Here is a 57204-nt window from a genome sequence, read left to right as displayed (position 1 = left end):
TGGCTATCTCGTGAGTTTACTCTTCCTTTAACTCACATGTTTTACGATCTCGTGAGTTTAATACTTCTTTAACTCACATCTTTGGCTATCTTGTGGGTTTACTGCCTCTTTAACTCACATCTTTGGCTATCTTGTGAGTTTATTTCTCCTTTAACTCACATCCTTGGCTATCTCGTGAGTTTACTCTTCCTTTAACTCACATGTTTTACGATCTCGTGAGTTTAATACTTCTTTAACTCACATCTTTGGCTATCTTGTGGGTTTACTGCCTCTTTAACTCACATGTTTCTCAATCTCGTGGGTTTACTCTTCACTTAAGCCATGACTTCAGCCATCTATTGGCTTTATTCAATACTTAAGCCAATAGATTCCACCCCTTCCTCCTAGAAAAAACTAGCTCACCCCTCCAAGACGAAAAAAGGCAGGGACACCACGATGGTCCCTGCCTTTCCTTATATATAATTCTTAGATAAAGCGTCCTAAGCGTGCTTCTGTTACGCCTGTTTCTTGATCATAAATTTCTTGTCCTCTTAATATTGTTTTTGTAACTTGCGCGCCGATTTCTCGACCAATATATGGACTCATTTTATTTCTATATGCTAAGTCTTCTGCTTGTAATGTATATGGTGCTTCTGGTTTGATAAATACTAAGTCTGCATCTTTTCCTAGTGCGATGCTTCCTTTTGTATCTAGTCCAAAGCGTTTTGCTGGTGCTGTCGCAATAATATCAGCAAATTTTTGTAATGACATGTTACGTTTTTGAACGCCTTCGTCAAATAGTACGTCTACGTTATTTTGTAATCCTGCAATACCGCCCCATGCTTCGAATGCATTGTCAGTATCTTTTAAATCTGGCGTACATGGTGAATGGTCAGATGTTACGAAGTTAATATCTCCGTTTAATACGCGATCCCACATACCTTCTAATCGAGATTGTTCACGAATTGGTGGTGAACATTTAACAACTGGTCCGATTGAATCTAACTCTTCTTTGTAGAAGTATAAGTAGTGAGTACATGTTTCACATGTAATATCTACACCTTCTTGTTGAGCTTTGATCACTTCTTCAACGCCTTCTTCACAAGCAACGTGTACGATATGTACGCGACAACCTGTTTCTTTAGCGAATAATACGATTTTGCGGATTGGTTCAACTTCAGTAAATACTGGTCTAGAATCCACATATGCACTTAATGTTGTTTCGCCATTTTCTTTAGCGATTTCACCTAAACGATCTGTAATTGTAGCATTTTCTGAATGGATAGATAAGATTTTTCCCGTTTTAGCAATTTGTTTCATACCTTCATATAATGAATAGTCATCAACATTTTCAAAATCGCCTTCGATTGTACGGTCACCACAAGTTGCTAAGAATGCTTTATAAGCAACAACGCCCGCTTCATCTAATTCTTGAATACCACCGTTTAAGTTATAAGGTACTAATCCTCCATAACTTGCAACATCTACAGCTAACTCATCTTTACCTGCATCAAATTTAGCTTGGATAGAAGCTTTATCTGTAGTAGCTGGTACTTGGTTTAATGGCATTTCAACAAATGATGTTACGCCACCTTTAGCAGCTGCATTTGTACCTGTTACGTAACCTTCCCATCCGTCACGGTATCCGCCACCTGGTTCTGTAATATGCACGTGAGCATCTACCATACCTGGTGAAACGATTTGATTTTTTGCATCAACAATTTGTTCAGCTTCTCCTAATTCTTGTCCGATCGCAGCAATTTTCCCGTCTTTGACACCAACTTCAACTTTTTGCGCGCCATCTTCTAAAATAACTAAACCATTTTTGATAATTAAATCATACTTCATTATATGCCACTCCTTCTTTTTTACTTTTATCTGCATGAAATACATAATGTAAAATGATATAAACACCACCGGCTACAATAAATCCGATAAACCATGAAAAGTCTGAAATTACTGTGAATCCTGGTAAGAATCCAAGTAATGAAATCACAACACCAGCAATTGTTCCGATATATGCTGAAATATTAATGCGTGGTATTTTTTGATCTTTTACACGTAAATCAAAATACAATTTATCTATATCAATGTGACGTCTAGACACAATATAGAAATGTACAATCATGACACCGGCTACAGGTCCAAGTATTGCCCCAATAGCATTTAAGAATACGAAGATACTATCCTCGTTCTCCATCATTTTCCATGGCATAATCACAACACTCAATACTGAGGCAATGACTACACCACGGCGATAATTAATCCATTTCGGTAATAGCGCACTTAATTGATACGCTGCTGGAATAATATTACTTGTCGCATTTGTAGAAATCGTTGTCATTAATAATACACCAGTTGATATGAGAATTGCCCAGAAACTATCCCATTCATTAATGATTGTTAAGATGTTCCACTCTTGGTGACCTAAATAAATAGAACCACCAATAATAATGAATACACTCGCAATCGCGAATAAGATATGTGCAACAACGATACCTGAAATTTGACCGACAATTTGCGTCTTCGTTGATTTCGCATTTTGAGTAAAGTCAGATACACTTGCACCTGGTCCTGCCCATACACCTAATAATGAATTAAAGATTAAAATAAATGATAAAATTGCTGGGTAAATAATACCACTAGACTTCGTGGAAATTTCATAATCTAAAATGTTGCCAACGCCTCCTGCAGCCATGACGCCCCAGATTGCCATACCACCAAATACAATGTAAATCAGTGGGTTTAATACGGCAGTGAATTTATTAAGTATTTCTCCACCACCAAATCCAATTGCGAAACTGATTGCCCAGAATATTAAGAATGCGATTAAACCAGGAATTGAAATACCTAGAATCGTCACACCGCTTCCGATATCAGCGAATCCAGGGAAAATCTTATTCAATAAGATTAATAGTGCTTGTGAACCAGCAAAGGTTTGAAGTCCAAACCAAGCAATACCAGCTACAACACCACGTAGTATACCTGGTAACTTTGCACCTACATCTCCGTATGTATGACGCAATTGCATCGCAAAAGGTATACCGTATTTAGAACCAGCATAACCATTTGCTACTAATAATAATGCAATAATAAATGAACTTAATATTAATGCGAATATTACCTGTAAAGGTGATAGTCCGATTAATAAGAATCCACCTACTGCAGTATAGTTCGGTATATTATGAACGGCACCCATCCATAATGTAAAAAAGTTAAATGCCGAATTGTTTCTTTGTGCTGACGTTTTGGGCATTATATCTTTGTTATAGCCACGTTTTTCAAATTCGGCTGGAGTTAATGCCACGTCGTTTGCTTCTCTTGCCATTCTATATGTCTCCTTTGACTTAATCAGCTAATAACTAGCTATGAACTCTTCATATACAAGTGTAAGACTTATGTAAGCGTTTTTCTTTGTAGTTCTTAACATATATAGAATTTAAAATTATAGGTTTCGTACAAAATTTGTGTATAATAAATTTTAGAAATAAAAATTATTGGTCATTTTGAACAAAACACATAACATTTTGACAAAAAATAACGGTTTCATTTATAAAAAATCGTTTTCACTTTTATATAATCTTCATTGAAAGATAAACAAAAACGGGAGGCCTTATGATGACAACTCTAAACGAAATACTATCTATACCTCAATTTAAAGGTTTAGAGCTTATTAATAGAAAAGGGGATTTATCTTCTGAAGTAACGAGTCTAGACATTACTGAAAACAATGACATTAAACATTTCACATCTAGCAATGCCTTCATCTTAACAACGGGCGTACTTTTCCAAGATAATCAGGAGAATTTAAAGAAATTAATTAAAGACTTAAGTGACATTCAAACAGCTGGTCTTGGTATTAAAGTCTCAAGGTTTTTACATAAAATTGACCAAGATGTGATAGATTTTGCAGACGAATTGCAATTTCCGTTAATAGAAATTCCTGAAAGTTGGAACTTAGGTGAGATTACGCATGAAATTTCATCCTTTATATCCGACTCTGAAACGGGCAAATTAAATTATGCATTGCAAGTTCAACAAGAACTTAACCAACTGCTTATTAAAGGGTTCAGTATTGATAATATGATCGAACGTATGAGTAAATTACTTGGTGTACCTATCATATTATTTAATCCGTTTAAGAAACCTGAAGCGATCAGCCATCATTATAGACAAAGTCAGTCATTATTATCTGAGCACGTCGCTTATTTCAATGCACATCAACAAGAGGAGGTCTCGCAAGATAAGAATAACTTAGTCTTCGAAAATAAAGACCATGTAATCTTTAAAGTATTGGGTTACACATATTTTCCTTACTACATAATGGTATCTCAAGTGAATAAACTTTCTTATCCATTTAGTCTTTTAACAATCGAACAAGTTGTGAGTGTGCTTAGCTTCGCCTTGTATAAAAATACTAAAATTCAAGAAGTAGAGAAAAACGACATTAACCGCTTCTTTGAATCACTCGTCTACAACAAAAGTGAACAAGCATTATCTATCAAAAAACATGCAGATTTATTAAGACAATATTACATCTATCCATCAGACTACTACCAAACTATCATTTGTGGCATAGATGCTAAGACTAACTTAGAAAATAGTTATTATTTAAACGAATTGCACCAATTAACTTTTCAATGGTTAACAGACAAATTATCCGAAATCGACTCATACATCAGTGTTTATCGATTACCGAGTAATGATCGATTCGCCATTTTAATACAGAACAAACAAGACAATCATCTTGAAATGATTAAACAATTACAAATCAGCTACAATGATTATTTCGAAGACCAAATTTCTTTCGGTGTCGGCAATGAAGTAACTGAATTCGCACAATTACCTTCATCATTTTTCGAAGCAAACGAAGCATTCGAGAACGGCTTATTCAATAATGAGAAAGCATTCATTTCTCAGTACCATTCGAAAGACATACAAGAATTATTGCAACTCATACCACAAGAGAAACTTTTACCATTTGTGAAACATACACTCGGTCCACTTAGCTATCCAAAGACTAAAAAAGACTTAGAATTAAAACAAACATTAAAAGTCTATATGGATAACCAATGCGATATTACCAAGACTGCAGAGAAAATATATATCCATCGAAATACCGTTAAATATCGTATAAACAAATGTAGTAATCTCATCGGTACAAATATCGAAGACCCATCACAATCATTAAACATACGCATCGCATTATACGTGTCAGAAATGATTACATTTGATTAATGAAAAAGCAGTAGTGGCCGTTACCACTACTGCTTTTTGTCGTTTGTTGAGGGATGGGGTTAATAAAATATACGGGTGTATTTATCTTGTTTGGTCTGTCTTGATAAATACAAGCCGGCTATTTATGTTGTTTGGTCTGTCTTGATAAATAGAAAGGCTGTATTTATCTTGTTTGGCTAGTCTTGATAAATAGAGGGCGGTTATTTATCTTGTTTGGTCTGTCTTGATAAATAGAAAGGCTGTATTTATCTTGTTTGGCTAGTCTTGATAAATAGAAAGGCTGTATTTATCTTGTTTGGTCTGTCTTGATAAATACAGACCGCTCTATGTTGCTTGTTTACTCTGTCTTGCAACATTCGAGGCTTCAACATTGCTTGTCGCACCTCACTTGCAACATTCGAGACTCCAACATTGCTTGTCACTCCCCACTTGCAATATTCAAGCTCCCAACATTGCTTGTCGCACCTCACTTGCAACATTCAGCCGATTTCTATAACTAGCCACTCTCTATATACTTCTTTCAAATAAGATAAACGCTAGGACGTTTCTTCTGTCCCAGCGTTTCTTATTATCTTAAGTTTTCTTTTACTTTATTCAGCAGCAACTGTGCTGGTGTTGATAGTGATTTTTCTTTTTTCCATATTAAGCTTAAACTTGATGTGATTTGTTCTTCGAATGGGATGAATTTCAAGTTTGTTTCACTTGTATTAATAATACCTTCTAAACATATTGCATGCCCAACGCCTTCTTTGACCATCAATGATGCATTATATAGCAAATTATATTTTCCAATGATACTCAAATCTGTGTCATCCAAATCCAGCATATTAGCTATCATCCTCTGTACGCCTTGTTGTCTTGAAATGATAAGAGGCTTAGCAATTAAATCTTTCGCACTTATTTGCTCGAGGTGACCAAGTACTGAAGTCTTCGTTGTTAAGACACCCCAAGTATCGTCTTCATTCAATGATATGGAATCATAATTAACTTTATTAATAGGTTCTACAATAACACCGAAATCTATCACACCATTATCAATTTTCTCTAAAATTTGTTCAGCATTCCCACTAAAAGTATCGAAATAAACTTGGTCTTGTTCTTCTCTTACTGCTCTCATTGCTTTTGCAATTTGTTTAATACTCTTAGACTCAGCCATTCCAATAGATACTTCGCCATATACTTCTTTATGTTTGATGCTCGATGTGGTCTGATCGACTAAAGTTATAATATCTCGTGCTTTATTTGCTAAATAGTAACCTTCTCTCGTTAACTCCATATATTTTCCTTTTCTATTAAAAAGCGTCACTGAAAGTTCTTCTTCAAGTTCTTTAATTTGTCTTGAAAGTGTGGGTTGCGTAATATGCAATAATTTAGCTGCTGAGGTTAAATTCCCTTCTGATACGATTGCTAAAAAATACCTTAACACTCTATTCTCCATAACTCCATCCTCCTATGCCTAAAACACATACTTAACTATTTATTATAGGTATTGGTAATCATAATAAATATACCATAACATAATACATATACACATTATTGTTCCAAAGGAGGTTATAAATTGTTTAAAAATGTACTTAATCAAAGCATATGGAATCGAACTGTCGCAAAAGATGAACCTGTCTTTAAAGAAATACATGATATCGTCAACAAGAACGCACCTCTCGTCCACAAACTTAATAGTTCATACCATACCAATGATGAAGCGTTAGACATTTTATCCAAAATTACAGGCCAACATATCGATTCAAGCGTCAGTATTAATTTGCCGTTATACACAGATTTCGGTAAACATTTATCAATCGGTAAATCGGTCTTTATCAATAGTAATACGATGTTCACAGACATGGGCGGTATTACATTAGAAGACCATGTGTTGATTGGTCCTCGTGTTAACTTGCTCACTGTTAATCATCCAACAAATCCCAAAGAGAGACGTGGATTAATTGTTAAACCTATTACGATTAAACAAAACGCTTGGATTGGGGCAGCCGCTACAATTTTACCAGGCGTAACAATCGGTGAAAATTCAATCGTTGGCGCAAATTCATTAGTTACTAAAGACGTACCAGCAAATACAGTTGTAGTTGGAAGCCCAGCTCAAATTGTTAAAAATATAAAAGAAAATTAACGGAGGAATATATAATGAAACAAACTCAATTAGACTTAGTAGAAACATGGGATAAAGTTTTTCCACAAAGCGAAAAGGTTAATCATACAAAAACAACATTCACCAATCGATATGGTCTTACACTTGCTGCTGACTTGTATATACCTAAAGAATTCAAACAAGAAAAATTACCAGCTTTAGCTGTAAGTGGTCCTTTCGGTGCTGTGAAAGAACAATCTTCTGGACTCTATGCTCAGAAGATGGCTGAACAAGGTTACCTTACAATCGCATTTGACCCTTCTTATACAGGGGAAAGTTCAGGATTTCCTCGTTACGTTGCATCACCAGATATTAATACTGAAGATTTTCAAGCAGCAATAGATTTCTTAAGTAATCATCACCTCGTTGATAAAGAGAAAATAGGTATCATTGGCATTTGTGGCTGGGGTGGCATGGCACTTAACACAGCAGCAATAGATACTCGTGTTAAAGCAACAGTCACTTCAACTATGTATGATATGAGTAGAATCAATGCAAATGGTTATTTTGATGAAGAAGATAGTAAAGTGGATAGATATAAGAAGAAACAAGCGTTAAATGCACAGAGAACACAAGATTACGCTTCACAAGACCCAGTCCTAGCAGGCGGTGTTATTGATCCATTACCAGATGATACCCCACAATTTGTTAAAGATTATTATGATTACTACAAGACAAATCGAGGCTATCATCCAAGATCATTAAATTCAAACAGAGGTTGGACAATAACTAATCCACTTTCATTTATGAATATGCCATTACTACAATATATTGATGAAATCGATAGCGCAGTGTTATTAGTTCACGGTGAAGAAGCGCATTCAACATACTTTAGTAAAGATGCATATAAACAGTTAACCGGAGATAACAAAGAACTCCATCTTATCCCTGGAAAAGTGCATACAGACTTATACGACCAAGAAGATGTCATACCATTTGATAAAATAAACCAATTCTTAAAAAAACATCTGGGGTAAAAAGATGGGTGTATTTATCTTGTTTGATGAGTCTTGATAAATACGAGGCGCCTTTTTATCTTGTTTGGTGAGTCTTGATAAATACAGGGCGCCTTTTTATCTTGTTTGGTGAGTCTTGATAAATACAGGGCGCCTTTTTATCTTGTTTGATGAGTCTTGATAAATACAGGGCGCCTTTTTATCTTGTTTGATGAGTCTTGATAAATACGAGGCGCCTATTTATCTTGTTTGGTCAATCTTGATAAATACAGGGCGCCTATTTATCTTGTTTGATGAGTCTTGATAAATACGAGGCGCCTATTTATCTTGTTTGGTCAATATTGATAAATAGATGGGCTCTATGTTGCTTGTTTACTCTGTCTTGCAACATACAACGACTCTATGTTGCTTGTTTGCTCTGTCTTGCAATATACGGCGGCTCTATGTTGCTTGTTTGACCACTCTTGCAACATTCAAGGCTCCAACATTGCTTGTCACGCCTCACTTGCAACATTCAAGGCTTCAACATTGCTTGTCACGCCCCACTTGCAATATTCGCCCTCTCTCTACAACTACTCACCCTCTATATACTTCTTTCCAATATGATAAACGCTGGGACATTTCTCTTGTCCCAGTGTTTTCTATTTATATTCCATTCTGTTGTATGACTTGCTTATACCAATCAAATGACTTTTTCTTTCGACGTTCGAGTGTCCCACTTCCTGCATCGTCTTTATCCACATAAATCATGCCATATCGTTTACTCATTTCTCCTGTTGAAGCAGATACTAAATCGATAATACCCCAACTTATATACCCCAACAATGGAACGCCATCTTGAATACCATCGTACATAGCTTCTATATGCTGTTTCATATAATCAATTCTATAATCATCTTGAATTGTACCATCTGCTTCTATCTCATCTTTGGCACCTAATCCATTTTCAACAACAAATAGTGGCTTTTCAAATCTTTCATATATTTGATTCATCGTTATCCTTAAACCAAGCGGATCGATAACCCATCCCCAATCGCTCATTTTAAGATAAGGATTTTTGGCTGATACAATTACATTTCCTTCGTTTTTTTCAACTCTTGATATATCCGCAATAGATGTTCGAGACGCATAATAACTAAATGCTACAAAATCCACCGTTTCTTTCAGAATTTCTTTATCTGACTCATCTATTTCAATGTTAATCCCTTTATTCTTAAAAAATGAATCCATATAGTATGGATATTTACCTTTCGCTTGCACATCTACAAAGAAAGTATTTGTTCTTTCATCATTCATAGACTGCCATACATCTTCTGGATTACAACTGTATGGATAGAAACTACCACCGGCAATCATACATCCAATTTTTGCTTGTGGCGTAATACGATGACAACTCCGAACAACTTTCGCACTTGCTACTAACATATAATGTGCAGCTTGATATAATATTTCTTCCCTATTTTCACTATTATCAAAGTACAATCCGCCACCTGAAAATGGACTGTGTAACACTACATTAATTTCATTGAATGGAATCCAATAATTGACGTATTCTCCAAAATTATTAAAGCATGTTTCTGCAAATTTAATATATAAATCTATTGTTTCTCTATTTTTCCATCCTTTATATTTTTCAACTATACCCATTGGAATATCAAAATGCGCAAGTGTAACGAGTAATTCCATACCATGTTGTTTACATGTCTTGAATAAATCTTTGTAATAATTTATACCTGCCTGATTGGGTATTTCTTCATCACCATTTGGATAAATTCTACTCCAAGATATAGATGTTCTAAATACTTTCAAACCCATTTCAGCAAGTAAGCCAATATCCTCTTTATAATGATGATAAAAATCTATACCAGTATGACTTGGATAATATTCATTCTGATCAAGTTCGCCCTTTTTATAACCTAACTTTATATCTTGTCTCTTTGTACCATGAGGAATTAAATCAATATTACTGATTCCTCTACCATCTTTATCCCAAGCACCTTCTGTTTGATTTGCTGCTATTGCGCCACCCCAAAGAAAATTTTCCGGGAAATATTTTATTGTCATGATTTAACCACTCCTAATATAGATGTTTGTGCTTTAACCTCTGTATGATCAAAGGATGTTATAGATTCATATTCATCTGTATTTGTAATGACAATAATCGTTGTAGGATCATATCCTGATTCAATAATTTGTGTTAAATCAAATGTTCCAAGAATATCGCCAACAGTTACATGATCACCTTGTTCAATTGTTGATGTAAATGGTTCTCCATTTAATTTCACCGTGTCAATGCCTACATGTACTAATACTTCAACACCATTATCTCCTGTTATACCGATAGCATGTTTTGTTGGAAATACAGAAGTTACCGTACCTGTTACGGGTGCATAAATTTTATTACCTGTTGGTTCAATTGCCATACTTTTTCCGATTACTTCTCTACTAAATACGTCATCTTCAACACTTTCAATTGGTTTAATATGCCCTTCAACAGGTGCTGCAACTGTTAGATGATCTTGAGTACCTAAATCTAATAATTCATCTTCAGATTCTGGAATATCTTCAAATCCAAGCACTAACGTTAAGATAAATGAAAGAACAACCGATAGAACCATTACAACAATAATCCACACTATACTCATTGGATTACCTTTTTCAATAAATTGTACACTCGTAAACAAACCTGGTGCTGCCATAGAATGACTTGCTAAACCTGCAAGCCCTGCTACAGCACCTGCAATAAATCCTGTAATAACAGATGCAATCATTGGGCGTTTTAATCGAATAGCAACCCCATATAGTGCTGGCTCAGTTATACCTGCAATAATGGCTGATGATGCAGCTGCCAATGACGTTTGACGTAATTCTCTATTTTTCGTTTTAAATGCTACTGCTAATGAAACGCCCCCTAATGATAAGTTAGCGCCAATCTCAGATGGCATAACCATACCTTCCTTACCTGTTTCAGCAATTGTTTGAACAATCGTTGGTGTGAATACACGGTGCATACCTGTCATAACTAATAATGGCCATAAAGCACCTACGATAGCTACTGCTAAAAATCCTAATTTATCATGTACAAAGAAGACAATCTGAGATAGTCCTGTACCAATCAAAATGCCTGTTGGACCTACGATAATAATCGCTATTGGTGCAGCAATTAATAAGATTAACATTGGTTTCAAGAAGTTTTTCATTACAATTGGTGTAATACGATCTGCAAAATCTTCAATATATTTCAGTAACCAAGTCATGACGATTGCTGGAATAATCGTATAAGTATATTTCACTGACATAACTGGAATAAATGCGAAAGTTGCTTCTTTACCTTCTGCTGCTTTTTCCATAATTTCCATAAATACTGGATGTACCATAACACCAGCAATTGCCAATGCTAAAAATACGTTACTGTTAAATTTCCTCGCTGCAGATACTGCCACAAGCATTGGTAAGAAGAAGAAAGGTGCATCTCCTATAGTATTTAAAATATTATACGTTGAACTGCTTTCTGACAGTACGCCCGTCATACTTAATAACATGGCCAATAATTTAATCATCGAACCACCAATAATAGCAGGAATTAATGGTGACATCGTTCCAATAATCGCATCAAGAATATTGATACCTACCTGCTTAAATGTTAACTTTTTCTTTTCAACTGGTTCATTACTTTTAGCGCCACCACTGACACCACTTTTCATCAATGCTGTATAAGTGTGTGATACATTGTTTCCTACAATAACTTGATATTGTCCACCTTGCTTACGTAACCCCATAACGCCATCAATATTTTTTATGGCATCATCATCAGCCTTACTGTCATCTTTCAACACAAATCTTAAACGTGTCATACAATGTGTTAAGTTTTTAACATTGTTACTACCGCCAATGTGTTTAAGTATTTCATCAGCCATCCTTTGTTCATTTGTCATCTTTATATCTCTCCCGTCTTGTTTAGAACAATAAAAAAAGACCCAAATCATAAATAGATAGACTTATCCCTAGATAAATTCACCTATTAATGATTTAGGTCTCGCCTGCCGAACAGTAACAATCCTAAAAAATTAATTGTTTATTTTGTTTTCGTAACATCAATATATCATATAATTATTTATTGTCAACGCTTTCATTTCTAGAAATTAATCTCTGTATATGAATCGTTAAGTACAACGCTTCATCATGCGTCATTTCATACTGGTACTTTTTCAATAAAAATACTTCAATTTTCTTCACACATTTAAATGCATGTTTATATTTCTCTTTTACTATCTCGTAAAGTTCGATTTCATTTGTATCAAGTGGGTTACTTGAGAAAATACGTTGTGCAAGAAATTTTAAATGTGTCACAAATCTATAGTAAGTTAGACTTTCTTCATCAAAATCTAATCTAAAATGGTATTTCACTAAGCTTAAAATATTTTGCACCATTTCTGTTACTTGATTATAGTCTGCTAAATTATTATGTTCTGCATTTAACAAATGAATTGCAATAAATCCCGCTTCATCTTCAGGTAAACGAACACCAACAATTTCAGTAATCCAATCTAATGCTTGCACACCAATTTCATACTCAGTTGGATAAAAACGTTTCGTTTCCCATAGCAATCCATTCTTTATAGCCATTCCCTCTTTTTGTCGCTCAATAGCAAAGTTTATATGATCCGTCAGTGCAACATAAATAGTATCGCTGAGATCTTTTTGATATTTATCTTTCGATACTTCGATTATTTTCTCAACAGCTTGAACCACTTCAATCGGCACTTCGATTAATAACGTTTTAAAGCGATCAGAAATTTCCTGGCTACTTAAATCAAATATTTTTTCAATCTTTGATTCTTCCACAATATCGCCTTCTTGCTTTTGAAAACCTATCCCTTTCCCCATCACAACACGTTCCTGGTTGTTGTGGGTGACACTAATCACATTATGATTGATGACTCTATTTATCTTCATATGACACCCCTTTAATTAATAAATACATTGTGCCACACCGTTATAATAATTATCAATCTATAAATAAAAGAGACCCAAGTTTTCAAACTTGAATCTCCTACTACAACTTATTAATTCGCTCCCTACGACCAACCGATTAACTGCGCAAAGATTAATGAAATGATTGAAATGACACCCCATACGATAAAGAGTGGGAAGAAGAATCGAATCCATTTTGTATATGATACGCCTCCGATTGCTAATGCTGCCATAAAGTACCCACTAGTTGGATAGAAGACATGTGTAAAGCCGTCTCCTAATTGGAAGGCTAAGACTGCGGTCTGTCTTGTAATACCTAGCATATCTGCTAATGGTGCCATAATTGGCATTGTCACTAACGCTTGTCCGCTTCCTGAAGAAATAATAAAATTAATCAGCACTTGAACGATATACATACCAACTACTGCTACTGTTGGTGTTGCACCATCGATAACAGAACCTAATCCGTGAACGATACTGTCCATAATTTTACCGTCTTCAAGTACAACGGCTATTGAACGTGCAAGTCCTACAATAATGGCACCCATTAATACATCTTTGAAACCATCATTAAATGACTCACAAATTTCACGCGTATTCAATCCAGTGACTAAACCTACTACAATACCCATAACTATGAAAAGACCTGACATTTCTACCATAAACCAGCCTTGTGTAATAACGCCGTATACAAGAATGATAAAGAATAAGAGCACTACGGCAATACCGATTTTTTGTCGTTTAGTCGCAACGAGTGGTTCTTGATTCGTAATATCTTTGTACATATGTCGCTTCTCAGTATCATCATGATAAACTAAACTGATTGAAGGTTCTTTTTTAATTTTTTTAGCGTATTTCATAATAAATAATATCGTTACAAATAGTACAATCACAAAAATAGCTAAACGTAATCCGATTCCTGAAAATGTTGGAATACCTGATAATTTTTGTGCTAATCCTGTATTGATTGGATTTAATACACCGACCGTGAAGCCGACTACAGTACCACACAATGCAATAGATGTAGCGGTTATAGAGTCATAACCTAACGCAATAATAAGCGGAATAATAACCGGAATATAAACGAGTGACAACTCTGCTGTACCGATTAATGTTGCAATAATCGCAAATACTGTTGTTAATACTGGAATAATCAAAATACTTTTATTTATAAACTGGCGTGCAAGTTTATCCACACCAATTTCAATAATACCTGTACGTCTTAACACCATAAACATCCCACCGATGATAAGTGTAAAGAAGACAATTTCTCCTGCTTCAATTAAACCTCGTGGTATAATCGAAATAAAATCAACCAAACCAACTGGTGCTGAATCTATGTAATGAAATGAATCTGCGTCTACCATTTCTCTACCCTCAGGCCCTTTAACCCTATCAAACTCACCTGATGGAATTAAATATGTAGAAATAGTTGCAATCACACCGAAAACAAATAAAATCACATATATATGTGGCATACTAAACTTTTTGTTAGACCTATCTTCGTTCTTTGCCTTATCATTTTCCTTTACCAATGTGCACGACCCCTTTGCTTATTTTGATAAACAATTTCATGCTATCACGTTTAGAAAAATTTATAATTATACAAATCAGAAAATTTAAAAAATATTTTTGTCAGTTATTACAAAAAATCATATGCACGATTTATTTATTCACGTTATTATATAGGGAATTCCCTATTTTTCTTCTTTTTGAGAAAAAATTCACAAACTTTCGTTATATTGTTTTAGAATAAAGATGTAGGAGGGATTGTCATGCGAAAGACGATTTTAGTTGTTCATGGTATGAGAAAGGGAAAGTTAAATGAAACGTTATTAAATTTTATTCATCAAACTTTTAATAGTGATGAGATTGATTATGAGGTGGCCTTTTTAGAAAGTGAAGAGATCCTATTAGATGAAGTGATTCAACAAACGGTTGATGCTGGATATTCACGTATTCATCTTGTGCCGTTATTATTGTTTACCGCTTCTCATTATTACGAAGATATCGAAGCGTTATATGAATCATTTAAAGAAAATAACCCGAACGTGCAGTTTATATTAAGTAAACCTTTAGGCACACACCCGATTATGACAAACTGGGTTGCTTCACAACTTGAAGCTTACAAAGACGACATTGATGATGAAAGTGGAATTGTCGTACTTGCTCACGGTAATGCACGCTTTGATGAACCGGATGTTGCACTTACACGCATTTGTCACGAACTATCAACGGATCAAAATCCATGTTACCCGAGTATGGTCTATGGTGAACTGCGCTTTAAAGAAACGTTACCGAAAATCGCTAAAAAGCATCGTAAATTATTAATTATTCCATTTTTCTTCTATGATGGTTTCCTTGTAAACAAGTCGAAACGTCAAATAGAGTCTCTAGGTTTACCGAATCCTATCACATATACGACGGCTATTAATTTTCATCCGTTATTAAAAGACATCGTACATTTAAGAATTGCTGAATGTGAGGCGGTACCAGATGTATCCAGTACAACTTAACCTTAAAGGTAAACATGTCGTAATCATTGGTGGTGGCAAAATTGCATGGAGAAAGTTCTCTAAATTGAAATCAGAGCCTTGCTCAATTGATGTTATCGCACGCGAATTTCATGAGCACTTTGATATGATTCAACCAACGAAACATATTCGTCTTATACAAGCAGACTATCAACGAGAACATATTGCCCATGCAGATTTAATTATTATCGCAACTAACCAGCCCGAAACGAATGACCGAGTTGCTCAAGACGCCCTACCCTCTCAATGGGTCAATCATACCGGGGATCGCAAACAATCCGACTTTTATAACACCTTAGATATTGAACATAATGGCCTAATAATTAGTATTAGCTCACACGGCCAAGATATTCAACGAACACAACACTATGCAGCGAAAATTAAAGCATGGTTAGATTCAACGAAGGAGGATATGCATGAGTAAAACAAAACTTTTAATGATCGGTAATGGTATGGCTGGTGTCCGTACAATTGAAGAAATTCTAGAACGTGATCCAGACCGCTTTGAAATAACAATCATCGGTAAAGAACCTTACCCAAACTATAACCGCATCATGTTATCAAACATTCTTCAAAATAAAATGACAAAAGAAGAAACGATTATGAACCCTTATGAATGGTATGAAGAACATAACATTCGATTAATAACAGGTGATAAAGTTGTAAAAATTGATCGTGAACTAAAACAAGTCGAAACAGAACATGGCGTGAAAGTATCATATGACCAAATGATTATTGCGACTGGTTCTGATTCATTCATACTACCAATTGATGGTTCTCGTCTAGAAGGTGTTGTCGGTTTCAGAACCATCGATGACACTGAAAAGATGTTAGAAACAGCTAAGACTAAAAAACGTGCCATCGTTATAGGTGGCGGTTTACTAGGACTAGAATGCGCACGTGGTCTTGTAGATCAAGGTATGGACGTCACAGTTGTACATTTAGCAGAATGGCTGATGGAAGTTCAACTAGATCGTAAAGCAGGAGAACTTTTAAAAGCAGACCTTGAAAAGCAAGGTATTAAATTTGAATTACAAGCTAATACACAAGAAATCATTGGTGAAAACCATGTTAAAGGTATTCGTTTATCAGATGGACGTGTTATCGCAACAGACATGGTCGTGATGGCAGTAGGTATTCGCCCAGTGACGAAAGAAGCACGTGCAGCTGGATTAGAAATTGGACGCGGTATCGTAGTAGACGATTTTATGCGTACAAGTGACCCAGAAATTTATGCAGTTGGAGAATGTGCAGAACACCGTTCAAAAGTATACGGTCTTGTTGCCCCACTATATGACCAAGGTAAAGTCCTGGCAGATCATATTACGGGCATCCCAACTGAAGGTTACAAAGGTTCAACGACCTTCACTTCTTTAAAAGTATCAGGCTGCGATTTATTTAGTGCAGGTTGGATTACTGAAAGTGAAGGTGTCCGTGGTATTGAAACTTTTAACGGTGTCGATAACATTTATAAGAAAATTTTTGTCAAAGATAAGACGATTGTCGGTGCAGTACTTTATGGTGATATAGAAGAAGGCAATCGCTTTTATAATATGATGAAAAAAGGCGATACAATTGATGAATATACACTCGTTTCAATTCTTCATAAAGCAGGAGAAGTTGATGCGATTAGCGTTGCTGAAATGGATAACGATGAAACAATCTGTGGATGTAACGGTATTTCTAAAGGTGTCATTGTAGAAGCGATTAAAGACCAAGGTTTAACTTCCGTAGCTGATGTCACACGTGTGACGAAAGCTGGTAACTCATGTGGTAAGTGTAAAGGTCAAATTGCAGAGCTCTTAGAATATACACTTGGTGATGACTTTGTTGCTGCAGCGCCAACAGGTATTTGTGCATGTACAAGTCTTACAAGAGACCAAATCGTTACTCAAATTCGAGCTAAAGGTTTAAAAACATCTAAAGAAGTTCGACACGTATTGGACTTTAAAGATAAAGGTGGATGTCCAAAATGCCGCCCTGCGATTAACTACTATTTAAACATGGTATATCCTCATGACCACGAAGACGAAAAAGCTTCACGCTTTGCGAACGAACGTTACCATGCCAATATTCAAAAAGACGGCACATTCTCTGTTATCCCACAAATGCGTGGCGGTGTAACAGATGCCGATCAACTTATTCGACTTGGTGAAGTAGCGAAGAAATACAACATCCCATTAGTCAAAATCACGGGTGCACAACGTATCGGTTTATACGGTGTTAAAAAAGAAGAATTGCCGCAAATTTGGAAAGATTTAGATATGCGTTCGGCATCTGCTTATGGTAAGAAGACACGTTCAGTTAAAAGTTGTGTCGGTAAAGAATTCTGTCGATTTGGTACACAATTCACAACAAAATTAGGTATTCGCTTAGAGAAAACTTTTGAATATATCGACACACCACATAAATTCAAAATGGGTGTTTCAGGTTGTCCACGTAGCTGTGTAGAATCAGGTGTAAAAGACTTCGGTGTCATTGGTGTAGAAAATGGTTTCCAAATTTACATTGGTGGTAATGGTGGTACAGATGTCGTCGCAGGTGAATTACTGACAACTGTTGAAACTGAAGATGAAGTTGTCAAACTATGTGGTGCATACATGCAATACTATCGTGAAACAGGCATTTATGCAGAACGTACAGCACCATGGCTCAAGAGACTTGGCTTTGACCAAGTAAAATCAGTTGTACTTGATCCTGAAAAACAAGATGAACTTTACGCGCGCATAATGGATGCGAAACGTGCATACGATACAGAGCCATGGCATGAAGTCGTGCTCAATAAAGAAAAACGTCACATTTTTGAAGTAGAGAAGGTGTAACTATGACATTAACAAATGAAAAAGTAAGAGTTGCGCATATTTCAGACCTTGAACCATTAATCGGTAAGAAAGTCATCGTTGGAGATACGCAAATTGGTTTATTTTTAACTGAAGAAGGTAACATTCGTGCGATTAATAATGTTTGTCCTCATAAACAAGGTCCATTATCAGAAGGTACAGTGAGTGGAGATTATGTATACTGTCCCCTTCATGACCAAAAAATCGACTTATCGACTGGTCAAGTTCAAGAACCAGATGAAGGATGTGTCGCAACTTATCCTGTAGAAGTGGTCGATGGAGACATTTACGTATGTCTATAATCGAACAACCTCAAGTTTACTTAGTCGGTGCAGGTCCAGGAAACCCTTTATTACTATCTAAAAAAGCAGAGCGATGTATTAAGCGGGCAGATGTTATTTTATACGATCAACTAGTGAATCCATTTATATTACAATTTTCATCACCAGAAACGGAATGGATTCATGTTGGTAAACGACCTTATCATAAATCTATGAAACAAGAAGACATTAACCAATTACTTGTTGAAAAATCACGCATAAACAAGACGGTCGTCCGTCTAAAAGGCGGCGATCCAGCAATATTTGGACGTCTTGCAGAAGAAATATCTGCATTAAAATCACACAACATTACATTCGAAGTCGTACCTGGTATAACAGCCGCTTCAGCTGCCATGAGTGAACTTAATCGTGGGTTAACAGAACGTAATGTTTCAACTAATATTACATTTACAACTGGCCACTTCAAAGATAATGAAGAACAATCCATTGATATTACAACACTCAAACATGGTGGCACCCTCACCATATATATGGGTGTTAAGAGATTACCAACTTTAGTTAAAGAAATTAAAGCAGAAATCACAGACGACATACCAGTAGCCGTTATCTTTAGCGCCACACGACCAGAACAAACGGTCATATCAGGCAATGTATCTAATATCGTCGAAAAAGTGCAGTCACTCTCACATATACCAGGACCTGGTATCACAATTGTAGGTCATGTTGTTAGAGATTTAGTTGAAGATATATCAAGTAAAGAAGAAGTCGAGTACGTAAAATTTATAGGCAATCGACAGAATATAATAGACGATGCATTAGAAGTGTATGAAGTAGGCGGATGGGCAATCATAGATGATCGCGACCATCCCAACCTACACCCAACACAACATAACATCCTCACCGAACTCATTAATCAAACAACATTTACAAAAATTGTAGATACAGAAGTAGTGAATGTTTAGGATGATAGAGTTTGGTGAGTGAACACGGTGAGTTGAAGGCCGCGCACGAAGTCTGCGAGATATTGTGCACTTTCAAATAAACTATTCAAAAAAAAAAAAAACAGCTGTTGCTTTGAAGTTTCTAAGTGAGCTAAGCACATTTTATAAAAAACACTTTTGTTAAATTCACATAATGTGAATTTCTACAAAAGTGTTTTTTTGTGAGTACTCTCTTCCTCAATATAAACTAAAAAAGATATTTTCTTCATCTATCTTTTCTCCAATTAAAATTAGATAATCATCTATGTCTATATCATACTTTTCAATAAGCACATTACTATTAGAAATTTGAACTAAATATTTATTAGGACTATTCTCGAATGTTATAAACCCTTTTACACGATATACCTTTTGGGGTAAATTCTGTAACCATAATTTGAATTTTTCCATTTGAACTGGCTTATCAATTGAGTAGTATTTATGGTAAATATGACTATGAAAATTTTGATTTTGATTCTTAAATGGGATGTTTTTAACTTTTTTAGATAAGTGATGATAACTTACTTTTCCATAAGTTGTTGAAAATGTTTCTGCTCTTGGATATTGTTCTTGTATAGATTTAATAACATTGATTGCCTCACACGAATCGATTAAATCAAGCTTATTTACTATAATATCCTGACAATACTTTAGTTGAACATCGATAAGTTGTTGTGTTTGTTTTGAATAGGTTGCTATTTTTTGATATTCCGGTATATCTATGATGCCGATGATACTTCTTATTGTTATAAATGGCGAAAGCACAGGTGTCAAACATGCATCAAGTACTTCTAATGGGTGTGCAATACCACTACATTCAATTAAAACTATTTCTGGTTGTTGTTCAATATATAACATATGCAATTGATGTGCAACATCATCTTTCATTTCACAACATATACAGCCATTAATAATTTCATTTACTGTTACATCAGACTGAATTAACTCAGAATCAACTGTCCTCTTACCAAACTCATTCATAATGACAGCGATACGTTTACCTTCTTCATGGACATCTTTAATTAAATGATTCAGTAAAGAAGTCTTCCCGCTCCCTAAAAATCCAGTGATGATAAAAATTTCCATACCAAATCCACCTTTAATATTTGTCAAAATCCATAAACACTTTACTACCTGTTGTGTTGACTTGTCTTTGATACTTTCCATTGTACCCAGAAATAGCAGGTAAATGTGTACGTGCTATTACAAGTTGACATATCCGTTGGTTTTCTTCAATTTTTAATGAGAAATCATTCGCATTAAATAATTCTAAAGTAATATGACCTTCAAACCCCGGATCTACCCAACCAGCATTCTGTATAAATAAACCCGCTCTGCCAATTGAACTCCTCCCTTCTACAAAACCCGTCATCATATTTGAAAGTTTCACACATTCCTGTGTAGTCGCTAATACAAATGATTTACCTGGTATTGTAAAAGTTTTGGCAACAACTTCATCATATTGAATAGGATCTTTCAACGATTGCACATTATCTTTTGGTGAAATGGGTAGTAGAAAATGATTGCCTAATGTTAAATCAATAGAAGCGGGTTCTATAAGTTGTTCTCGATAAGGTGTGACACTTACTTGACCTTCACTAATAAACCGCTTAATATCTTGATCTGATAATATCAATTAAATCCCTCCAAATAAATTCATAATCAATACAGTTCCACATAAGCAAATGGTCGCTGTAATCATTTGTTTTACGACAATACCTAGACCTTGCTTCCACCCTAAATTTTTAATTATCATAGTGATTGTTACAGAACATGCAGAAAATGTTGAACTAAATAATACTAATAAGAACACACTTTTTAACGACATCGTTTGCAATAATGAGCCCTGATTCATATTGAACAACAACATACCATCTTTTCTAATCATTGAGAATAGAATACCCGTTGACATCTCTTGAGGTGCATTCATCAACTGTAAAATTGGATTAAAGACATTTGCAGCCCACAATAAAATAGGTGTCATAGAAAGGATACTCGCACATACACAAATCATCATAAATATTGGTAAAGCTTGAGCTAAGAATGACAGAATAGTCTGTTTGGATTCTTTCCATACAGCTATAATTGAAGGCTTTCTAACTTTATCTAACACAAAATAATGAGTTGGTATCATGCTTTTTGAGGACCATAGTTTAATATGTATTAAACCACCGATAAATACGATTATTAAATAAGGAATAAATAACCATGGGGCTTTGATTACACTGAATAGTGAAAGTGTCGCGCCAATTTGATAACTACATGATGAACCAAAGCTAACCATACTCATACAGTTATTTTTAGTGCAAGCACTACAATCATGATTGGCACGCAATACTGCTGCGGAATTACAACCAAATCCTTCAATAACTGGTACAATATCGTAACCAGTTAATCCTACTTTTGTCATAACTGGATCGATTGACCAAACGATATAAGATTTTAAATGACTTTCACTGATAATATTTGTAGAAATACTAATGAAAACGACAACAGGTAATGCCCAAATGATTGAATATATGCCGAGTGACAATAACCCATAATCTCCAAATAATAAGTCATTCAAAGTCTTTTCGTCGAATTGAACAGTATGTATTACATAGTCTAAAAACTGCTCTACCCAATGATTTTGAATATATTGAGATAAATAATAAGAAATATATATTGGCAACATAAACATTAATATGATTAAAGTAAAAGCTAAAAACATGTCTTTTACTTTAGGAATATGTTTCGCTTGTTCTTGTCTTAAGATGTTCAATTCAGAGATAATATATTTTGATTCGTCAGGGTCATCTATCTTTTGCTTACAGTTTTCATCTAGTGTGAGCTTTAATTGCTTTTGAATGATATACCTTTTAAACTGTAATTTCTGCTCTGTTGATAGTTTTTTTAGCTGCTTAATCACAATATAATGTTCACCGTTTGGTATCGGTGAACAAGTTCCATTTTTAATATTATATTCAACTTTTAACATGAACAGTTCACATCACAACAATCATAATCATCTAAAAACATTTGATTTGATTGATAGAACTCTATAGCATCTTCATTTGCTTCAAAGCTTTCTCGGTCACATATTAATTTTGCTAGAACAGCTAAACGCGTTCTAAATTTGTAAATATAACAAAGAATAACATCTTGATGTTTAACCGTATCTCCTATCATAAAGACATTAGGATTAATTGTTGATTCATCATCGTCAGTTAGCATAAAATTTGTACCATCATTTTCAAATAATATTCGAGTTAGTCGATTATGTTGAACAGGATTAAATCCAGTAGCAAGTATCGGTTCTTCGGAAATTTTCACATCGTCGTGTACGCCGTTAAATTGAATAACATATTGACCATTTCTATACTCAATTTCTTTCACCACATGTTCGGTATGAATACGTATGGGATAACCAAGTTCCTTTAATTCTTCATATCGTTGGTGTGTATAAGGAGAAAGTCGAATACTTGGATCAGCATCTTCTTGTTTATAACTTGTAGAATTCGTATAAATATCGACAATTTTACCGGATAATGCTAAATTGAGCGCTGCATCAAATCCACTTTCATTACCTCCGATCACGACAGCCTTTTCCCCATTTATATCTGTAAATTTTTCAACCTCACTATAATGTCTACCATGTTTAAACGGTTTATAAGGATATGAAAAATTCCCTGTCGCAACAAAGATATATTCAGCATCAATAGTCCCATAATCTGTATAAACTTTATATGTGCCTTTGTCTATATTATTGGATACATCTAATACATTTGTATGTTGGTCAATTTTCAAGTTATAAATCTGTACAAGCGCTTCTAAATATTGAACATACTCTTTACCTGAAATATGTTCTTTTTTAAAAGTAAAAGCAGGAGAACTATGAGGTATGATTGCGTTAATATCTGGTGTTCCAAATCCATTTGTTGTAAACGAAGGTGTGATAAAACGAGTTGATAATGGCCAATTTTTAAAAGATTCACCAACTTGTCCTTTATCTAATATAAGAATATCATCTAATCCCATTTCAATTAATGCAATAGCCATACCTATACCAGCAGGACCCGCACCAATAATCACTACTTTATTTGTTTTTTCCATTTTAACACTTCCTAAATCGTAATCATTACTATTTAATGATATAAATAAAGTAACATTTTTAAAATGAATACGCAAGTTTAGAAAATTCATATTATTAATCAAATATAATAATGATGGTAAATAGTATTTAAATTAAAATTGGGAGCGGGACAGAAATCTAATTTGAATAAAAAGATTTCGTAGTCCCGCCCCGGCAAGGATGACTAGAATTGAAAAAAGCTTGATACAAGTGCGTTTTCAAATCAGTCATCTACTGCCAAGATGCTTAAAGAAGCTGAGACATTACATTATGTCCCAGCCTCAGAAAATATTGTTTATTAAGTTTTCATTATTCGTGTTTAGATGCTACTGTTTTTCTTATTACATTTCAGTTTCATGTGTTATAGATGGCAAAATTTTAGTTCTTAATATTTCTTGATATACTTCTTTTGCTTCTTGATTGTAAGTATTGTTTTCTTCAAATTTTTCATTCCAAATAAATGATTGTTTATCAATTTTGGCATCTTCATTTACGATATCCATATATTCACTTTTGGGGTCAATTAATTGTTGTTTAATCAAATTCGACCTCAAATTAATATATAAAGTTTGCACCAAATTGTTTATCTCATCGATACTGCGAAAGAGATTGATAAAATCAAATGTTGGTACATGCATTTGAGCTAACCACATCATTCGTGTACTGTCTCTTAATGCAAAATCAATTTCTTTACCTGAGTATTTAGATTGTGTATAGGCATATAAAATAATTTTGAGCATTATTTTAGAGTGATGGTCACTTATACCAAACCGCTCTTCACAATCATCAAACTTTGTTTCTGGTACACTATCAACGATAAACTTCACTATACGTGCTACATCATTTTTCGGAATACGTTCTTCTAAATCTGATAAATTTATTATAGGTTGCATGTTATCATAATTCACCTCTTTTTATATAACATTTCATTACTACTATGAATATATTTATCTTTTTAATGTTATTATTAATTTTTTATAGAAACTTACAATAACATGATAACCTAGTTGATAATCATTATCAATTGAATTATGTGAAGAATTTACAATAGAATTTTCATTGAAACAAAATAAACAATGGACTTATGGTGTCCATTTAAATGTATATATTATACATCAGGAGTTGATTAAGTTGGACAAAGCTACTCGTGTATTATCATTATTATGTAGTATCTAAGAAAGAAAAAGAGCAATTGGAAAAGTTGTTATATAAAGACACGAATGCTTATGGGAAGATAACTGACATTGACCACATATGGCAATATGGTCAAGAAGACAGACATGATCAAACATTCACTATTGATGGACAGAGTATTATTTATGACGGGAAAAATAAAGATTTATTTAAAGACAAGGGTAGTGAAATGTATCAGATTAAAAAAATCGATGATCATTCTGTTGAAGGTGTTATAGCAAAAACACCAGAATCAAAACTTCATGAAGTAAGTAACCCCGTACTTAAAAATAGTAAAATGATTATAACGTATATTGACGATAATACAATCAAAATTAAAAAAGATGACTACCCAGAAGAAACGTTACATGCATCTATTAATAATGATGGAGAATAAATGATTCATTATTGCTTGGGAAATCACATACATGACTAAGATAAAATCTTTTATATGATGATAAACAACCTGAACTTATTTACTGAAGTTCAGGTTGTTTCATTTATACTCTACTATAATTTGGAAAATTTAGGGTTTAATGCGTCATACTTTTTGCTACAATAGTTATATATAATATAAATATTTTTATTCTTTTCTATATTAAGTAGTTTATTCAAAACAAAGGAGGAATTTTCAGCATGAAGAAATTAATGGCTGTAGCAAGTATTTTAGTACTATTATGTGCTGCGTGTAGTAGTGATAAAGAAAAATCAAATGCACATCAAAAGGATGAAAGTACTAAAACTGAAAGTAAGCAAAAAGATAACTCTAAAAATGAATCTAAAGCTAATGAGAATAAACCTAAACAAGCTAAAAATGTAAAAACAGATGTTAATGACGTATCAAATAAGACGAAATTAGCTTTAGCCTTTTTTGCTGATGAAGATGGAAAATATATCGTAACAAAAGATGAAGTATTACAAGGTATTTATGAACAGAATGTACAAGGTGAGAAAGAAAATAAGAAACTATATAAACTATTATTAATAGATGATAACCATATAAAAAATGCACCTGATGATATGAAATTTTATTCAGTTTACCCAGCAAAAGGTTCATTTTCAACTGTAGTTGGTTTGAGTAAAGACAAATTATATGTAGGCGGCACACAGGGCGCTATGACGTATAAAGAGTTGTTAGAAACAGGAAAAGAATACAACCTACAAGACTTATATGATAAAAATAAAAATTATACATCACTTGAAGAACTCGCAAATAAAATTGAATTTAAGAAAGAACATCCATTCATAGATGACGAAACAAGAAAAGAATTCGAATTACAAGAAAGTCCCGGTACGGAAGCACACCTTAGATCACAAGTTTATGGTATGATTTCTGATTTTGAAGGTGAACCAATAGGAGATAGTAAATATACAGTAGATATTGTTAGGCATGATAATAACGGCAAGTGGTATGTTAACTATCGTAATGAACACGGTGAAATCATCGGTACTTATACTACGAAAGGCGAAGACATCGTTAAAAAAGATGCTGAAGGCAATATTATTGAACAAAAGCATGTGGAAAATAGATATCAATAATAATAGACATATCTTGAACACCCACTTCTTTCATTTTTATCTAATGGAAAGTGCTTTTATTTTAATATTGTTTATGTAGTATACTTTTGATATGTTAAAAACGAATACTTTAATAGCACTATTAACAAATTCAAAACTTTTACTTAGGTGATACAAGATGGTCGAGTTATTTGTTGTATTGGGAATTATTTTAATCAATGTCATTTATGATGTAATTGTCTATATGACGCATAATGATATTTCATATATGATATGTTTATTTGCCTACAGTGTTGGTATATATTTAAGATATCAATTTCACGAGAGTCAAATACATGTAACACGAAGGCAAAAGATTAAAGAGTTATTTATAAATCTCTCGATATTCATGAGTGTGACTTTAGGTTTTATCCTGATAAAAGCAGCTGGATGGGCAAATATTTATACAATGCTAATCTATTATTTTGTCGTAGTTGGCGTTATCATTCTTTATATAAATAGAAGAAATACTCAAGTACGCGAAAGCCGTGATAAATAACGTCATGGCTTTTTTGTTGTCTTGATATTTAGATATTTCCACTAATAATTGGGCAAAATGATTGGCTTCATATATAATGAGTCCTAATATTATTTAAACTAAATTAATCTAACATGATAATGATTAAGCCCAAAGTGAAGGAGTTCTTTTATGATTATTCGAGAGATGAAACAAGATGATAACGCAAAAGTAAAAGAAATTATACAAGATTCATTAGAATCACTTGGCCTTGCGATTCCTGGGTCAGCATATTATGATCCTCAACTTAATGATCTTCACCAATATTATGCGAATTTAAAACATGCGAACTATTGGGTAGCTGAAATTGAAGGAGAAATTGTTGGTGGCGTTGGAATAGCGCCATTTAACGAACATGATAAAGTTTGCGAATTACAAAAGTTATACTTAATTCCAAAAGCACAAGGTCTAGGACTTTCTAAGAAACTTATGGAAACAGCACTATCCTTTGCCTTTGAACATTATGAACAATGTTATTTAGAAACAATGCATGAATTAAAAGCAGCATGTATCCTATATGAGAAATTTGGATTTACACTGTTAAACGAACCACTCCCAGGTTCTGACCACTCCGCAATGGATGCGTGGTATATAAAGTCTAAATAAGATTAGTAAAAGCCATGACAAATTACGTCGTGGCTTTTATTTCACTTCTCAGCAACATTACTTTCTATACACCCTTGTAAATATCTTCAAATATATGTAAATTAAATATAAGTATCATTTTACACTAGAAGTTATACATATTATCTTTAGAAAGTAGGTAAATGCTTTATGAGAAAATTATTCAATTTCACCATGACGATAATTGCATTCTTATTATTAGCGTGTTTGCCTGCTTTATTTGATGATCAACGTTTTAGTTTCTTGAACTATCTTAATGCCTTGAAGTCGACATTTTTATACATATTTCATCCTCAAGATATTATATTTACAAATAAAATATCACATGTTGAACGCAGTTTATTTCCGTTCTTTATTGAACCTTGGATAAATACTATTGTGATTTTGTTTGCTGCGCTATTGTTAGCTTTTATCGTATCTTTATTATTTACATACCTTTTATATGTTAATGACCATATTAAAAAATGGTATTTAAAAATTAATACGGTTCTATCTATTATCCCGGATATATTTTACATACCTTTTTCTATTTCATTGGTGATATTATTTTATCGATATACAGATATTCTATTGTTTAATGTAGCGAATAGTTCAGAGGATAAAGCTTTAATATTCCCTATTTTGGTGCTATCGATTATACCTTTAGTGAGTAGTGTGACATTTTTAAGTAGTATTCTAGATGATGTATCTCGTGCAGATTATATTGAATTTTCTAGAACGAAGGGTTTATCAAATGTAGAGCTATATTTTAAACACATATTAAGGAATTTGTTTGCATCATATTTAATCAATTTTAAACATATTATTTGGATCACGCTTTCAAGTTTATTACTTTTGGAAAGAATCTTTAACATGCACGGTTTGTTATCATTTATATTTGATTACGGCTCTCCAGAAGTATTATTTGTCACGTTTATATTGATTTATGCACCTGTATCTCTCGCCATATTTATGAGTCATAAAGTGTTATTTACCATCACTGGCGTAAGGGGAGGGTTATCATGAAGAAATTTTATATACTATTAACGTTACTTATCTTACCTGCGCTAGTTGGTGTAATTTATTTTGATTTACTAAACATCACGCCTAAACCTATGAATTTTCTATACAATTCTAATGGGGATATTATGAAAAGCTCGCCATTTGCACCTAGCTTTAAAGCATTGTTTGGTGTGGATGCCGCTTCTAAAAACATGTTATTTGAAGTGTTATCCGGATATCGTATCACTTTACTGATTATCATCGTCATATCAAGTTTATCGGTTCTTTGTTCAATTGTAATGGGAACTTATTTAGCATTTAATCGCAAAACAACAAGTATTTACAGTGTCTTTTCTAATGCTTTATTTTATATTCCTCAATCTATATTAGCGTATATTTTATTACAACCTTTGCTATATGAAACAATAGATGGCTTTACGACTACTATGCAATTTAGAATGACTTACAATATCATCATTCTTACAATCTTAATGATCCCGACGACTACTATGCTGATAAAAGAATCAACCCAGCACATATTAAATCAAGACTATATCGAAGCTGCTTATACCATTAGTCCTAATGATAAACATATTTTTATCAAACAAGTATTACCTAACATACAAACTCAATATTTGATCATATTTTTGAGAATATGTTTTCAAACCCTACTCGTCATGACACACCTAGCCTTCTTCAAAATATTCTTCGGAGGCACGAAGGTTTGCTACGGACCCGCATGCGAAATTATAGAACGACCAAGCATCAATGACTTAAGCAGTTTATTAAGCTTTCACTCAAATGAGCTAACAACAAACTGGTGGATATTCTACGCACCATTAGTTGGCATATTATATATATTTATCATTATTAATTTGATGTCTCAGGAATTGAAGAGATCAATACTTAAATATTAAAAAGCCGAGACATCGGACGTCTCGGCTTTTAACTATATTACTGGATTGTATGAAATTGGCGCACGATACCTTTGGAGTCTTCGTGCGATACGACCTAATTTGAACCCTAACTGCACGATATCTTTCAGTCTTCGTGCACCCATGACCGCCCTCAACTCTCTATTTTATTCAGCCAACGCTAAGACTGACTTCATGATTCTTGCCTTTTTATAGCCATGTATGTCATGTAGTTCTTTATATGCATTAAAGAGTGTTTCATAGTTCTCCACTTTATTTGTTGTTGGTTCTATTTCGTATAGTACTGGTTCTTTCATTGCTTGTGCCGCTTTTTTGACAGTTTGATAAGCGCCTCCTGCTACTGCGCCTAATATTGCAGCCCCTATTGCTGGGGCACACTCGCTATCTATAACGGTTACTTTCTTATTGAGTACATTTGCATATATTTCCATAAGCAATTTATTACGTTTCGGTATACCGCCACATGCAAATACATCTTCAACATGCATACCCCAATCTTCATATTGTTTCATAATCATCTTTGTACCATATGCTGTTGCTTCAAGATATGCGCGATAAATATCTTCATATTTCGTGTGTAATGTCAGTCCAAATATACTACCTCTCAAACTACTATCACTTAGTACACTTCTATTGCCGTTATGCCAATCTAAAGCGATTAATCCACTTTCTCCTGGCATTTTATGACTTGATTTTTCTTCTAACAATTGATGAATGGAAATCCCCTTTTCATCCGCTTCTTCACAATATGCTTTTGGTGCTTGATTAACTGTAAATTCGAATAAATCTCCAACTGCTGATTGCCCTGCTTCATATGCATATAGTTCAGGAATAATGGCACCTTTTACTGACCCAGATATACCTGGTACTTTTTTCTGCTCATTACTTAACATTAAATGACATGTACTTGTACCCATCACCATCGTCATTTGCCCTTCTCTTTCTGAACCAATGCCTAATAAACTAGAATGTGCATCAATGATAAATGGGCTCACTTGTGTTTGTTTTGACAAGCCTAATTTAGACGCCATTTCTGGTGATATGTAACCTGCAGATTCACCAACATTAATAACAGGTGCTTCTAACTTTTCTGATACGACATTGGATAATGATTCATCAACTTTATCGAATAAATCATAATGAAAACCATTTTCTTTTTCCCAAAATGATTTAAAACCTAAACCACAGTTAGATCTAATGTTCTGATTGGTTAATTTATTTACAATCCAATCACCTGCATCCATAATGGCATACGATTCTTTAATAACTTCAGGTGCCTTATTCATAACTTCCATTATTTTTGGAATCATCCATTCACTACTTACGTTATATCCATAGTTTCCTAACCATCGTTGTTTTTGATTAATGGCTGTTTCATACAATAATTTAGCCTCTTCTTCTGCACCGTGATGTTTCCATAGCTTTACATATGCATGCGGATTATCTTCAAATCCTGATTTAGTATGGATTGGATTCATATTTTCATCAACAAATACAACAGTAGATGACGTAAAATCAATGCCTAGTCCAACAATCTCATCAGCATTAATCTTAGCATCATCAATGACATAAGGAATACCTTCTTCTAATACTTCTAAATAATCATTACCATTTTGTAATGAAAAGCCATGAGGTAACTTTTGATCATGTAAATATTCATCAATCGTGCCATGTGTATATGTTTTTATAAATTGAGAAATAATTTTTCCGTCTTCTGTTTGAACGAGAAAGACCCTACCTGAACCCGTTCCATAATCTATCCCTATACTGTAAGTCATTTATATAACCTCCTAATTGAAAGCGCTCACTCATTATAATAAGCATAAATGAACACAAAATCAATAAAAATGAACAAATTTTGTTGACATTATTGTATAAACGAGTATATTATACCCATATAAACACAAATGAACTTTATATATCGGGGGAATGAGCACAAATGAACAAAGAGATAATTTCACGCGCTTATAGACTAACAGAGCCTGGCGTCTTTCAAGAAACAAATATTAAACATGATTATGGAGAGAATGATGTCATTATCAAACCTATTAAAGCAAGTGTATGTCATGCAGATTTAAGATATTACACAGGAAATCGTCGTCCAGAAGCTTTAAAGAAGAAATTACCTATGGCTTTATTCCACGAAGGTATTGGAATCGTTGAAGATTCTAATCATGAACATATTAAAGCAGGCGATAAAGTTGTCATCGTACCTAATATACCATCTAGATTACAAAAAGGTGATTTTGAAGAAACAGAATTACAAGATAACTACGATGAGAACGCCGTATTTATGGGTAGTGGCTATGATGGTATTTGCCAAAGTCAATTAGTGATTCATGGTGATAACGTCGTAAAAGTACCTGAAGATTTAGACGAAGATGTCGCACTCTTGGCAGAACTTTGTTCCGTTTCACTATTTCCTATTAATCAGTTGAAACAAATCACTACTGAAGGATCACCAAAAGTAGCTGTATTTGGAGATGGTCCTGTCGGTTATTTAGCCGCAACTGCATTACATTTTATTCACGGAATAGAGAAAGAGAACTTAATTGTATTTGGAGCTGTTGAAGAAAAGTTAAATGAATTCAGCACTTTCGCGACAACTCACCTCGTCTTCGATTATGATTTCAAAAATGCTTCAGGTATACACACTGTCTTTGAATGTACAGGTGGTAAATTCTCTGAATCAGCTATTAACCAAGCAATTGATTTAATAGATAGACAAGGAAATCTCATCTTAATGGGTGTGACTGAAGAATTAGTACCTATTAACACAAGAGATATTTTAGAAAAAGGCTTAACGTTATCAGGAAGTTCACGTAGTACAAAAAGAGAGTTTGAACAATTAATTTCTTATTTCGAGAACAAAGATTATCAAGAAGCATTACGTAAATTAATTCCTGAAAATTACTACGATATTAAAGAAATAAAAGATTTAAATCATGCAATGGATGATGCAGCAGCGCATAAGGGATGGAAAAAGACTTACTTAAAATATAATTGGTAAACAATCAAATAAGGGGATGATGAATGATGAATACAAATCAAACTGTATTAGGTATGCCTAGAAAAATCGTATGGGGTTATATTGGGATACTTATCTTCATGATGGGTGACGGGTTAGAAATTGGATGGCTAAGTCCATGGTTACATGAACAAGGCTTTTCTATTAGAGAAACGAGTATTCTCTTTGCAAGTTATGGTGTAACAATTGCCATTTCAAGTTGGTTTAGTGGTGTTCTTGCCGAATCGCTTGGTGGTAAGAAGACTATGGCACTCGGTTTATTCTTATATATATTAGGAACGATATTCTTTGTTGGCTTTGCTATACCGTCTGAGAACTTAGCATTGATGATGCCAGCATATGCTTTAAGAGGATTCGGTTATCCTTTATTTGCATATTCATTCTTAGTTTGGATTTCTTACAGAGCTGAACAAAAACAATTAGGATCTGCAGTAGGATGGTTCTGGTTTGTCTTCACTGGTGGATTAAATGTTTTAGGTGCAGTTTATTCTATATTTGCTATCGAAGTATTAGGTCATATTAACACATTATGGAGTTCATTATTCTGGGTACTATTAGGTGGTGTGTTTGCATTATTCGTAAACCGAGATACATTACCAACGAATAAAGGTAACTCTAAAGAAAAGCTTGCTGAAATATTTAAAGGTATTACCATTATGAAAGATGAACCTAAAGTATTATTAGGTGGTATTGTGCGTGTAATCAACACAACTGCACAATTTGCATTCCCAGTATTTTTACCAATATACTTAGCGTCATTTGGTATTCCAACATCAAAATGGTTAGGTGTATGGTCTGCGATCTTTATTTCAAACATTGCCTTTAACCTCATCTTTGGTATTGTCGGAGATAAAATTGGTTGGCGCAATACGATTATGCTATTTGGTGGTGTTGGATGTGGTATTACAACATTACTTATCGGTTACATTCCATTATGGACGGATGGTAATTTAGTCCTCCTTACAATAGTCGGTATTATTTGGGGTGCTTTATTAGCTGCTTATGTACCACTTTCAGCATTAGTACCTTCACTCGTAACAAAAGACAAAGGTGCAGCACTTGCTGTATTAAATTTAGGTGCAGGGTTACCTGTATTTATTGGACCAATGATTGTAAACTTATTTATCGATATTGTTGATGCAAGAGGTGTCATTTGGATCCTTGCTATACTATATTTCATTAGCTCAATTCTTACTTACTTTATTAAGTTGCCAAATAACACGTTACAAGAGCCTGAAGTATAAAAAAGAGACATCAATACTTTAAATTTTGATATAATAGAATAAATATCATGATGGAGATGTTTCTATGTTACCTGCAGAACGTGAACAAAATATTATTAATTTTTTAAAACAGCATAAAAAAGCAACCGTACATGAATTATCTGTTGCATTTGACGTTCATGATGCAACAATTCGTAGAGATTTGAAAAATTTAGAACAGTTTAACCATATAAAGAGAACGCATGGTGGTGTCGTACTAATAAGCAATGAAGTTGTAGATGAATTAGATTTTGACGATAGAGAATCTAGTCATAAAGCTCAAAAAGAAGCAATTGGTAAAAAAGCAGTTGAATTTGTAGAAGATCGAGATACGATTATTATCGATTCCGGATCCACAACATTACAATTCGCTAAACATTTAGTCGATAAATCAGATTTAACTATTATCACAAATGATATCCATATCGCTTCAATCTTAAATTCATCTCAGAACAAAATCATCGTAACTGGTGGCATCTTGTATAAAAACAACTATATATTAAACGGCCAAATTACTAACCAAACATTAGCTGGCCTTAATCCAGCCAAGTTATTTTTAGGAACACCAGCCGTACACGCAGAACGAGGCGTAACACATTATAGTTCTGAATTATCACCAGCTAAAGAACTGATGGTTTCACAAGCTAAAGAAGTATACTTATTAGCTGATAGTTCTAAATTCGACAAAGTATCCTTACACAATATCTGCCCTATTTCAGATATTGATGTCATCATCACAGATGATACAAACAACAACTACGATATAGAAAAATATAAAGAAAAAGTAGGAAAAATGGTTATTACGTAAGTATATTAAAAAGCCGAGACGTCCGTCGTCTCGGCTTTTAACTATATTACTGGATTGTATGAATTGGGCGCACGATATCTTGTAGTCTTCGTGCGATATGGCCTGATTTTACCTCGTAGCGCACGATATCTCGCATTCTTCGTGCGCTCAAGTCCGAACATAAAAAGACTCGACACATAACATGCCCAGTCTAGTTTCATTATAGTGTATGTTGTAATTGTCGTTGTTCTTTTAATTCGAATATATAATCTGGCGAAACTTTTTGTAAGAATTTTTTTGTGCGTTCTTGTTTGGGATAATTGAAAATTTCATGAGGTGTGCCCTCTTCAATGACTTTGCCTTGGTCCATAAAGACAACTTTGTCAGCGACATGTTTTGCAAATTCCATTTCGTGTGTGACGACAACCATAGTGACACCTTGATTTGCAATTTTGAGCATGACTTCTAATACTTCTCCTACCAGTTCGGGATCTAGTGAGGCAGTTGGTTCGTCGAAAAGAATAATTTCAGGATTAATCGCGAGTGCTCTAGCTATACCAGCTCTTTGCTGCTGACCGCCTGATAATTGACTTGGATATTGGTCGAGTTTATCACCTAACCCTACTTTTTCTAGCTCTGAAATTGCAATTTCTACTGCTTCTTTTTTTGTTTTTTTCTGTACGACAATAAGCGCTTCTGTTACATTTTGAAGAATTGTTTTATGTTTAAATAAATTGTAATGTTGGAAGACCATTGAGGTTCTTTTTCTCAGTTCTAGAATATCTTGTTGATTGGTTTTATTTACATTAATAAGCTTGTTACCAACAATAATTTCACCTTGTTCTGGTTTTTCAAGTAGATTTAAGGAACGTAATAATGTTGTCTTTCCAGAACCACTTGGCCCTAGAATAGCAATAACTTCTCCTGTTTTTACCGATAAATCAACGCCTTTAAGTACTTCTACACCTTTGAAACTTTTAACTATATTTTTAGCTTGAAACATTTAAAATTCCTCCTTATATACGGATCGTCTTTTTTCAGCGATACTTTGGATGTATTCAATGATTAAACTTAATATCCAGTAAATAATACCTGCAGCTATAAACGCTTCTAAAAATGAATAATTATCTGCAGCCACAATATTGGCAGTGCCAGTAATTTCAGGTACGGCTATGATTGATGCAATTGAAGTCGTATGTAAAAATCCAATTAGCAAATTAGTGAAGTTAGGGAAAGCAATATCAATAGCTTGAGGCAACAATATTCTTTGGAACACTTCTTTATGTGTCATTCCGGTTGAATAAGCCGCTTCAATTTGACCATGGTCAACAGATATGATGCCTGACCTTATAATTTCAGTTAAATATGCACTGGCAGTTAATGATAATGCCATAATGACAAATACTACGACAGGTATTTTGTTAGGATCAACTGAAATATGAATGAAATCGGCAACTAATTTTATAAGAGCTGGTAGACCTAAATATATAAGCATAATGTGCAATATAGCAGGTGTACTTCTGAAAAATGATGTGTAAAAATGCGAGAGTGGTTCCATAAATTTAATGTGTCTTATTTGAATAAAGGATATTACAATTGCAATTAATAAACCGAATATTATTGGTAATATGGTCATTAAAATAGTTAAAGGAATGACTTTAACCATCGCTTGTAACGCCACGCCTATAAAGGGAATATCAAGGTTCATCTCATCACTCCTTAAATTTTCAAATCATATACTGTAGTAAGTGAATCTCCTTTACGTGTCAACTGACTTACTTTAGAGAATAATTTTTCTAATAATATTGCAGTTAAATAATAAATGATAGCTAGAGAAACGTAGACTTCTAATGAGTGATTACTTGAAGAAATTAATGTTTCCCCACGGCCAGACATATCCATGACACCAATCGTAAATGCCAATGATGTATCTTTTAAAAATCCAATAATCGTATTGCCGAAATTGGGTAATGCTTGGTACATCGCTTGTGGAAAAATGACTCTCACAAAAGTTTGACGTTTTGTCAGTGCAATACTATAAGCAGCATCAGATTGATCTTTTCCAACGCTATTGACTGCACCTCTCATAATTTCAGCTATACTTGCACCACTACCTAGCGCATAAGTGACGATGGCTGCATATAATGGTGGAATATTAGATGTATCAATACCCAATAACATGGTGATAGCTGGTATACCATAGAACACAATAAACAATTGAATGATTATTGGTGTACCTCTGAAAAAGGATATATAAATAGTACTTAACTGATTTAATATAGGTACTTTATATATTTTAGTGAGTGCGATTAAAAGTCCGATAACAAACCCAATCATGAGGGATAATGTCAAAATATATAAAGTAGTAGGTAAGTATTTTATAAGTTTTGGTAAAAAATCTAATATAAGTGTGACATCAAAGTATTTGTCCAATGCAAATCACTTCCTTAATCAATAAGAAGATTTAGCATAGTTTTCACCAAGCCATTTCTTACTTAATTTTTCTAGCGTACCATCTTCTTTAATTTCTTTTAGTGCTTTATCTACATCTTTACTGAGAGGTTTATTTTGCTTGTTGAACATAAAGTAAACTTTAGAATTAGATAATACTGGTCCTACTGATTTTTGTTTAATTGGGCTTGTTTTATTCTGAAAATCAACTGCAAAAGGTGTTGTGACTGTTGCATCAGCTCTTCCTGTTTTTAATTGATTAGCTGTGTCATTAGAACCTTGTCCAGCATATCCAATATCAAAGTTATCATTTTGTTTCTTAGATACTTTTTTAATAACAGGTACGGAGTTACTAGATGCAGAAACGACGACTTTTTTACCTTTTAAGTCTTTAGGATCTTTAATTTCATTGTTATCCTTTAAGACCGAAAGCTTTAAAGGAAACACACTATAAGGCGTTTCATTGAATAAGAATTTTTTTGAGCGCTCATCACTTTTTTCCATTTGATGTGCAACCATATCGACTTTATTTTGCCCTAAACTTACTAATAAATTTGAGAAATTCATTGTTTTGAATTTAAATTTATAATTAGGTAATCGTTTATCAATTTCTTTAACAAGTTCGACGTCATAACCAGTTAATTCACCGTCTTTATCTATAAAGCAAATGTTAGGGAATTGTGTTCCAGTCCCGACATTAATGGTTTCGACTTTGGACTTACTTTTAGCAGAGCATCCTGAAAGTGCTATAAGTAATGCAAATGTTATAACTAAGCTTAATAATTTTTTCATAGAGACCTCCAATAATTATTGTTGTAGTAGTGTTTTATCAAATGAATGAGGTATTAATTCTTTATACATTCGTACAACTAAATCATCGTAATCAGTTTCAATTTCTTCATAAACTTTGTAACCTCTCCCTATGTACATATCCAATAACCATGGGTGTTTTTTTGCTGAAGTTCCTAAAGTTAGTGCGGGAGACTTTAGTGTATTTTTTAAAATGTCATTTTCAACATAATCTAATAAGGTTCTACCTATGCCTTGTCCTTTAAATTTAGGTTTAGTCGCAAACCACCAAATGAATGGATATCGTGAATCAAATTCTGCAGACTCCCATGGAAATCTAATCGTAACTGTTGATGCAATTTCTCCATCCTTTTCTAATACATATGTAGAATTACTTTCAAGATTCTTTTTCGCTGCATCCAGATCTACTCGAACTGATGGCCAATCAATGCCAAGTTCTTTCAAAGGTACGTATGCTTCTTTAATAAGAGAAAGATATTCATCCCAGTCCCCATATGTTGCTAATCTAATATTATATTGGCTCATTTTATTCACTCCTATTTGTTCGAAAATATAGTTTAAAATACTTATTTATACTATTCCGATAGATTTAGTATGTTTTAAACATTACAACTTGCTCAACTCTGTGTCAATAGTTATTTTTTTAATTTTTTAAAAATTTAAAAACCTATATTAGTTATACAAAACTCTAGGCATGACGCTGATGATGTAATGGATAAATAACTATGAGCCGAGTACATAACCGTCTTAAACTTAATATTTTATTAATTCCGAGTAATTAGATATGTATACTTGACATAAAAGCGTATTGTATTTAGTATTGCTATCATATTCAATTTTCAGAAAGTTAAAAGGGGGTTTATAAGATGGATTTTAGTATTCTTAATCAAGTGCCAATCTCACATAATGGAACTGCACAACAGGCGCTTAAGCACGCTATAGAATTAGCAGTAGTTGCAGAAGAAACTGGTTATGCACGTTATTTCGTAGCTGAACATCATAATACAAATAACCTTGTAAGTACTGCACCAGAAATAGTTGTTGCCCATTTATTAGCTAAAACAGAAAAAATCAATATTGGTACTGGTGGTATTATGTTACAGCATTACAATCCTTTTAAAGTTGTAGAGCAATTTCACTTACTTAATCAATTGGCACCAAATCGTGTTGATTTAGGTGTGGGTAAAGCACCCGGTGGATTACCATTGTCTACTGAAATACTTCAATATGAATTAGAAAAAGGGAAACAAAATTTTGATGAGAAGTTTAAATTATTGAATCAATTTAATCATGGAGATTTTGATTCATCACATAAATGGTCAAATATTAAAACAACTCAAAAAGAAAATAATTGGAACCCACCAAATGTATATTTACTTGGAGGCAGTGAGCATACTGCATCATTTGCTGCTAGTGAAAAAGTGAATTTCATATTTGCACATTTTATTAATGCTAACCAAGAAAATTTAGATCAAGCTCTTAAAACATATAAGAATCAATACCCTGATGGAAAAATCATTGTAGCCATAGCAACTGTTATTATCGATAATGATGCAGATGCACGCTTTGTAAAAGATTCTATGAAGAATTATAGAATTCATTTACATAATGGGAAATCCTTAAATTTAGGTTCACTTGAACAGGTAGAAGAATTTAAAGCTCAGACACATGATGCTTTTGAAGTAGAAGAAGTCGAAACAGAGATTATAAAAGGAAGTACGTACGAAGTAAATAAACAAATTGAAGAATTGAACCACTTAGATTTAATTGATGAAGTTATGTTACATATACCTGTAAATGATCATAAATTAAGAAAACAAACCATTCTTCACTTATCCCCTAAAAACCAATTAAATATTAAAGAGAAAGAGGAGATTAAATGAGTAAAAAAATAAAATTTGGTGTAATGCTTCATGGACCAGGTGGTCACATGCACGCATGGAAATCAGATGAAGTACCAAGTGATGCAAGTGTTAACTTTGACCACTATATTGATATTACTAAACGTGCTGAAAATGCTGGATTTAGCTTCGTTTTTGTCGCAGACGGCTTATTTATTAATGAGAAATCTATTCCACATTTTTTAAATCGATTTGAACCGATTACTTTACTGGCTTCTCTTGCTTCTGTTACGACACGAATTGGTTTGGTTGGAACAATATCTACTACATATAGCGAACCATTTACTATTGCAAGACAGTTGATGACAATAGATAAATTATCTAATGGACGTGCTGGTTGGAATATTGTAACATCACCATTAGAAGGTAGTGCCGATAATTATAATAAAGGCGAGCACCCCGAACACGACAAACGATATGATATCGCAAAAGAACATTTAGAAGTTGTACAAGGACTTTGGGATTCATACGAAGATGATGCATTTACGCGTAATGTGAATAAAGGTGAATATGTCGATACAAATAAAATGCACAAACTCAATTACGACGGTGAATATTATAAAGTTAAAGGTCCATTAAATATAAGTCGATCAGAACAAGGTCAACCTCTTATATTTCAAGCAGGGTCATCTTCCAAAGGAGTAGAATTTGCTGCTAAATATGCAGATGCAATTTTCACAAATGCTATAGATATTGAAAGTTCTAAAGAAAAGTATAAAAATATTAAATCAAAAGTACAAGCGCTTGGTAGGAACCCAGAAGAAGTAGGTGTATATCCTACGCTGTCTCCAATAATAGCTCCAACTGAAGCTGAAGCCGAAGAAAGATATAAATATATTCAAAATCTTGTAACTGTAGATGAAGCTTTAGATTATTTAGGACGATACTATGACCATCATGATTTTAAACAATATCCATTAGATGAACCATTTCCTGAATTAGGTGATGTTGGTAAAAATAGTTTTCGTTCTACGACTGAATCTATCGAAAAAAGAGCACGTGAAAATCATTTAACTTTAAGAGAAGTGGCATTAGAAGAAACTACAAGACGTTCATCATTTTTTGGTACATATGAACAAGTAGCACATCAGATTATAGAATGGATTGATGGAAAAGCGGCAGATGGTTTTATTTTAACACCTCATATACTTGGTAATGTATATAAAGAGTTTATAGAAAATGTTATACCTATCTTAGTAAAAGAAGGATACTATCAAACAAACTATGATTCTACAACATTAAGAAGCCATTTAGGCGTTCCATTTAAACCAAATAGATATGAACAACAAAGTATTAATATATAGCACTCTATCCTTTTCATGTTGAATTTTTCTAAAGCAGATTGTCTTCATGTTATTGAAGTTGGAATGCCTTGTATTATTAAAAAGCCGAGACGACGAACGTCTCGGCTTTTGTTTGTATTACGGGATTGTATGAATTGGGCGCACGATATCTCTCAGTCTTCGTGCGATACAGCCTGATTTGACCCCTTAGCGCACGATATCTTTCAGTCTTCGTGCGTTTGCCCCCGATTTTAACCCCTAGCGCACGATATCTCTCAGTCTTCGTGCGTTTGCCCCCGATTTTAACCCCTAACGCACGATATCTCTCAGTCTTCGTGCGATACGGCCTGATTTCACCCTCTAGCGCACGATATCTCTCAGTCTTCGTGCGATACGACCTGATTTCACCCTATAACGACGATATCTCGTAGTCTTCGTGCACTTTTGCCACAGCACCATGGCCAACAACTACATTCTCCTACACTAACCTCAGTCTTCCTGCGCTATTTTACTTCTCCACCCAATATGCGCGCAACGACTTGTGCGACTTGCTTTGGTGATTGTGGATTTTGTCCTGTAACGAGTCTGTTGTCTACTTGTACATATGGTCTGAATGGTACTTTTGCTTTACTGTATTTGGCATCTCGGATTTTAAGTTCACTTTCTAGCATAAACGGAACTAGACGTTTACGATTGGCTAATATTTCTTCTGCATTTGAAAATCCAGTGATCTGTTTACGATCGATAAAGTACCTGCCGCTTTCATCTTTCACATTCAATAATGCTGCGATGCCGTGGCACACTGCTGCGACAACGCCACCGTGTCGATATACTTCATTAACAGCATCTTGAATATACGTATTATCTGGAAAATCAAACATCACACCATGTCCGCCGGTAAAGTAAATGACTTCATATGTTTCAGGATTTGCTTCACGAATAGATGGACTGTTTTTAAGCTTCTCCATAAAAGTATGATCGTTATAATAAGCCTTTGTTACTTTATCTAACATTAGTGGATTAAGACTTACCGGATCAATAGGTGTTTCACCACCGTTTATGTTAAATAAATCTATTTGATAATCTTCTGAATTAAAATAATCATAAAAATGAACGAGTTCACCTAGCCACAGTCCTGTTGGTTTACGTGTCCCTTCATAATACTCTGCACTAGTATTAACAATCATGATTTTCTTCATATTACGATTCTCCTTTTAAGATGTTTTTAATGCCTTCTTCATAAGTTGTCACTTTAAAATCAGGAAATCTTTCTTTAAATTTATCGGACTTAAAGACGTTATCATATTTATATCTTGGTAATAATTCAGTAAGTTCTTTAACTTGCTGGTTAAATAGACTACCTAATTTAAATACCCACATTGGCACTGTCATATACTTAATCTTCTTATTTAAGACTTTCTCTGCTTTTTTCAAAATATCTTTATAAGACACACTATCATCTGTTGGTAAATGCCAAGTCTCACCGTAAGCATCAGGTGTATTACCTAACAATGCTAAGGCACGACTTGCATCAGGTGTCCATATAAGTGTACGTAACACAGAAACATTAACCGGTACTAATGCACGTTTACCTGCTTTCACACGATTAAATACTAATGAATTGGTAAAGCTTTGCGTCAATCCTGGTCCGTAGAACTCAGGAGCTCGACCAATAACAGCATTAATAGATTGATCTTTCATAGCTGATAACAGCATTTCAGCTATATCAGCACGTACTTGTGATTTACGACCTTCTGGTACAAATGGACTGTCTTCAACCTGTACGTTATCGTTTTTCTCATACATATACGTATTATCAAAGAATGCCAGTTTCGTATTCGTTTCTTGGCATGCTTTAATGACATTCCTCATAATCACTGGAAAGCGTTCTTCCCACATTCCTGAATTTGCAGGTAACCCAACAGCAAAATATACTATTTCACTACCTTCTACTGCTTTAAGTGTATCTTCGTATTTCATTAAATCAGCAGCTACTAACTCGTCTGTCTCATGAATTTTCTTAGGCTTTCTACCTACTAAACGTATATCTTTCGTATAATTTCTATATATTTCTTTAGCAATTTCTTGCCCTATTTGTCCGTTACTTCCTAAAATTGTTTGCATATCGAATACTCCTTATATCATTTATTAGTTTCTTATATCAATAGGTTTAAACATATAAACATATTGATTAAAAAATTTTATGCTTTTTCTTTATTTTTAATATTTTCTTCTAAAGAAGCTGTCAGTTCTTTCAACCAAAGTAATGCATCATCTAAATCAGAACGGTAATATCTTTCCAATCCAATTTGCTCAACAGTCAACAAGCCCACTTCATACATTAATTTCAAATGATGAGATACAGCTGGACGCGAAATCGTAAGTCGTTCAGTAATTTGATTAACCGTTAATTGTTCTTCTCTACATAATAGAACAAGAATTTGTTGGCGCTTCTCATCTTGAAGAATATTCAATAACTTCGAACCCCTCTTAAATACCTCCATCGTCTTGTCTTCCATGTCGTCTCTCCTTAACAAATCGTTTCAATGATTATTATATACCACGTATAGCATGTGTAAGTCAAAAGAGAAGATTGTTCACACAATCATATTATTAATATGATAGTATATATACCAAGTCTAAGGAGGTATACGTAATGAAGAAATTGATAATAATGATTGCATCTATTTTGTTACTCAGCGCCTGTAGTACTGCTGATGCGACAACGCAAGATTTGAAGAAGGTAGAAGATAAATATGATGCTAATATAGGTGTTTATGCTTTAAATACTGCAACTGATGAAGAAATTACATTTAATGAAGATAAGAGATTTGCCTATGCTTCAACTTTCAAAGCTGTAAGTAGTGCGATGTTACTTGAAAAGACACCTCACAATGAATTAAATAAAAAAGTTCATGTTAGTAAAGAAGACATTGTGCCATACTCGCCTGTATTAGAAAAATTTATCAATAAAGACATCACAATCAAAAAATTAATAGAAGCAACGATGTTATACAGTGATAATACTGCTAATAATATGATTATTGAAGAATTAGGTGGCTATAAAGAAGTTAATAAAAGGCTAAAGTCATTAGATGATAAGACTACTAAACCTTCTAGAATGGAACCTGAATTAAACAATTATGATCCAAAGAATAATAGAGATACGTCAACACCAAAAGCTTTCGGAAAAACACTCAATAAACTCATCAACGATGGTCGTTTATCAAAAGAAAACAAAGCATTCTTAATCGATTTAATGATTAATAACAAAAGTGGAGATACTTTAATCAAAAAAGGTGCACCAAAGAACTTTAAAGTTGCAGATAAGAGCGGACAAGCAATCACTTACGCATCAAGAAATGATGTAGCTTTCGTATACCCTAAAGGTGAATCAAAACCAATTGTTCTAGTTATATTCACAAACAAAGAAGGCAAGACAGACAAACCAAACGACAAAGTCATCAGTGAAACAGCTAAAGTCGTATTAGAAAAATTTAATGATAAGTAGGAATAAGATATAAAAAGCAGCCTAAGGTCTTGAAACCTTAGGCTGTATATCTTAATTTCTAATGATTGAATATTTTCCCATTCCTAAACTCGTCTTAATACCTACACCTGACAACTCTCCAAATTCCAACAAAAAGTGTATGAGTTGTAAAAATGGTGTTGGGCCATTAACTTTGATAGTAAATTCACCTAAGAAAGAAGGGATTTTTACTTTTTCTAAATTAAATCGAGAACTTTTCATTCTATAATCAACAATAAAGACATTTTCACCTAAAAACTCTAATGTTTCTCTATCGTACATATCATATTCATTAAAGAACGCATCAAACTGTATCATTATGCTTCGGAAGAATTTTTTTATATCTGGAAAAATCATATAGCTTTGATTAGATTTAAATGACATTGGTGTTAGTATCTTTATTTTAATAAATTTCGTAAGTGCTTCTTCACCTAAATATGATGCCATCATTTCATTTATACTATATTTCTCAACATTAAATTGATTTAATTTAATAGATTCTTGGTAGTGTTTCAAGTAAAAAGTATTTTCTGTACTAAATACATATATTAAATTTTTACTTAATTCTTCTGATATGCTTACAATTTCCCATATGTTTTTATTACCTTCTAAATAAATTCTTTGTTTTAGAGGACTGTATGCAAAATTATGATGAAGTTGCTCTGCAACGTCATTTGGTAAGTATTCCATAAGGGCACCATGTAAGACGCTTCCCATATACCTAGCTTGAATTGGTTTAGGTATGTCTAATTCTATTTTTATCTTAGTTATCATATTATATTCCTAATTTCTTCATTCTTATTTTCAAAGTAATCATAGTCTCCTTGATTGATATTCGGAAATACAATTTCTAATAATGATTTTATCGAATTCATCGAGTTTTTCAGAGTTTTTTTGTTTGATTTATCAGTAACATTGATAGCCTCTAATCGATGGGCAACAGAGTTTCGTAAACCATTTATTTTTAATATTTTGTCTAAATCACTTGTAAAAGTTGAGTTTGGATCTAGAACTTTAAAAATATGTACATATGCAGGTAATCCTAGTGTATTATCTATCTTAAATTCCATTTTATTTTCTTTCATGTGCCTTTTAAATAATAATAAAAAGCTAGATTCCTCACTGTTGAGTTTTGGCATACCTCTTTTATATTCAATAATATTTGGATGTTTTTGATTGAGTTGATATTCCGCGATATATTCAGCTATAGATTTTACTCTAATTAAAAACTCTGCAATATCACCACGATTATATCTCATTTGTAGCAATAAAAAATGAAATAGTAATTTTGCCTGTGTCTCATCACTATATTTATTCTGTATATCTGGAAATACTTTATGTGTTTTAATATTTTGTGTAATTTCATCTAAAATTTGAACAAGTTTTCTTTTATTACGAAATGATTTTTGTAAGTTTATTAAATTCAGTGCACCTTCATAGTCATAATTATCTATCAAACTTAACAATTGTGATCTAATCATAGCTTCTCTAAAACTAATGATTTCTATTTCTTTAAATCGTGCTTCACTTAATGATTCATTATGATTCACATTTTCTAATTGTTCTAGAGTGTTTTGCGGATTAGCATAACTTAAATTCGCATTACTACTTTTTTCTGGTGTTGAAACCTGTATACACTTTTTACTATCTGGATAAACAATATATTCCAAACAAAGAGTCGCTTCCATTTGAGGCGTTCCACTCGTCACATTTAATAGTATCTCTTCTTCAGGGTATTGTTGTTCAATAGTATTAATAGAATAATGAAATTCTTCTTTAAAGCTATCAAAATCCTGAGCATTATCTATTTTTCTAATAATCTTACTTACTTCTGTGTTAGGAGATACTGCATGAATAATTGTTTCCCAATCATAATTTTTATGCCCATATCTAATATCATTACCTTCCCATAAGCTTTCTGTAAAGAATAAAACGACTTTTTTGGGTTTGTAATGTCTTATAATATGTAACATAGCTCCATCTCTACCACTTCTCCATGGATCAGAATTTCCAACTGGACTAAACAGTACACTCATTTAAATACCTCCATTTACTTAATCATTTCATTAAAAGTAATTGTACACATTCCTTGCTGATACCATTCATTTTTACTTTGATTAACAGTTCCTTTTAAAGCAATTGGAACATTATCAGGAATATATTTAAACTTGCCATAAGTTTTTCTAAACTTATTTCTGAGAACATTAAATGCTTCTTTTTTAGCGGTTTCTTTATCATGATTTTGATAATGTGTTGTTTTACTAACAAACCCAACACCACCACCTAAGTAAATAATTGGCTCCTTGATATTTTCTGGTATACCACCTTTTAAGGCAAATTCTTTGCCACCAGGTGATGACTTAAATCCTGAAAGCCATTTGTCAAAATAGTTTTTATAAAACTGACGAATACTCTTTTCTATATCTTCTATAGATATAGCATTATCTTTAATAGTAAGTATCATCTCAACTTCAGTATCTATGTCTAAACACTCTCTATAAAGAGGCATTGGTTTATCACGTTTATTAATATCTATCTTTTCATAAATTGCTAAATTTTTTTCATCAATTGGTTTAGAATCACTTACTACTATTTTATTATATTCCAACTTTGGTCCAGAAAAATTTGACTCTAGAATGGTTCTTAAAGCACCTTTTAAAGAACTCCCAGGTATATATACTTTACCTTGTCCATCTCTGACTATTAATTGAATATCATTAAGCGGTTTCGCTTGATTGTTGCCGCTTCGTTTACCTTGATGCACTTGTTCAGTATGACTTATAAAATTTCCCCATTCATTTTGACGAATATTTTTATCTAAAAAATATTTTAAACCTTGCTCTCGAGGTGCTTTTGATGGATATCGGAGAAATTCTTGATACTGCTTTAAAAGACCTTTTGCTTTTAAAAATTTTACAAATTTCGGTCCATTTATCATATGGACTTTACTTTTATGAAAATCATAAATGTAATTTTGCTTTTTTAAGGTTTCTCCTCCACCTATAAAAACTGGACCAATCATTTTTATCGATACTGTATAAGTTTTAGTGTTCATTATCCTATCTACACCTCCAACCATAACGGTTTCGCATAGCGGTATACTGGATGTTTACCACTATCACCTACATTATAAATGTCACCTTCAAAAGTCCTATTAAATACTGAACCAGGTGTAAAACTATAAAAATCTCGTTTCTTAACTATATTATCTGCATAATTTTGTGATTGAACAAACCCCGAACGTTTTTTCAGAATGTATCTAGCTTCAGTACAAACATTCTCTATTTCACTATCTTTTGCCATTGCCGTGGATAAAAGGACATATTGACTTCCTTTAATATCTAACAATGATAGCAACTCTTTATTATCAGTTAAAGAATATCTAAAACGCCCATATCCTGCCGAACGTTTTCCACCCAAACCAGAATATTGTAAGGAATTCAACACTTCTTCAAGATAGGATAATGACTGTTGTGTGCCATTTGCAATAAAATATAAACCCGCATGGTCTTCAAATCTAAATGTTCCAACCGAATATGGCTCACTATCTATGTTAGGGTCATCAATTTGCGCTTGTAAAGATACCTTCGTTTGTAATGAGTATTTACCTAACTCAAAAATTTCATTTAAGTCTTTAGCATCTTCTGCACTTAATCTTCCTTGAATATAGTCATTATAGTGATAAGCAGGTATATATTTTAATTTTTTAAAATCTTTATGATTACCTTCTTCACTAGAAGTTATTTTGATTAAAGGTTTTGGTAAATAAAATATTTCTTGTTCAAATGGAAATGTATCGCTTATAAGTAGTTCATTTAATAACCAATCTGTTGGCATATTCATTTGTAATGCCTCTATATATAAAGCACTAAATAATGTATCGGATGCAATCGTCATCTCACTATCAGATAATCTTTTCTTACCAAAATGAACTGCATCTTTAAAATTTAGTTTATAAATTTTTGTTGGCATTGTGCTCACCTACTTAATATTTAAATTTGAACTATCATAATTACCTACTACCGTTTCAACTTTCACATCTTTAAATAGAACACGTCCATTACCGCGCGTACCACCACCACCAAGATAATCATTTTCAAGTAAGTGGATAGCATCTTTAATATTTTGAAAGTCAGACTCAATTTCCGATTCATCTTCAACATTATATATAAATGTAAAGTCAAACTCCGAACCTCTCGTAACACGTTCAATTTGTCTAGGGTTAGCTACTGCAGTTAATCTATTAATTGTATTTTCAAACTTCGTTTCAGTAAATGAAATGTCATTCTTTTGGAAATATGACTTCGTATCTTCTGAATAAAAAGCATCTGATATCTGTAATCTCGCTCTCTTTATATTTCCTTTTTTACTGGATCCAAATAGACGTAATACTTCATCAACATCATCATTGTGACTTTCTTGACTTAATTTTAAACCATATTTTTTGGCCAATAATGTTCTCATTTTCCCTTTTATTGAGCTACCAGGAATAATAGGCATTTTAGTCTGTAAATCTCTCACAACTGGTGAATCAATTGCACCTATCATACTTGATTCACCACCGCCACCTATATGTAGGCCAGTTACAACTTCTATTTTTCCAGTAATTTTTAATTTAGAATACATATTATTTTTCATCCTCCTTTTTATAGTATTTTGAAAATGCTACTAGAGCTTCGAAATATTTACAGTAATCAAGAAAATATTTTTTAGATCTCTTTTCAATAATTTTGTCTATAATCTCAAGCATGTATGTTTCATCTATAAATTTATTAACTGATTTTTCTCTACCTGCCTCATAATAGAACTTAACCTTTAAGTACTCTAGTTCATCTATAAAAGATTCTGGTAATTCCTCTTCATTCAAATTAAACGCAATAGTATATAAACGATTTACTTGTTCCATTAAATTGCGCAACTTACTTGTAGATAGTCCATTAAATAGAGAGTACTTTTCATAAGATCTCTTGTTTTGGTTTGGTTTCAAGTTCTTTTCAACAATTTTTTGTGCAAAATTAAGATTTACCGTTGTGCCATCTTTAGTTTTTATTAATTCCAAGTTAATTAGCCTCCCTTATTTGATAAACATAAAATTCTAATGCAGTAATTAATTGTTGTTTATCTTCTCCATTTTGCGACCATTCAAATATTTTCGAAGTAAATTCCCCTGACATATTACTTCTTGCTAGAAGGTATGCCAATCTAGCTATATTTATTTTTTCATCATGTCGTAATAAAGATAATATTTTATAGATAAATGCCTTTCCATGATCATCTGTTTCTAAGAATCCTTTTTTAAGAATAGATAATTTTTCATCAAGCACTTCATCTTCTAATTCTCTCCAAGTCATTACCTTATCATCTCTCCATAAAGCAATTTGATTCTTATCCCCTGTCTTCGCGAATTCTTCTAGGATACCTGTTTCAAAAGCCATCTTTGATATAGGATATTTAGATGGAAACATGCCTACTCCTGCTGAAAGTGTTAATTTTCCTAATGTAAATGATTTAAAACGATTACTAATTTTAATACTCGCATCGATAATATCATCCCAAGAACCTATTAAGAACAAATCATCTCCACCAGAGTATATAGCTGTAATTTGATAATTATCTAATATATTATTAAGTTCAAATTTAAAAAACAGTGACAGTTGTCGTGATAAAGTAGCTGTTCTTGATATTGAATTATACTTATCTGATATTCCGGATATAAATGTTGCTCCTAAATTATCTATATCAGCTCTCACTACACCCAGTCTTTGAATGCCTTCTTCACGCTGAATATAGCTACCAATACCCATCTCACGTGTTTCAACATTTTTACTTGCAAAATCGTAATCACACATCCAAAGATTAGTAGAAATTCCTACACCAATGTATGGCTCATTTTTACTATATATTTGAATCTCATCCATTTGTTTTGCTTTATACTCAGCCTCACCATAATCAATAACAGAAATATATTTATTAAATGGCATTTTTAGTTTTCCGGATTTTGAAACGATAAAAAATGATTTATCTCTCAAGTCATTTGAAATATTTATAATTCCTTCACATGTAGAACATAAACCATCATTACTAATTTCAACATCACTTCTCAAGCATTCTTTACACTCTCTTTCACCATTAGAACGAGTTTGATTCATTCGTATAATTTCTTCAGCATTATATTTGTGAGATTTCATATCAGAGAGTTTACTGCTAAGGTTACGCCAAATATCTCTATAAGTACCATTCGTATTCATTAAATCATCACCACTACATGATTCATATGCAATTGAAACAGATAAGTCTGTCTTAAACTCCTGAATAAACCATTCTTTTAGTTCAGAATTAAATTCATTTAATTTATGCTTCACATATTCCGTATTTGGAATAAGTAAATGTGCATGACCTCCACCTGTATATAGAAGATTTGCACGACTTACATGAATATCTTCAATAAACTTATCAACAATAATTTCTAGCATTAACTCTAAATAAAAACTTCTTGAACGCAAGCTCTTTAATGCTTTAGAACCACTAATATTATAAATAAAATCTTGAATACCACTCATATCCATACTCAACAATAAAAATGCTTCTTTTCCATAAAATTCTTTAGTATTATTATAATTTGAAAATAATGCTTGCTTGTAATTATCAATATTCTGCTCATTTAAATAATCATAAATACATGTAGCAATAGCACAGGTAATTCTACTATGATCATAAAGTGATATATCTATAAGTTCGTTTTTATTTGTAGAACTTGGTACAAATTGCCATAAACTTTCTGTCCATTGTAATAAAGAAGGGAAATGATGATGATTCGCTTTAAGTTTATTTGCTAAATCTTCATTCATATTTTTTAACAATGATGTATACTGTCCACTTGTATATCGGACGTTATCTTCAGCTGGATACTCAACATTAGTATTTATATTAAATTTAAATTTTCCATTAGTTCTACCTTTTTTATCTTCATTTACAATATTGAACACACTATATAATGGCGTATATCTATCAAAGTTAAAACTTTTCTCTTCATATTCAGTTGTACCTTCTTCGATAGCATCTCTACGATCTATACCACTGGCAATGTTATCTGCTATATATGTAATAAAAGCATTGCTATCATCCGCAATATTGACATGAAACAATTCTTTATAATGATGATATGCAACACTTTCAATAATGTCCTTTTGATTAAATCCATCAAATTGTTTTAAAAATTGATAGCCTAATTTTGAATGTGTACCTCTTGCAAAAGGATGTTCGTTGCTACGATATACAATCTTTCCTATATCATGTAATAAAGAACCATACATTAGAGCTGTTTTTTTATCCATAACTTCCTCCCATTATAAAAATAGCAATTGAGGTTGTTTCCTCAAATGCGTCCTAGCTTCTTTAGCTTATTATTCTGAATATTAATTAAGTACTTTCATTAAAAATATACATACTTTGCACTTTAAATAGTAAACAGATTAAAAACTAATATTGATGTTAGAAAAATATAATACATAACAATACTAATTGCGATTGATTACTCTACTAAAGAATAAGTTAAATCTTAAATTTTTACAACAAAATATACATGAATTAGCTGTAAATTCAGAAAAATTTGCTTGCATTATCACTTTATTTATAACAATCACAAAACTTTTGACTAAATTTCGTCCCCTTTTATGGGGTGTTTTCGATTACGACATGGACGAGCGATTTAATGACCTATACGCATTCTCGTCCCCTTTTTTACGGGGATATATTCGATTGACAAATGCGAGCGCATGAATGAAACGGAAGTATTAGTTCTTGTTCCCTTATTTACGGGGTTATATTCGATTCTTGAAACTGAAATACAAGAATTTGAATTTGATGGGTTCTTGTCCCCTTATTTTCGGGGTTCTATTCGATTTGATACTTTCACAGTAGAAATTGATGAAGAAATCACGTTCTCGTCCCCTTTTTTACGGGGTATATTCGATCATAAAAATAGATTAAATAGAGAAGGCGTTACTGGGTTCTCGTCCCCTTATTTACGGGGGTATATTCGATTAATGAAAATTTACAATGAAGATAACACAAGACTAATGTTCTCGTCCCCTTTTTTACGGAGTTATATTCGATTAGCTAAACTATCATACATGTTTTATATCAATAAAGTTCTCGTCCTCTTATTTACGGGGGTATATTCGATTAAAAATAAACCGAAAAGGAATTGATAAAAATGAAGTTCTCTTCCCCTTATTTACGGGGGTATTTTAGATTACTAATCGTAGCGAACAATAACTTGAATAAAAATAGTTCTCGTCCCCTTTTTTTACGGGGGGTATATTAGATTGGAAATTGAAATAAACGCCCGTGATAAGAACTAGTTCTCGTCCCCTTTTTACGGGGTTATTTTCGATTGATAAGCAATTTAATCTGATTGACGAATTAATGAACGTTCTCGTCCCCTTTTTTACGGGGTTATATTCGATTATCAATTAGATAAATCGGAGCAATTGGAAATTTTGTTCTCGTTCCCTTGTTTACGAGGGTATATTCGATTTATTACACCGATTGAACATTCATTAATGTTTTGGGTGTTCTCGTCCCCTTTTTTACGGGGGTATATTCGATTCAATATGGCATTATACGGTGGTTACAGCCCGTCTGAATTCTCGTCCCCTTTTTTTACGGGGTTTTATTCGATTTGTTATAACTTGAAAATGAACATAATAGAAGCAGAAGTTCTCGTCCCCTTTTTTACGGAGTTTTAATCGATTTTCATACGTAAGAACATTGTAGATAATGTAGCTAAATTCTTGTCACTTATTATTTATGACCAGCTGATCAAAATTAGAATCATACTGTTTTATCTTCACTAGTTAGATTCAATACTTTTCTAAATCCCCTCATTTTTCAATCAATAATCAATGTGCCCAAATAATAGCTGTCTTTTATGAAATTACTTTTACTTTACTAAATAAAAATCTCTTTAACAAGTTAGCAATACCTATGCAACCAAAAGAGTATATTCTTAGATTTTCATATTCAATGAACGGACTATACGTAATATCTACTTATAAATCCCTCCATTTTCTTTGTAGCTATATTCGATTATCAATTGGATAAATCGGAGCAATTGGAAGTTTTGTTCTCGTTCCCTTTTTACGGGGTTATATTCGATTGATAAGCAATTTAATCTGATTGACGAATTAATGAACGTTCTCGTCCCCTTTTTTACGGGGGTATATTCGATTTAGATATATAGTAAATAGCTTTACGCCTTTTATTGTGTTCTCGTCCCCTTATTTACAGGGGTATATTCGATTGAAAGATAAAATATAATGTTGTGTAGGGAATTACTGTTCTCGTCCCTTTTTTATTTACTACTAGCTGATCCATTTTTCAATCATTGTGCTTTTATTTCCATCAGTTAGATTAGAGTCTTTTTCAAGGTAAACCTCATTTTAAATCAACAAATAATGTTTACAAATAATAACTATCCTCATAATAAATTACTTCTACTTTACTAAATACCAATCCCCATAACAAGTTACAAATACCTATGCAACCAAAAGAGTATATTCTTAGATTTTCATGTTCGATGAACGAACTATACGTAATATCTACTTATAAATCCCTCCATTTTCTTTGTAGCTATATTCGATTATCAATTGGATAAATCGGAGCAATTGGAAGTTTTGTTCTCGTCGCCTGTTTTATTGGGGCATGTTCGATTAGAAAGCAGAAACTAAACCAGTACCAAGAAGTAAGTAGTTCTCGTCCCCTTTTATGGGGTGTTTTCGATTACGACATGAACGAGCGATTTAATGACCTATACGCATTCTCGTCTCCCTTATTTATGGGGTTTTATTCGATTATGATTGTAAAAGATATGGTGGTACAAGTTTTCAGTCCTCGTCCCCTTTTTTACGGGGTTATTTTCGATTCACACCCAAACGGTGCCGTCACGGTGCTTACAAGGTTCTCGTCCCCTTTTTTACAGGAGTTATGTTCGATTGAAAGCTACAAGATATTTACTCAACAAGAACACAGCTCTCGCCCCCTTATTTACGGGGTTATATTCGATTGGGATAAAAACGGAATAGAGTTTCTAGTTGAAGGGGTCTCGTCCCCTTTTTTACGGGGTTATATTCGATTCATAATTTTTACGGTGAATACGACGGCGAATATCTGTTCTCGCCCCCTTATTTGCGGGGTTATATTCGATTCACAAACAACGGCACGCCATATAAACGAATTCTTGTTCTCGTCCCCTTATTTACGGGGATATATTCGATTCAGAAACGCTAGAAACACAATCCAAAGAGAGGTTGAGTTCTCGTCCCCTTTTTTACGGGGATATATTCGATTTCATGACAGATAGCGAAAAGGAATATCAAAAACATTGTTCTCGTCCCCTTATTTTCGGGGGTATATTCGATTAACTTAATAATACCTAAACATTCAATTAGTTACCTGTTCTCGTTCTTTTTTTATTTACGACTAACTGATCCATTTTACAATCATAGTGTTTTTATTTCCATCAGTTAGATTAGAGTCTTTTTCAAAGTAAACCTCATTTTAAATCAACAAACAATGGATACAAATAATAACTATCCTTATAATAAATTACTTCTACTTTACTAAATACCAATCCTCATAACAAGTTACAAATACCTATGCAACCAAAAGAGTATATTCTTAGATTTTCATGTTCGATGAACGAACTATACGTAATATCAAATTATAAATCCCTCCATTTTCTTTGTAGATATATTCAATTATGAATTGAATATATCGGAGCAATTGGAAGTTTTGTTCTCGACCCCTTATTTACGGGGGTATATTCGATTACAATACAATATTAGGAGATGTTAATTATGAATAAAGTTCTCGTTCCCTTATTTACGGGGTTATATTCGATTTATTTATTTTTTTATAAATAGGAGATGAAAAGGATAGTTCTCGTCCCCTTATTTTCGGGGTTATATTCGATTGTTTGACCTTTGAAATAGTGTGAAAGCTAGAACACAGTTCTCGTCCCCTTATTTTCGGGGATATATTCGATTGGTGAATACCAGAAACATATTATTGGATTATCTGAGTTCTCGTCCCATTATTTACGGGGTTATATTCGATTCAAAAACGCATAAGCTCAAATAGAACACTTTTACAAGCTCTCGTCCCCTTTTTTACGGGCTATATTCGATTTTATCATTGCAGCGTTTAGTATTACACCATTTGAACAGTTCTCGTCCCCTTTTTTACGGGGGTATATTCGATTATATGTTGTATATAATTGTGACTTTGAGTTCTCGTCCCCTTTTTTACGGAGTTATATTCGATTAAACATGTATAAAAAGCCTATAACAACAATATTTCAGAACCACTTTTAATGTCTCTAGAATGGACAATTTAAGTAATATAAATAAATAATTGTCCTTTTTTAGACATTGTAAATTAACATTAATAAATACCTTAATTTAATACTATTATTATATCATAAATGACAATGAGTTTTATTTACTAACTTATATCTTTGATACAGAAATTAAACTGCATGAAATATCATTCAATAAATCTTAGTAAATGTGAAAATTATTAATTAAAAGGACTTTTATTATAATGGTTAAGGTGACCCGACACATTCTCATTATTATATTTTAAATTTTAAAAATCTCTATTTTTATAACGCATTTACGAGTCTTTCAAATTCATCTTTATTAATGTTAATACCTTCTAGATCAACATCTGCTAAATTAGGGTGCTGCCCACTTGTTAAGACATATACTTCAATATGTGGACATGTTTCATTAACGATAGGCATGATTTCTTCATCAAACCGCTTCGGCCCATTGTTTTCACTGTAAATCACGATATGAAATTTAATATCATCAGCTATATTCATAGGAATTCTGTCTTCTCTCTTTCTAGACAATACACACTGTTTTCCTACAATATTTGAAATCCACTCTTCTTTCTTTTGGCAATAATTTATAAAATCTTTCCTTTGATATCCTAAATCCATTTTAACTTCGAGTATATTTTTAATTTCATTATCTTCACAAATCAATAAATCCGGATATCTTGTACTTAAAGATTTATCAATCATAGATAAAGGCTGATCAATAAAGATTCGGACACCTTCCAATCTACTAATCAAATAAGCACCGAGCAAGTCTTCTCCAATACCTGATATACTATGATTACGTCCTCGATATAAATTTTCATGAGGGTAAGTAGGCTTCCCTGCTTCTTTATATGCCTTTACAAGCTGTTCGATAACTTCTACTTCTGTGAAATCCATACTTAATCACCCTCTCTATAGATACTCTATATTTCAACACA

48 protein-coding genes are annotated in these 57204 nt (G+C 33.2%); 19 read left to right on the top strand and 29 right to left on the bottom strand.

The genetic code is table 11. The features are described from left to right. Window positions 1-465 precede the first annotated feature (465 nt). Entirely contained in the window at window positions 466-1827 is a 1362-nt protein-coding gene (allB, locus tag LQ694_RS03700; RefSeq protein ID WP_159316443.1) for an allantoinase AllB, read from the bottom strand. Beyond that, the gene (gene allW, locus LQ694_RS03695) at window positions 1817-3307 is read right to left on the bottom strand and encodes an allantoin permease (protein WP_037590284.1); all 1491 of its coding nucleotides are present in this window, start codon (window positions 3305-3307) and stop codon (window positions 1817-1819) included. Before allW ends, allB begins: the two co-directional genes overlap by 11 nt. 290 nt (window positions 3308-3597) lie before the next feature. Between allW and LQ694_RS03690 the strand changes: the two genes are divergently transcribed. Continuing rightward, window positions 3598-5217, top strand: a complete 1620-nt coding sequence (locus LQ694_RS03690) for a PucR family transcriptional regulator (protein WP_058611802.1) — start codon at window positions 3598-3600, stop codon at window positions 5215-5217. Window positions 5218-5785: 568 nt separating this feature from the next. On the opposite strand, the gene LQ694_RS03685 is transcribed toward LQ694_RS03690, so the two are convergent. Next, on the bottom strand, window positions 5786-6655 hold the full coding sequence (locus tag LQ694_RS03685; protein WP_218697054.1) for a LysR family transcriptional regulator: 870 nt from the start codon (window positions 6653-6655) through the stop codon (window positions 5786-5788). Window positions 6656-6775: 120 nt separating this feature from the next. Here LQ694_RS03685 and LQ694_RS03680 point away from each other — a divergent pair, with 120 nt between their 5' ends. Continuing rightward, complete coding sequence (locus tag LQ694_RS03680; RefSeq protein ID WP_218697053.1) at window positions 6776-7345, top strand: sugar O-acetyltransferase; 570 nt, start codon at window positions 6776-6778, stop codon at window positions 7343-7345. 14 nt (window positions 7346-7359) lie between these two features. Continuing rightward, window positions 7360-8340 carry an alpha/beta hydrolase gene (locus tag LQ694_RS03675; RefSeq protein ID WP_218697052.1) on the top strand — a complete coding sequence of 327 codons (981 nt, stop codon included), beginning with the start codon at window positions 7360-7362 and terminating at the stop codon, window positions 8338-8340. A 624-nt stretch (window positions 8341-8964) separates the two neighbouring features. Here the strand turns inward: LQ694_RS03675 and ascB are convergent. The 4 genes from ascB to LQ694_RS03655 form a co-directional block, all read right to left on the bottom strand. After that, window positions 8965-10383: a 6-phospho-beta-glucosidase gene (gene ascB, locus LQ694_RS03670; RefSeq protein WP_233710384.1), complete on the bottom strand. Its 1419-nt coding sequence runs from the start codon at window positions 10381-10383 to the stop codon at window positions 8965-8967. Then, a complete protein-coding gene (gene ascF / locus LQ694_RS03665) occupies window positions 10380-12254 on the bottom strand; it encodes a PTS cellobiose/arbutin/salicin transporter subunit IIBC (protein ID WP_218697051.1) in 1875 nt (624 codons plus the stop codon). The genes ascB and ascF overlap by 4 nt, the downstream gene beginning before the upstream one ends. A gap of 175 nt (window positions 12255-12429) precedes the next feature. Next, window positions 12430-13275 carry a BglG family transcription antiterminator LicT gene (gene licT / locus LQ694_RS03660; protein WP_049320196.1) on the bottom strand — a complete coding sequence of 282 codons (846 nt, stop codon included), beginning with the start codon at window positions 13273-13275 and terminating at the stop codon, window positions 12430-12432. 122 nt (window positions 13276-13397) lie between these two features. Next, window positions 13398-14771 carry a YfcC family protein gene (locus LQ694_RS03655; protein ID WP_159316461.1) on the bottom strand — a complete coding sequence of 458 codons (1374 nt, stop codon included), beginning with the start codon at window positions 14769-14771 and terminating at the stop codon, window positions 13398-13400. Window positions 14772-15068: 297 nt separating this feature from the next. Here LQ694_RS03655 and LQ694_RS03650 point away from each other — a divergent pair, with 297 nt between their 5' ends. The 5 genes from LQ694_RS03650 to cobA are packed head-to-tail and all read left to right on the top strand — an operon-like array spanning window position 15069 to window position 19910. Continuing rightward, window positions 15069-15809, top strand: a complete 741-nt coding sequence (locus tag LQ694_RS03650; protein WP_196968699.1) for a sirohydrochlorin chelatase — start codon at window positions 15069-15071, stop codon at window positions 15807-15809. Continuing rightward, on the top strand, window positions 15790-16251 hold the full coding sequence (locus LQ694_RS03645; RefSeq protein WP_096791557.1) for a precorrin-2 dehydrogenase/sirohydrochlorin ferrochelatase family protein: 462 nt from the start codon (window positions 15790-15792) through the stop codon (window positions 16249-16251). The genes LQ694_RS03650 and LQ694_RS03645 overlap by 20 nt, the downstream gene beginning before the upstream one ends. Next, a complete protein-coding gene (gene nirB / locus LQ694_RS03640) occupies window positions 16244-18649 on the top strand; it encodes a nitrite reductase large subunit NirB (protein WP_218697049.1) in 2406 nt (801 codons plus the stop codon). The genes LQ694_RS03645 and nirB overlap by 8 nt, the downstream gene beginning before the upstream one ends. 2 nt (window positions 18650-18651) lie before the next feature. Then, a complete protein-coding gene (gene nirD, locus LQ694_RS03635) occupies window positions 18652-18969 on the top strand; it encodes a nitrite reductase small subunit NirD (protein WP_037590293.1) in 318 nt (105 codons plus the stop codon). Next, complete coding sequence (gene cobA, locus LQ694_RS03630; protein WP_096791555.1) at window positions 18960-19910, top strand: uroporphyrinogen-III C-methyltransferase; 951 nt, start codon at window positions 18960-18962, stop codon at window positions 19908-19910. Before nirD ends, cobA begins: the two co-directional genes overlap by 10 nt. A 216-nt stretch (window positions 19911-20126) precedes the next feature. Here cobA and LQ694_RS03625 read toward each other — a convergent pair whose 3' ends face one another. The 5 genes from LQ694_RS03625 to LQ694_RS03605 form a co-directional block, all read right to left on the bottom strand. Then, window positions 20127-21014 carry a CobW family GTP-binding protein gene (locus LQ694_RS03625; protein WP_058611830.1) on the bottom strand — a complete coding sequence of 296 codons (888 nt, stop codon included), beginning with the start codon at window positions 21012-21014 and terminating at the stop codon, window positions 20127-20129. A 13-nt stretch (window positions 21015-21027) separates the two neighbouring features. After that, complete coding sequence (dcd, locus tag LQ694_RS03620) at window positions 21028-21564, bottom strand: dCTP deaminase (protein ID WP_058611792.1); 537 nt, start codon at window positions 21562-21564, stop codon at window positions 21028-21030. Beyond that, a complete protein-coding gene (locus tag LQ694_RS03615) occupies window positions 21565-22905 on the bottom strand; it encodes a nucleoside recognition domain-containing protein (RefSeq protein ID WP_218697048.1) in 1341 nt (446 codons plus the stop codon). Beyond that, window positions 22899-24020 (bottom strand): NAD(P)/FAD-dependent oxidoreductase, encoded by a 1122-nt coding sequence (locus LQ694_RS03610; protein ID WP_218697047.1) that lies wholly within the window; start codon window positions 24018-24020, stop codon window positions 22899-22901. Before LQ694_RS03610 ends, LQ694_RS03615 begins: the two co-directional genes overlap by 7 nt. Before the next feature lie 360 nt (window positions 24021-24380). Continuing rightward, complete coding sequence (locus tag LQ694_RS03605; protein ID WP_218697046.1) at window positions 24381-24932, bottom strand: transposase; 552 nt, start codon at window positions 24930-24932, stop codon at window positions 24381-24383. A 254-nt stretch (window positions 24933-25186) separates the two neighbouring features. On the opposite strand from LQ694_RS03605, the gene LQ694_RS03600 reads away from it, so the two are divergent. The 5 genes from LQ694_RS03600 to LQ694_RS03580 all read left to right on the top strand — a co-directional run bounded on the left by LQ694_RS03600 (window position 25187) and on the right by LQ694_RS03580 (window position 29808). After that, complete coding sequence (locus LQ694_RS03600) at window positions 25187-25609, top strand: hypothetical protein (protein WP_196968706.1); 423 nt, start codon at window positions 25187-25189, stop codon at window positions 25607-25609. A gap of 239 nt (window positions 25610-25848) precedes the next feature. Beyond that, complete coding sequence (locus LQ694_RS03595; protein WP_218697045.1) at window positions 25849-26751, top strand: hypothetical protein; 903 nt, start codon at window positions 25849-25851, stop codon at window positions 26749-26751. Between the two features lie 667 nt (window positions 26752-27418). Continuing rightward, on the top strand, window positions 27419-27892 hold the full coding sequence (locus tag LQ694_RS03590) for a GNAT family N-acetyltransferase (RefSeq protein ID WP_065381451.1): 474 nt from the start codon (window positions 27419-27421) through the stop codon (window positions 27890-27892). 168 nt (window positions 27893-28060) lie between these two features. Next, the gene (locus LQ694_RS03585; protein WP_218697044.1) at window positions 28061-28915 is read left to right on the top strand and encodes an ABC transporter permease family protein; all 855 of its coding nucleotides are present in this window, start codon (window positions 28061-28063) and stop codon (window positions 28913-28915) included. After that, window positions 28912-29808, top strand: coding sequence for an ABC transporter permease subunit (locus LQ694_RS03580; protein WP_218697043.1), 897 nt, complete (start codon window positions 28912-28914; stop codon window positions 29806-29808). Before LQ694_RS03585 ends, LQ694_RS03580 begins: the two co-directional genes overlap by 4 nt. Before the next feature lie 164 nt (window positions 29809-29972). Here LQ694_RS03580 and LQ694_RS03575 read toward each other — a convergent pair whose 3' ends face one another. Further along, window positions 29973-31604: a ribulokinase gene (locus LQ694_RS03575; RefSeq protein WP_218697042.1), complete on the bottom strand. Its 1632-nt coding sequence runs from the start codon at window positions 31602-31604 to the stop codon at window positions 29973-29975. Between the two features lie 161 nt (window positions 31605-31765). On the opposite strand from LQ694_RS03575, the gene LQ694_RS03570 reads away from it, so the two are divergent. The 3 genes from LQ694_RS03570 to LQ694_RS03560 all read left to right on the top strand — a co-directional run bounded on the left by LQ694_RS03570 (window position 31766) and on the right by LQ694_RS03560 (window position 34924). After that, the gene (locus tag LQ694_RS03570; protein ID WP_218697040.1) at window positions 31766-32836 is read left to right on the top strand and encodes an alcohol dehydrogenase catalytic domain-containing protein; all 1071 of its coding nucleotides are present in this window, start codon (window positions 31766-31768) and stop codon (window positions 32834-32836) included. Between the two features lie 26 nt (window positions 32837-32862). After that, a complete protein-coding gene (locus LQ694_RS03565) occupies window positions 32863-34098 on the top strand; it encodes an MFS transporter (RefSeq protein WP_370688583.1) in 1236 nt (411 codons plus the stop codon). Window positions 34099-34162: 64 nt separating this feature from the next. After that, window positions 34163-34924 carry a DeoR/GlpR family DNA-binding transcription regulator gene (locus LQ694_RS03560; protein ID WP_218697036.1) on the top strand — a complete coding sequence of 254 codons (762 nt, stop codon included), beginning with the start codon at window positions 34163-34165 and terminating at the stop codon, window positions 34922-34924. Between the two features lie 199 nt (window positions 34925-35123). Here the strand turns inward: LQ694_RS03560 and LQ694_RS03555 are convergent, their stop codons facing one another. From LQ694_RS03555 to LQ694_RS03535, 5 genes are read right to left on the bottom strand one after another with little or no spacing between them, the layout of a single operon-like run. Continuing rightward, window positions 35124-35906 (bottom strand): amino acid ABC transporter ATP-binding protein, encoded by a 783-nt coding sequence (locus LQ694_RS03555; protein WP_196968711.1) that lies wholly within the window; start codon window positions 35904-35906, stop codon window positions 35124-35126. Continuing rightward, on the bottom strand, window positions 35907-36611 hold the full coding sequence (locus LQ694_RS03550; RefSeq protein WP_218697034.1) for an amino acid ABC transporter permease: 705 nt from the start codon (window positions 36609-36611) through the stop codon (window positions 35907-35909). Window positions 36612-36622: 11 nt separating this feature from the next. After that, window positions 36623-37336 (bottom strand): amino acid ABC transporter permease, encoded by a 714-nt coding sequence (locus LQ694_RS03545; protein WP_196968713.1) that lies wholly within the window; start codon window positions 37334-37336, stop codon window positions 36623-36625. Window positions 37337-37354: 18 nt separating this feature from the next. Next, window positions 37355-38146: a transporter substrate-binding domain-containing protein gene (locus tag LQ694_RS03540; RefSeq protein ID WP_196968714.1), complete on the bottom strand. Its 792-nt coding sequence runs from the start codon at window positions 38144-38146 to the stop codon at window positions 37355-37357. 15 nt (window positions 38147-38161) lie between these two features. After that, entirely contained in the window at window positions 38162-38689 is a 528-nt protein-coding gene (locus LQ694_RS03535) for a GNAT family N-acetyltransferase (protein WP_196968715.1), read from the bottom strand. A 341-nt stretch (window positions 38690-39030) separates the two neighbouring features. Here LQ694_RS03535 and LQ694_RS03530 point away from each other — a divergent pair, with 341 nt between their 5' ends. Both LQ694_RS03530 and LQ694_RS03525 read left to right on the top strand, forming a co-directional pair. Next, complete coding sequence (locus tag LQ694_RS03530) at window positions 39031-40047, top strand: MsnO8 family LLM class oxidoreductase (protein WP_196968716.1); 1017 nt, start codon at window positions 39031-39033, stop codon at window positions 40045-40047. Beyond that, on the top strand, window positions 40044-41369 hold the full coding sequence (locus tag LQ694_RS03525; protein WP_196968717.1) for an LLM class flavin-dependent oxidoreductase: 1326 nt from the start codon (window positions 40044-40046) through the stop codon (window positions 41367-41369). The genes LQ694_RS03530 and LQ694_RS03525 overlap by 4 nt, the downstream gene beginning before the upstream one ends. A 482-nt stretch (window positions 41370-41851) precedes the next feature. Here the strand turns inward: LQ694_RS03525 and LQ694_RS03520 are convergent, their stop codons facing one another. From LQ694_RS03520 to LQ694_RS03510, 3 genes are all read right to left on the bottom strand, one after another. Then, window positions 41852-42547, bottom strand: a complete 696-nt coding sequence (locus LQ694_RS03520; protein ID WP_196968718.1) for a type 1 glutamine amidotransferase domain-containing protein — start codon at window positions 42545-42547, stop codon at window positions 41852-41854. A 1-nt stretch (window position 42548) separates the two neighbouring features. After that, window positions 42549-43472 (bottom strand): NAD-dependent epimerase/dehydratase family protein, encoded by a 924-nt coding sequence (locus LQ694_RS03515; RefSeq protein ID WP_196968719.1) that lies wholly within the window; start codon window positions 43470-43472, stop codon window positions 42549-42551. Window positions 43473-43549: 77 nt separating this feature from the next. Continuing rightward, a complete protein-coding gene (locus tag LQ694_RS03510; RefSeq protein WP_096791533.1) occupies window positions 43550-43867 on the bottom strand; it encodes an ArsR/SmtB family transcription factor in 318 nt (105 codons plus the stop codon). A 137-nt stretch (window positions 43868-44004) separates the two neighbouring features. On the opposite strand from LQ694_RS03510, the gene bla reads away from it, so the two are divergent. Then, entirely contained in the window at window positions 44005-44859 is an 855-nt protein-coding gene (bla, locus tag LQ694_RS03505) for a BlaZ-like penicillin-hydrolyzing class A beta-lactamase (protein WP_196968720.1), read from the top strand. Between the two features lie 51 nt (window positions 44860-44910). On the opposite strand, the gene cas6 is transcribed toward bla, so the two are convergent. The 8 genes from cas6 to LQ694_RS03465 form a co-directional block, all read right to left on the bottom strand. After that, window positions 44911-45651: a CRISPR-associated endoribonuclease Cas6 gene (gene cas6, locus LQ694_RS03500; protein WP_196968721.1), complete on the bottom strand. Its 741-nt coding sequence runs from the start codon at window positions 45649-45651 to the stop codon at window positions 44911-44913. Beyond that, window positions 45648-46913, bottom strand: a complete 1266-nt coding sequence (gene csm6 / locus LQ694_RS03495) for a type III-A CRISPR-associated CARF protein Csm6 (RefSeq protein ID WP_196968722.1) — start codon at window positions 46911-46913, stop codon at window positions 45648-45650. The genes cas6 and csm6 overlap by 4 nt, the downstream gene beginning before the upstream one ends. Before the next feature lie 14 nt (window positions 46914-46927). Further along, window positions 46928-47932, bottom strand: coding sequence for an RAMP superfamily CRISPR-associated protein (locus tag LQ694_RS03490; RefSeq protein WP_196968723.1), 1005 nt, complete (start codon window positions 47930-47932; stop codon window positions 46928-46930). Window positions 47933-47940: 8 nt separating this feature from the next. After that, on the bottom strand, window positions 47941-48849 hold the full coding sequence (csm4, locus tag LQ694_RS03485; RefSeq protein ID WP_196968724.1) for a type III-A CRISPR-associated RAMP protein Csm4: 909 nt from the start codon (window positions 48847-48849) through the stop codon (window positions 47941-47943). Between the two features lie 9 nt (window positions 48850-48858). Next, window positions 48859-49503: a type III-A CRISPR-associated RAMP protein Csm3 gene (gene csm3 / locus LQ694_RS03480; protein WP_196968725.1), complete on the bottom strand. Its 645-nt coding sequence runs from the start codon at window positions 49501-49503 to the stop codon at window positions 48859-48861. A 1-nt stretch (window position 49504) separates the two neighbouring features. Continuing rightward, window positions 49505-49936, bottom strand: a complete 432-nt coding sequence (csm2, locus tag LQ694_RS03475; RefSeq protein ID WP_196968726.1) for a type III-A CRISPR-associated protein Csm2 — start codon at window positions 49934-49936, stop codon at window positions 49505-49507. A 1-nt stretch (window position 49937) separates the two neighbouring features. Then, window positions 49938-52211 (bottom strand): type III-A CRISPR-associated protein Cas10/Csm1, encoded by a 2274-nt coding sequence (gene cas10 / locus LQ694_RS03470; protein WP_196968727.1) that lies wholly within the window; start codon window positions 52209-52211, stop codon window positions 49938-49940. 4331 nt (window positions 52212-56542) lie between these two features. Further along, complete coding sequence (locus LQ694_RS03465) at window positions 56543-57163, bottom strand: hypothetical protein (protein WP_231493007.1); 621 nt, start codon at window positions 57161-57163, stop codon at window positions 56543-56545. Window positions 57164-57204: the final 41 nt, after the last annotated feature.

The sequence above is a fragment of the Mammaliicoccus sp. P-M58 genome (genome assembly GCF_022386165.1).
In the GTDB taxonomy this organism is placed as follows: domain Bacteria; phylum Bacillota; class Bacilli; order Staphylococcales; family Staphylococcaceae; genus Mammaliicoccus; species Mammaliicoccus sciuri.
Note: the sequence above shows the minus strand (reverse complement) of the source record. Positions and strands in the feature narration are given on the sequence as shown.

What these genes read in the sequence shown, in the direction of transcription:
- LQ694_RS03515 (WP_196968719.1), bottom strand. Translation starts at nt 43,472, where the DNA reads ATGCAAACAATTTTAGGAAGTAACGGACAAATAGGGCAAGAAATTGCT.
- LQ694_RS03570 (WP_218697040.1), top strand. Translation starts at nt 31,766, where the DNA reads ATGAACAAAGAGATAATTTCACGCGCTTATAGACTAACAGAGCCTGGC.
- csm3 (WP_196968725.1), bottom strand. Translation starts at nt 49,503, where the DNA reads ATGTATTCTAAATTAAAAATTACTGGAAAAATAGAAGTTGTAACTGGC.
- nirD (WP_037590293.1), top strand. Translation starts at nt 18,652, where the DNA reads ATGACATTAACAAATGAAAAAGTAAGAGTTGCGCATATTTCAGACCTT.
- ascF (WP_218697051.1), bottom strand. Translation starts at nt 12,254, where the DNA reads ATGACAAATGAACAAAGGATGGCTGATGAAATACTTAAACACATTGGC.
- LQ694_RS03510 (WP_096791533.1), bottom strand. Translation starts at nt 43,867, where the DNA reads ATGGAAGACAAGACGATGGAGGTATTTAAGAGGGGTTCGAAGTTATTG.
- LQ694_RS03605 (WP_218697046.1), bottom strand. Translation starts at nt 24,932, where the DNA reads ATGCAACCTATAATAAATTTATCAGATTTAGAAGAACGTATTCCGAAA.
- LQ694_RS03610 (WP_218697047.1), bottom strand. Translation starts at nt 24,020, where the DNA reads ATGGAAAAAACAAATAAAGTAGTGATTATTGGTGCGGGTCCTGCTGGT.
- ascB (WP_233710384.1), bottom strand. Translation starts at nt 10,383, where the DNA reads ATGACAATAAAATATTTCCCGGAAAATTTTCTTTGGGGTGGCGCAATA.
- LQ694_RS03690 (WP_058611802.1), top strand. Translation starts at nt 3,598, where the DNA reads ATGACAACTCTAAACGAAATACTATCTATACCTCAATTTAAAGGTTTA.
- LQ694_RS03565 (WP_370688583.1), top strand. Translation starts at nt 32,863, where the DNA reads ATGAATACAAATCAAACTGTATTAGGTATGCCTAGAAAAATCGTATGG.
- LQ694_RS03655 (WP_159316461.1), bottom strand. Translation starts at nt 14,771, where the DNA reads ATGCCACATATATATGTGATTTTATTTGTTTTCGGTGTGATTGCAACT.
- LQ694_RS03675 (WP_218697052.1), top strand. Translation starts at nt 7,360, where the DNA reads ATGAAACAAACTCAATTAGACTTAGTAGAAACATGGGATAAAGTTTTT.
- LQ694_RS03490 (WP_196968723.1), bottom strand. Translation starts at nt 47,932, where the DNA reads ATGAACACTAAAACTTATACAGTATCGATAAAAATGATTGGTCCAGTT.
- nirB (WP_218697049.1), top strand. Translation starts at nt 16,244, where the DNA reads ATGAGTAAAACAAAACTTTTAATGATCGGTAATGGTATGGCTGGTGTC.
- LQ694_RS03560 (WP_218697036.1), top strand. Translation starts at nt 34,163, where the DNA reads ATGTTACCTGCAGAACGTGAACAAAATATTATTAATTTTTTAAAACAG.
- LQ694_RS03595 (WP_218697045.1), top strand. Translation starts at nt 25,849, where the DNA reads ATGAAGAAATTAATGGCTGTAGCAAGTATTTTAGTACTATTATGTGCT.
- LQ694_RS03540 (WP_196968714.1), bottom strand. Translation starts at nt 38,146, where the DNA reads ATGAAAAAATTATTAAGCTTAGTTATAACATTTGCATTACTTATAGCA.
- LQ694_RS03550 (WP_218697034.1), bottom strand. Translation starts at nt 36,611, where the DNA reads ATGAACCTTGATATTCCCTTTATAGGCGTGGCGTTACAAGCGATGGTT.
- csm4 (WP_196968724.1), bottom strand. Translation starts at nt 48,849, where the DNA reads ATGCCAACAAAAATTTATAAACTAAATTTTAAAGATGCAGTTCATTTT.
- LQ694_RS03465 (WP_231493007.1), bottom strand. Translation starts at nt 57,163, where the DNA reads ATGGATTTCACAGAAGTAGAAGTTATCGAACAGCTTGTAAAGGCATAT.
- csm6 (WP_196968722.1), bottom strand. Translation starts at nt 46,913, where the DNA reads ATGAGTGTACTGTTTAGTCCAGTTGGAAATTCTGATCCATGGAGAAGT.
- LQ694_RS03530 (WP_196968716.1), top strand. Translation starts at nt 39,031, where the DNA reads ATGGATTTTAGTATTCTTAATCAAGTGCCAATCTCACATAATGGAACT.
- LQ694_RS03590 (WP_065381451.1), top strand. Translation starts at nt 27,419, where the DNA reads ATGATTATTCGAGAGATGAAACAAGATGATAACGCAAAAGTAAAAGAA.
- LQ694_RS03580 (WP_218697043.1), top strand. Translation starts at nt 28,912, where the DNA reads ATGAAGAAATTTTATATACTATTAACGTTACTTATCTTACCTGCGCTA.
- LQ694_RS03520 (WP_196968718.1), bottom strand. Translation starts at nt 42,547, where the DNA reads ATGAAGAAAATCATGATTGTTAATACTAGTGCAGAGTATTATGAAGGG.
- cas6 (WP_196968721.1), bottom strand. Translation starts at nt 45,651, where the DNA reads ATGATAACTAAGATAAAAATAGAATTAGACATACCTAAACCAATTCAA.
- LQ694_RS03645 (WP_096791557.1), top strand. Translation starts at nt 15,790, where the DNA reads ATGTATCCAGTACAACTTAACCTTAAAGGTAAACATGTCGTAATCATT.
- LQ694_RS03525 (WP_196968717.1), top strand. Translation starts at nt 40,044, where the DNA reads ATGAGTAAAAAAATAAAATTTGGTGTAATGCTTCATGGACCAGGTGGT.
- licT (WP_049320196.1), bottom strand. Translation starts at nt 13,275, where the DNA reads ATGAAGATAAATAGAGTCATCAATCATAATGTGATTAGTGTCACCCAC.
- LQ694_RS03535 (WP_196968715.1), bottom strand. Translation starts at nt 38,689, where the DNA reads ATGAGCCAATATAATATTAGATTAGCAACATATGGGGACTGGGATGAA.
- LQ694_RS03625 (WP_058611830.1), bottom strand. Translation starts at nt 21,014, where the DNA reads ATGGAAATTTTTATCATCACTGGATTTTTAGGGAGCGGGAAGACTTCT.
- LQ694_RS03555 (WP_196968711.1), bottom strand. Translation starts at nt 35,906, where the DNA reads ATGTTTCAAGCTAAAAATATAGTTAAAAGTTTCAAAGGTGTAGAAGTA.
- LQ694_RS03575 (WP_218697042.1), bottom strand. Translation starts at nt 31,604, where the DNA reads ATGACTTACAGTATAGGGATAGATTATGGAACGGGTTCAGGTAGGGTC.
- allB (WP_159316443.1), bottom strand. Translation starts at nt 1,827, where the DNA reads ATGAAGTATGATTTAATTATCAAAAATGGTTTAGTTATTTTAGAAGAT.
- cas10 (WP_196968727.1), bottom strand. Translation starts at nt 52,211, where the DNA reads ATGGATAAAAAAACAGCTCTAATGTATGGTTCTTTATTACATGATATA.
- LQ694_RS03585 (WP_218697044.1), top strand. Translation starts at nt 28,061, where the DNA reads ATGAGAAAATTATTCAATTTCACCATGACGATAATTGCATTCTTATTA.
- LQ694_RS03650 (WP_196968699.1), top strand. Translation starts at nt 15,069, where the DNA reads ATGCGAAAGACGATTTTAGTTGTTCATGGTATGAGAAAGGGAAAGTTA.
- cobA (WP_096791555.1), top strand. Translation starts at nt 18,960, where the DNA reads ATGTCTATAATCGAACAACCTCAAGTTTACTTAGTCGGTGCAGGTCCA.
- LQ694_RS03615 (WP_218697048.1), bottom strand. Translation starts at nt 22,905, where the DNA reads ATGTTAAAAGTTGAATATAATATTAAAAATGGAACTTGTTCACCGATA.
- allW (WP_037590284.1), bottom strand. Translation starts at nt 3,307, where the DNA reads ATGGCAAGAGAAGCAAACGACGTGGCATTAACTCCAGCCGAATTTGAA.
- LQ694_RS03685 (WP_218697054.1), bottom strand. Translation starts at nt 6,655, where the DNA reads ATGGAGAATAGAGTGTTAAGGTATTTTTTAGCAATCGTATCAGAAGGG.
- bla (WP_196968720.1), top strand. Translation starts at nt 44,005, where the DNA reads ATGAAGAAATTGATAATAATGATTGCATCTATTTTGTTACTCAGCGCC.